Origin of the sequence: Acinetobacter sp. 1000160, assembly GCF_000588715.1 — a bacterium.
GTDB classification, from domain to species: Bacteria; Pseudomonadota; Gammaproteobacteria; order Pseudomonadales; family Moraxellaceae; genus Acinetobacter; species Acinetobacter courvalinii.
In genome coordinates, this window is sequence record NZ_JFWP02000003.1 from 461,372 (window position 1) to 519,042 (window position 57,671).

Below are 57,671 nucleotides of genomic sequence, written 5' to 3' on the forward strand. Positions count from 1 at the left end.
GAACCGGAAACATGGTCAATCGAAAATGAAGCAGGAAAGGTGATTGCCAGTTATCAGCAGATTCCTTTACGTCTGGCTTGGGCCATTACTATTCATAAAAGCCAAGGCATGACGCTGGAGGCGGCAGAAATCAATTTAAGTCATACCTTTGAGAAAGGTCAGGGTTATGTGGCTTTATCCCGCTTAAAGTCACTTACGGGATTGAAATTACTGGGCTTTAATGAGCAGGCGTTAGAACTGGATAGCTTGGCAATAAAAGCAGATCGTCGTTTTCAGGAACTGTCTGCCGAAGCGGAAGCCAACTTTGAAAATATTGATCTCACGACCCAGCATAATGCCTTTATTCGTCATTGTGGCGGTACGCTGAACGCGACTGAAATCGCACGCAATGAGAAAAAAATTGCCAAAGGCGGCAAGCAGAACTACGCTGCAGCGACCTTAGATGAAACCCGTGCTTTATTCGAAGGTGGTTATGAAATTGAAGATATTGCCCATGAGCGTGGTTTAACGCCTGCCACGATTATCAATCATCTGGCGCGACTGCATAAGGAGCAGGGGCTGGATATTTCGGTGGCCAATCCTGGTGATGAAGTGGTTGAAGAAGTGCGCAAGATTTATAAACGCTTGCATAAGCGTAAAAATCCGGAACATTTTACCGACGATGGTGCAATCAAGTTGCGCCCCATTGTGGAAGCCACCAGCCCGCGTATGGCCTATGATCAGGTTCGTCTGGCTTTACTGTTTATTGAATAGGACAAATCAAACATGCCTCATCTCGTTGCCAATTATTCGGCCAATCTGACTGAACTGGATCAGCATACATTACTTAGTAGTGTCAATTCGGCATTGATTGCAACCCATCTGTTTAGCCCGAATGATGTAAAGTCGCGTATTTTTAAAGATGAGGCCTTTTTGATTGGAATGGGTGAAACGCAAGATGCCTATATCCATTTAAAGCTGTATTTGCTCAGCGGTAGAACTGCGGCACAAAAGCAGGATTTAGGCAGTATTTTATTGACGATACTGGAACAAAAAAACTATCTGCCGGTAGAGAATCAATTACCGCTACAGCTATGTGTGGAAGTAATTGATATGCCAAGCGAATATTATTTTAAGGCAAGCATTTAATTTTATCTGAATCAACTGCACTTGAGTGCAGAGGTGAAGTTGATTCGTTTTTGAATAAAAATATTCCTGATTTTTAGACTTATCCGTACAGTGAGCTATGTTTTTATTTTCTCAGATGATTTTGTTCATGGGCAGAAAAGCTGGTAAGGGCGTAACATTAAAAATATAGACAAGTATGTATGCTGTTTATAAAATGCGCGAAATTTTATTAAATAATCTATAAAAAGATGCTGAAAAATATCTTTCAAGCTTTAGAGACTTTAGGGCTGAACGCGCAAAAACGTGCGATCCATGCTCAGTTCTCCAACTCATCTTTAAATGATCAAGTATTCTTACAATATGTAGAAGGCACTCATCAGCTTAATCAGGGTATTGAGCTTCAACTGCTCTGTCTTTCGACCAGTGCCGTCATTCCATTAAAAAGTTTTATTGGCAGTCAGGTTGCCATTGATATTGTGACTGATCGGGCTGAACTGACCCGTATCACCGGTATCGTGACCCAGGCTGATGTTGGTGCGAGCGATGGTTCGCTCACCCTGTATAAACTCGGCGTACAAGACCCGACAGCTTTATGGAAGCATCGACGTAATAGCCGTGTGTTTATGGCCAAATCAGTTCCAGATGTCATCCAGACCATCTTTAAGGAATGGCAGTCTAAAAGTCCGTTATTTGCAGCCAGTTTGACTCTGGATGTCAGCGGACTTAGCAAAGACTATGATGTCCGTCCTTTTATTATGCAGAGTAATGAAAGCGATTATGACTTTCTGACCCGTTTGATGCGGAGTGAAGGGATTAACTGGCTGATTGATGAAGCCCAGTTAAAAGTTGCCAGCTCAAGTGAGCAGATTCAGGCCCAGAAACTCAGACTGATTGATGATAATACTCAATATAACGCTTTGGATCGCCGTCATATCCGTTTTCATCGCACTAGTGCCACGGAAACACAGGACAGTATCACCGCATTCGTCGCCCAGCGTACATTACAACCTGGCGCGGTACATATACAGCGTTGGCAGGCTGACGCTTTGGAGCAGGAAGAAGGTGCGGGTAGTGTTCAGAGTAAGCATCAACATAGTGACCAGCATGATAACCAACAACTGGCGCTGGAACAGGCATGGCATTTTTCACCGGCCTGGATTCAGGACCTGAATGGTGAAGATGGCACCACCAAAGCAGGCAATGCCCAGATCGAAAAACTGAATCAGAATTTAGGACAATACTACGATGCTCAGGCCAAGCAGTTTGTTGCAAATTCGACAGTTCGGGATGCGCAGGTCGGTTACTGGTTTGAATTGAATGAACATCCTGAAATTGATCAGCATCAGGGCGCAGACAAAGAATTTTTAATTACCTCAAAACGCTTTTATAACCAGAATAATTTACCCAAGGACCTGACAGATCAGGTTCATGCCTTACTTCAGCACAGTCATTGGCAGTTAAAAGGCTTGAGTGCAGCACAAGCCGACGAACGCCAGGCGAATCAGCTGACGCTACAACGCCGTAATATGGCATTGGTGCCAGAATACAACCCTTTGCAGCATCGACCAGCAGCCCATCCACAACGCGCTCGCGTGGTGGGACCGAGTGGTGATGAGATCCATGTGGACGAATGGGGACGCATTAAAGTCCGCTTCCTGTTTACACGTACAGAGGACCATAGCCACGATGGTGGTGCAGGTGCCAATGACAACGATACTGATTCTGCCTGGATCGATGTCCTAACACCGTGGGCAGGTGAAGGTTATGGTGCACGTTTCTTGCCACGTATCGGTGAGATTGTGGTGATCAACTTCTTTGACGGCAATATTGATCGTCCCTATGTGGTGGGACGAATTCATGAAGCACAGCGTAGCCCAACCAAGTTTGATAATGCTGGCAAGCTGCCGGATACCAAGAAACTGGCAGGGATCAAGTCTAAAGAATACCAAGGCGAAGGCTTTAACCAACTGCGTTTTGATGACACCACGGGTCAGATCAGTGCACAACTACAAAGCAGTCATGCCGCCAGCCAACTGAATCTCGGTAAACTGAGCCATCCAAAGGACAAGGCTGAAAGTGAAGACCGTGGTGAAGGCTTTGAACTGCGGACCGATCAATGGGGAGCCCTACGTGCAGGTCAAGGTTTATTGCTGAGTACGCAGAAACAGGATCAGGCCCAAGGCGAGCATCTGGATGCAGAGCCAGCCAAACAGCAGCTCGAAAGTAATCAAAGTAATGCCAAAGCCTTAAGCGAAGTTGCCAAGAACCAACAGACTGACGAAATTGAATCGGTTGAGCAATTGAAAGCATTTGCTGAACAGATTGAAGTAAAAATTGCCAGATTTAATAAAGCTTTATTGCTACTGAGTTCACCGGCGGGGATTGGCCTGAGTACCCATGAAGATATTCATGTTTCTGCGGATGGGCAGATTAATCAGATTGCAGGCAATAGCATTAACCTGAGTACGCAAAAGAATCTGATTACGCATGCGCAAAATCGAATCAGTCTGTTTGCGGCACAGAATGGGATCAAGCAGGTCGCTGCCAAAGGTAAATTTGAGGTGCATGCTCAATCCGATGGTATGGATTTACTGGCCAAGCAAGGCATCCAGATTATCTCGACCGAAGATCGTATAGAAATTACCAGTCCAAAAGAAATTGTAATTACAGCGGGTGGTTCTCAAATCAAGCTCAATGGCTCAGGGATATTTCCGACTACAAGTGGCAAGTTTGAGGTGAAGGCGGGGCAGCATTTGTTTATGGGCGGGGCAAATGTTCAGTTAACACCAATAACTTTACCCGGCGCTGATATAAAAAATTGGATTGAATTAGATTATCTTGACCCTGAAACAAGAAAGGGTATCGCAAATAATGGCTATAAAATTTTCTTTAAAAATGGAACAACATTAGCAGGAAAACTAGATGCTAATGGATTTGCTAGGCATGAAAATGTACCACCTGAAACTATAAAAAAAGTAGTATATGAAACTCAAGAAGGTAAAGAAAAAATTGCCAATCCATTAGAAGAGTTATTAGAAATTGAAGACGACTCATCAATCCGTAGTTATGGGGATGTAAATAATGGCGAATAGTATTCCTAATGCTACGCAAGCTAGAGATGCATTGGCTTGGATGACTGGTGAACAAAAAGATATTCAAGAGGAAAAAAGTATATGGGAGTGGATGGTAGAAGCCATTGAAGGAGACTTTAATGATAATCGTAGTACAGGGCAAATTGTATTTGATGCTGCAATTTCCATGATCCCATTTGTGGATCAGATATGTGATGTCCGTGATTTAGTGGCAAATTGTAAAAAGTTAAATGAAGATATTTCAGATCAGTGGGCTTGGGTTGCTTTGGCACTTACTTTAATTGGTTTATTTCCAAGCTTAGGGAGTTTGGTTAAAGGGGTTCTAAAAATCTTCTTCTTGTTTGTAAGACGAAGCGGGGGAAAAGCCGTTGTTAAAGCTGTCGATTCAGCTATGACATGGGTTATTACTTTTTTAAGAAAAAAACAAGTACAAGATTATATTAAAAAATATCTACCGAACGTGGATATTCTTATTTATTTAAAGAATGAAATTATAAAAGTAAAAAATAAGCTTAGTGCAAAGGAGTTGTTGGCTGCTTTTGACCGAGGAATTCAGCTATTGGATAACTTAACAAATAAGGCCAAATATATTCCTGGTCTAAAAGATAAAATTAGAAATACTGTCGCTATTGTGAGAAAAATTCGAAATGCTGCAGATGCCCCATTGGCAAAAGCTTTGGCACCACTTAATGATGCTTTAGCAAGAGTTATTTATAGATTAGATATGGAGTCATATCTACAAAGAACAGCAGTGAGAAATACTACTAATGTTCACTTTAGAGGTACATTGCCGGAAGCACGTGCCATTACTTTAATGCGTACTAAAAAGCCACGGCCGACTTGGTTAAGTAATGGTGATTTAAAACATGCACCATTAGAGCCGGCTAGTAAAAGAAAGATGGTTAATGAAATGGTAAAGGATGGCTATCCTCCTTTGGCTGATTATAATATTGCTTCATTTAGTAGGTTGTCAGCAGATATTATTAATGGACCTGCCAGATTATACCGTGTAACTTCACCTGCAAATGGTGCGTTTGGCGAGTGTTGGGTCACAGAAGAAGTCTTTATTAAAATTAAAAATAGTCCTGATCCGAAAGCGGCTTGGCGTAAATATCTTGCGGTATGGCCAGATTGGAATGCAAATGGTCAGTTTGTAATTTATGATATTCCTGCTGGTCAATCAATTAAGGTGTGGCGTGGCCCTGCCTCAAGCCAAACAAAAGATGCTTTAGGAGATAGTTATCATTTATCAGGTGGTTGGGAACAAGTTATTTTCAAAGAAGGAAAGTTCGACAATACCATTTATTATCCCGTGGATACTTATGGACGTTTATCGCTTAAATCTCCCATAAGACGGGATGCTTATAATAGTCTGTCTCCAGCTGACAAAGCTAAATATCAGGCAGTACGAAGCAAAATTAAAGAACCGAATATTCGTGGTCCTTATGATACAAATTGGGGAATGACTGATTTTGATGAGCAGCTAAAAGATGTCAGAATTGGTCTTCCAAATATACCTGGACAAGTTATTAATAGATAAAACTGAGAGATGCTCATAATGCAGAATATAGAACAGCAATTGACTCGTTTTCAAAAGCAATCAGTTGCTCTCATCTATTATGTTACTTCACGATCTTATTTAGAGATGTTACTAACCAAACTGGATGATTTGATTCAATATACTGGTGGAGTAATTGATCTCGCTGATCAACAATATCGAGATCGTGTCCTATTGCAAGAAGGTTGGGAAATGGGGGATACATCAGCCAATTGGAGCACTTATGCTTACCCGTCTTTACTCGATTTCAGACTAGGTTTGATTCGAATTATAGAACAGACTAAACAGGAAAAATATGGCTGGACACCTGCATATAACACAGCACGTATGTTAGGTGAGTTTCAACCCAACTGGATGTCAGAAGAAGAAGAAACAGATTTTAAAATGCGTTTTGATGAATTATACAGATTATGTAGTTATTACGATTCTTGTGTTAAGCCTCCAAGATCATGGAGTTTATATAGTTTATTTGAAGTGATTAAAGAACTTCAAATTTTTGATCATAAAGTACCTAAATTTACAATTCGTACAGATATACGAGTAAATAGTGGGGAACTTATCTCAAAAACAGGTGTATATATCCCAGTGGGTGATCAATATGGTGTACCACAATTTGCTTGGACTTATCAGGAGTCTGATACATTTGAAAGAGGATGGTTAGAAAAGTGCCGTACAATAAATGCTTTAGGCAAGCAATTGTTTTCTAAGTTTAATGAATATACAGCATGGACTCCATCTGAAGAACTAAGAACATTCGCAATTGAAAATATTAAAAAAAAGAAAATAGATGACGATTTTGGTTATGTAAAATTAAATTATGATAGCCAATTAAGATTGGCCCCAGAGCTGATTGCAAATAATGTTTTTTCTAAGGCTGATTGTAGTTGGTATTTTGTTGAATTAGTAGAAGGTGAGTTTGAGGATATTGGTGGAGAGGAGATAGATGTTTTTGCTACACCTGATTTAAAAGTTATAGGTGGCGAGCTATGCCCAAGAACAGGTTATTGGATTTTATCTAGCCAAAAGGAGAAGCGTTTGTATTTTACTAAGGGAACATTAATTCCGAAATATAATAAAGACTGGGGTGAGGAATATTGGATCTTTGATGGTGAAGAATAACTAATATGCCCTTCGGGGCGTTTAAAATTTTGAGATTTATATAATTAAAATGATTGAATTAAAGGAACTAGAGTTGTTTTAAGAAGGATTTTTTTGTGGAAGCGATTTTTAATTATTTTTGTACTCTTAAAGTTATAGGTTTTTTTAATAAATATATTTTGCAAAGAGTGTCTTTAAGCTTGCTTAACTCATATATTAATTAGACATTATTTTAATGTGAGGTAAAACTATGCGATTTAGTTTTTTTAACCGTAAAAATAAACAAATAGAAAATAAACATTCTAGGCCATATCTGACTAAAGAATTGATATGGGATGATGAAAAAATAATAGCGAATCGTTTCAATGGTACACAAAGAATTATATATTATAAAAACATTATACGAGTTGATATTGTTTTTGATGATTTCTATCTGCCAGTACCTAAGTGGACTCTACAGGATGATAGTTTAGAGGATACAATAGGAATAGATTTTTATAATGATCTACAGCCTAATCTTACTGATCTAGTAGTTGATATGTTCAGTAAAAAGTTAGAAGGTTATGATAATGAGAAGGTACATCATACGATTGTAGAAGCCATGGGCGCTTCTATGGGCCTATTTCATCTCTGGAGTCGAGATGATCTAAATCAAGTGCTAAAACTTATAAGAGCGGCTAATAAACCTAGAATAGATGCAGAAATTGATAGATTTATAGAAGAGAACCAGCAGCGAAAAACTAATAGTTGGTGGAAAAATATTTTTTGAATCTTTTAACCTACGAAGATAAAGGTTATTTAGATGGAACCATTCCAGAAGAAGAGAATACTTATATCTTTGATATTGAAAATATTGGTATCAAAGATACCTAGATCAATGTTGAGTCTATTGAAAATTTGAGTATATGTCCAAGTCAGATTTATCCTAAAAAAGGCTCTTTGTTTATAGTTGCACAAAAGAATCCTCGTCAATATTTTAAGGAAGGTGAAATTCTACCTGAGATCAAATCTGATTGGGGTGAGGAGGCAGTTTGATGGTGTGTAAATTTTGAATAATCAAACTAATTTACCAGTAGAGATACAAGAAGCACGAGCTAGGGCATTTTATTTAATTAAGAAATACACAAGTTATACTTTTTTAGATCAAGCACGTAACTTATATCAGCAATTTTTAGATGCTTTTGAAAGGCAGTTAAGAAATCCACCGAAAGAAGTACTGCAACACCCATATGCTGAGTATTTACAAAAAAGACATGAGAGTGAGTATATTCATTATCTGAATAAAATAGTTGAGTTAGAGAATGGTTTGACACTACTTAGAGCGACTCAACATAAAAGAGAAGCATATAATAGTTTTTGTAATATCGATTTTACTGATTGGTTATTTGATCGATATGCTGATGAAAATATAATATATGAAGATCCATTTTATATCTTATTAGGTCTAGGTATTTCCAGATCAACTGATATTCTTGATCCAGTAAATTATAAGGCTGATCCACTAGGGCGAAAAGTAGAACATACAGGTTCTATACGCTTAATATTAATTGCATTAGCGTATCGTAATATTTGTATGCAGAGTTACTTAGCAGGCAAGGTAAGTGAGCCATTTGCATATATTGATAAAAATACAATACGAAAATCTCAAAAATGGTCCTATGAGACTATTTTTTTCTCTAAAGAATGGCCACCTTTAAGAATTTATCCTGAACCGATTCCAATATGTCCACCTTTTAACCAAAATCCAATTGGGCAAATAACTACAGGTGAAGAAGTAACAGTTACGGGTATTTATGAGCCATGGTTGCCGATTAATGGAAAAGTGGGTTGTCCTAACTATTTCTTAGATGGCTCGAGAGCAACAGATTATCAACTAGAAGGCACTGATGAGTGGGTAGATGTCAAATGGCGTTTAATCTGGGAAGATAAACGTTATTTGGATGGAACAATTCCAGAAGAAGAGAAAACTTATATATTTGATATTGAAAATATTGGTATTAAGGATACTTATTGCTATGCGAGTTCTCCTGAGAAACTGAGTGTACGGGCAGGTCAGATTTGTCCTAAAACAGGCTATTGGTTTACAGTTGCACAAGAGAATTCTCGTCAATACTTTAAAGAAGGTGAAATTTTACCTGAGATCAAATCTGACTGGGGTGAAGTGTATTGGCAGCTTGATGGTGAAGAATAACTAATATGCCCTTCGGGGCATTTAAAATTTTGAGATTTATATAATTTAAATGATTGATTTAAATAAACTAGAGCTATTTCCAAAAGAAATTTATTTATTGGAACAATTTCTTTCGTATGATTATTACTATGAAACGGTAAAGTTATGGGAGGAGCTGATTCAATATGCTGAGGGATTATTAGACAAATATAGTGCTCATTTAGCACCCGATCATCGTGCCCAACATCCATCTCATCAAGCCGACTATGTGTGGGGAACCATCGTACTACCAAATTTTAAAGGCGTCCTCCATCATTTAGTTGATGGCTTGGATGACTTAAAAGAGGGCTTTTTGCCTATATTAAGAAGAATGAGTGGCATTCGTAATGCTCTTATTGCTCAATGGAGAGATTATCCCTATGACTGGATGGATCATGTTGAAAAAGGCTCGGCTGCTATTTATAAAGCTAAACAGGATATTGTATCAATAAGAGCTAATAATACCTTTATTGCAAGTGATTACTATGACTCGCAATGGGACTATAAAGATCTATTAAAAAATGATTTATATAAAAGAGATGTGGGTGTAGAGTATCCTCCAATATTACCTAAATATTATTTAAATCCTAATATAAGTGTAAAAACTGATGAACCAATTATGGTGACAGGTTTTTATCGATCTACTGAACCATATTCAGCATGTAAGTTTCTGATGCATGAAGAAAAAATGTCAGCTAAGCATCCTGAAGACTGGAAATTAGCTCCAGCGGTTCAGTGTTTTAAAACGAATCCTGACCTTTTTACGACACCAGATACAATTGAAAATTCAGAAGAAGTAGAAACGACATGGATACTGGTGGAAAAAGTAGTTGAGGAGGGTGACGGCAGTTTGGTATTTAATGAAGAAAGAATATCTCAAAAAGGTGGAGAAAAAGTAAAGAAAGCTGGTTACTGGTCTACTCCCGCACAACCGGATACAAGGCTCTATTTTACTCAAGGTGCAATATTGCCAGTGCTTCCTGAAGCAGACTGGGGTGAGGTGTATTGGTATTGGGATGGTGACGAATAACTAATATGCCCTTCGGGGCATTTAAAATTTTGAGATTTATATAATTAAAATGATTGATTTAAAGAAGCTAGAGTTATTCCCTCAAGAGATCTATGCAATTGAACAATTTATTTCATATAACTATTACTATGAAACGGTAAAGTTATGGGAGGAGTTGATTCAATATGCTGAAGAACTATTAGATAAATATAGTGCTCATTTAGCACCCGATCATCGTACCCAACATCCATCTCATCAAGCCGACTATGGCTGGGAAACCATCGTACTACCAAATTTTAAAGGAGTGTTACATCATTTAGTTGATGGCTTGGATGACTTAAAAGAGGGCTTTTTGCCTATATTAAGAAGAATGAGCAGCATTAATAATGCTGCAATCGCACAGGGTAGAGATTATCCATATGACTGGATGGAAAAAATAGAAAAAGGAGCTGTCGAAAAATATGAAGCTAAAGAAAAAATTGTTCTAACTCGAGCAACGAATATCTATATTGCTAGTGATTATTATACAGCTCAATGGGATTATAAAGATCTATTAGAAGATGAGTATGTTGTGGGGATAGATTTTCCAGAGTATTTACCTAAATATCAGCTCAATACGAATATTATGGTTAAAACTGGTGAGCCGATCATGGTGACAGGGATTTATCGTTCAATTGAGCCATACTCTGCTTGTAATTTTATGATAAAAGAAGAAAAAATGTCAGCTAAGCATCCTGAAGACTGGAAATTAGCTCCTAAAGTTTTCAGCTTTAAAATGAATCCAGATCTTTTTACAACGCCAGATACAATTGAAAACCCAATAAGGGTTGAAACGACATGGATACTGGTGGAAAAAGTAGTTGGGGATGGTGATAGCAATTTGGCATTTAGTAAAGAGAAACTTTCTCAATAAACTTCATTACTGGTATAAAATGACAGATTACGCTAAAAAGATTCTATTAGGCTTTTTACCTATTATTTTATGTATGAGTTGCAGCAATGGTCAGCCAACTGCCCAGACAGATTCTGATACTGAAGGATTTGTAAAAAAATTAAATCCACAATATCGGTTTAAGGTGCATGGTTGTGCAATTAATTATAATGGTACAGATCTCTATATGAACTCTGATGTTGAGTCTTGGATCAAGGCATTAGGAAAAAATTATAGAAAGGTGGACAGCACGGATGGAGCTAACTTAACCAATTTATATATCTATGATGATATAGGTGTTCGCTTGGTTGAAAGAAAGAATGACAAGCAAATCGATAGTTTGCGTTTCCGTTTAGAACGACCAGAGCACGATATAAAGAAAGAAACAGATACAGAAATAGAAGAAGAGCTAAAGAAACCTGATACGGAGCAAGTGAGAAGTACCTTTAAAGATGCGATTGATGTAGACGGTATACTTGTTGGTGCTTATCCAATGCATGATGAAATTAGAAGTAAATTCCATTCAAAAACACTGGTGAGCTACAATCTTACGGCGGTGTGTAATGAAAATCAAAAAGGTGAAGAATTTGGAATTGAGCTAAGTATCAGCTTTAATGATCCAGAAGTAATTGATCATATGTTTTTTTATAATTACTTAGATTCGATGACTGAGGAACAAAAAAAGGAATTAGGACGTAGAACTGATGAAAATGGCAGGGAAATTTGTGGCGAATATTTTGATGTAAAAACTATGAAAATCGTTCCAAGTTACTGTACGCCAGAAGAATTGGAAGAGGAAAAGAATAAGAAATAGTTTTAAGAAAATGACGTGTTCTTGGCAAAAATTTTTTGTGATTCAAATAGATTGTTTTTTATCTCTGGGTAACCTGATATCTGAACTTATTTCACCCAAAGTGAAATATTGCCAGTGCTTCCTAAAGCAGAATGGGGTGAGGTGTATTGGCAGTTTAATGGAGAAGAATAATCTATCCCATAAAAAAACGCACTATTCAGTGCGTTTTATCCCGTACATATGTTGCCTTAAACAACCTCAATATCAACATACTGCTGAATTAAATTATCATCAAGCATATGCACATAATCCAAAAATGCGATATTAAAACTACCTACAGTCTGCGCATGCTCAAAGGCCAGTTTCCCAGCGATAGCAAAATGAATATGTGCAGCCAGCGCTGCAATCGTAGTAGGAGCAACTGCATGATAGGCCGCGGTTAAAGCACCCAAGGCACAACCAGTGGCGGTAATTTTAGGCTGTAAATGACAACCACCATTGACCTGAATAACTGCATCGAGCTGCTTGGATATGATGAAATCAGACTCGCCAGAGATCGCCACACACTCGGTATGTTGCAATAAGCTTTTTGCCTGTACATATACATCCTGACTGTTTAGGGTACTGTCTACACCTTTAGACTGAATCTGGTTGCCTGCTAATGTACTGATCTCAGAAGCATTACCACGTATAATATTGGGGTGGAATTGCAGAAGCTGATCAACGGTTTCGCTACGCCATTTCAAAACTGCGCCATAACCTACCGGATCAAGTACCCAAGGCACCTGATGCTGCTGTGCCGTTTTCGCCGAAATTAACATGGCTTGGGTTTGCTCAGTGGTTGGGGTACCGATATTTAGACTGAGTGCTGCACTGATTCGGGTGAAATCTTCAGCTTCAAAAGGATTATCAATCATGGCAGGGGAAGCACCTGCAGCCAGCAAAATGTTGGCGACATAATTATTGGCAACGCTGTTGGTCATACATTGCACTAAAGGAGCCTGTTGTTGTAAGGCACGCCAAGCTTCAATGACTTGATCAATCAGTTGTTGTTTTAGTGACATGACATATCCTTTATAGCAGCTTTAAACAGGGCGTTAATGGGTGAAATAGTGATCTTGATGCTTACATTTACGGCAGATCAATGAGACATAATCTTGCGCATCATAATCTACGATCAGATCATTGGAACCACAATACATGCAACGCTTAACCGAATAAAAGTTTAAACGGGGCTCGATTTTTCGCCAAGATTTCCAGACTGGCTGGATAAAAACACTTTCGTCATAACCCAGAAATTTAAACAATAATATTTCACTCATTTTACTGAATGGAATGGTGTAAGGACGTGGCAAGGTGGTGGTTTCCCAACGTTCAGACAAAGCACGTTCACGATATTGTTCCAATGTCTTTTTCAGCAAATTGGTATTGATAAACTTGTCATTTCTCGGCTGTAAGGCTTTCTGTTTGTGCAGATATTCCAGTGCTGTCTGGATCAGATAGAAAATCTGCCCGACCGCAAGACCTTCCATCAAGCGGTAACAGAATGCCTGAAAAGGGTGGTTCCCCGCAATTTGAATACCCCAGGTGCGGCAAGAGAACTGCATGAATTGTACAATCTCTTGGTAGAGCACGAGGTACAGCACATCTTTGACTTCATCTGTACTTTTAAAGGGAATACCCAAGCTCAGGTTTTCATAAAACCATTGCCGTAATTGTTGAGCAATGCTGAACAGGCTTGGGTCCGCGTAGCCATCCAGCCGGATATTCAGATAAAAATGCTCGGTTTCAATATGGCTATCTTGCGATTTCAATATCCCGGATTTCAGTAGTTCCTGAACAAGCTGGTGCTGAAACAGATAATTGGGAGTAAAGTCATGATATTTAATGTTTTGCCAATGAATCAGTTCATCATGCTGTACGTCTTCACGCGCGTAACCATCGAGCACACTCAGCAAAAAAAGTTTATGCAAGAAACTCAGTTGATTAAGACCATAGACCACTTCATCTTTGACTTTATGTTTACGTTGTTCTTGTAAAATGGTTTGTTGGGTCTGTTTCTTACGGCTAGCGGTACATTGGGCACAATGACAATTGAGTTTACTATCGCTTTTAAACACTCGATGCTGGCAATGACTACATTCATGAAACTGAAATTCTTGTGCGTATTGTTCAGCTTCGACCCAGTTCATTGAGGCTTGGCATAGAGGGCAATGGCTACTTTCATCTAACTGTTTTTGTAGAATCTGTAAATCCATTGATGTTAAACCTATGACCATTTAAAAGGGAATTATACATACTCTGTAGGCAGAGTGATGCAAAGTTTATAGACAGTTAAGCTCTGTTATTCATATCAGCATGACGTTGCTGGATAGTGTCGTAATGACTGAATTCAACCAGATATATAAAGCCAAAGTTAAATGCTTTATACCTTTGTGGCGTTCTAAACGATGGGGTGAAATTTTACACGCTGTGCCAATCTGGCATCACTAATTCAAGAATGTGTGAATTGATTAAAATTTTCTTTTATTTTAATGGATTAAATAATCATGCGTTGTGTTGACTGTGTGTAAACGATGGCATAAAAATGAAGTTATAGATGGATCTATTTTGCATTACGGAGATTATTATGCAAAAAAATGCACTCATGAAAGGAATCATGGGGAGTTGCTTGGCAGTATTCGCCAGCATGAGCTTTGCCGCAACACCAGAAGGTTTCTGGAAAAGTATTGATGACCGCACAGGTGAGCAACTTTCAATCGTTGAAATCAAGAAAAAAGCAGATAATACCTATACCGGCACAATCGTATACCGTTATCCGGTGCCTGGCGGTACGGTCTTGACCCATTGTGTAAAATGTCCTGAACCATTCAAAAACAAACCTATTTTAGGGCTGCAAATTGCTTGGGGATTGAAAGAAGATCCGAAAAACCCGAATCAATATATCGATGGACGGGTATTAGAACCGAAAAGCGGCAATGTTTATAAAGGCAAAGCCCAACTCAGTGCTGATGGTAAGCGTTTACGTATGCGTGGGTATATGGGGGTTTCTGCATTGGGACGGACACAAGTCTGGTTGCGTACCGATAGTGCAAATCCATAACCGAGCCTGATTTTTAAGAAAGCCTAAACGACTGCTTTAGGCTTTTTTATTTGCCTAAAGAGTATTCATTCTCTTATGAAGTTAATGCATAAAATCCGTTATTTCTTATACAAATGAACTCTGTCGTACAGTGTAACTTTATGAAAATTGTGATAATTTTCGTGCTTTAAACCCATCTCTTTGGATAGGTTGTTTTTTAGACGGGGTGAATATGCTAAATCGTATGCTCATGAAAGGAATCATGGGACTCACATTTGCTTGCGCGAGCGCAGCATCATTTTCAGCTTCAATTGAAGGTTATTGGAAAAGTATCGAAGAACGAACCGGTGAGCAACTTTCTATTGTCGAAATCCGTAAAGGCAATGACGGTCGTTATCATGGAAAGATTATTTATCGTTATCCAAATTCGCATGGAATTGCATTAACAAACTGTACCAAATGTGCGGCACCGAACACCAATAAACCGATTCTAGGATTGGAAATTTTGTCTGGTTTTAGAGAAGATCCAAATAAACCAGATTCTTATATAGATGGGCGTGTATTAGAGCCAACATCGGGTCGTGTCTATAAAGGTAAAGGTGTGGTCACGGGTGAAGGAAAGCGTCTACGTATGCGGGGTTATATGGGCGTTTCCGCACTGGGACGTACGGTGGTCTGGCTGCGTACTGATAGCGCCACGCCTTAAATGTAATAAAAAAAACCTCGAATCGATTTCGAGGTTTTTTTATGGTTAAAGTGAATGGCTAAACAGGGCATGGTAAGTTTTCGTCCTCCTGTCCAATTTTTTTAGCGGCAATCAATGCCTGTACTTTTTTACTTGGCAGCTTTTCTTTGCCAAGCGCATCATAGGTATTCACAATATTGGTGACTTCTAGTGTACTCAGCTCGATTCCTTCTGCAGTTAAAAAAACGGAAATGACATGATGATCCACACCTGCTTTTGCGAGATCATGGATCGCCTTGATATTTTCTAAACGATAAAGATGTGCTTTTAATTCCATCATCATCACCCTCTGTTATTTTATTGACCTAGATTGGCATAATTGATTAAGCAATAACCATGCACAAAATGTAAAACCCAATCAAAAAATGTAAGTTAGGCGATATAACGCAACCGGTTCTGTAGTTTTTATTTAAGAATGGAAAACTGTGTTGTAATTCTGTCTAAACGTCTAGGTTCTATCCGTATTCAGTTTGAAAAGTGCGAGATCAAGCCCAATAAAACTGTTAAAACCAATGTATGCGTCTAAAGACAGGTTGTTCAAGTTGGCGTATGATCGATTGATCAAGAAGTCTTGCCAACAAGACCATCTAAACGACATGATGAAAGATAAGGAATACTGATGAATATTGCGGCACAGCCTCCTGTACAAGCAGACCAAACCATTTATTTAAAAGATTATCAAAAGCCATCCTTTCTCGTTGAATCGATCAACCTGGATATTCAGGTTTATGATGAGCATACCCTTGTAGACTCGACATTGGTGATGAAGCGCCAGACTGCAGGTGATTTAGTCCTGCTGGGGCGTGATCTGGAATTAAAATCGATCCAGTTAAATGGTCAGGTGCTCAATGCGGATCAGTATCGTCTGGACAGTGAACAATTGGTGATCACCGATGCACCAGATCAGGTCATTATTCAAACTCAGGTAGTGATTCACCCTGAATCAAATACCCAGCTTGAAGGTTTATACAAGGCGGGTGACTTGTTTGTGACCCAGAACGAACCTGAAGGTTTCCGTAAAATTACCTTCTATCCAGATCGTCCAGATGTGCTAGCTGAATTCACTACCCGGGTAGAAGCCGATAAGAAATATCCAGTATTGCTCGCAAACGGGAACTTACTGGAAACAGGTGATGCCGGTAATGGCCGTCACTTTGCCATCTGGCAAGATCCAACCAAAAAGCCCAGCTATTTATTTGCCTGTGTGATTGGTGATCTGGCGGTATTGAAAGATCGTTACACCACGTCTGAAGGCCGTGATGTGGCATTGGAAATCTATGCAATTGAAAAAGATATTCCTAAATGTCACATTGCCATGGAAGCTTTAAAGCATTCAATGCGTTGGGATGAAGAACATTATGGCCGCCCTTACGATCTTGATAACTATATGATTGTTGCGGTGAGTCAGTTCAACATGGGCGCAATGGAAAATAAAGGTTTAAATATCTTTAATACCTCATGCGTGCTAGCCGATGAAGAATACACCACCGATGCTGCGATTATGCGTGTTCAATCGGTGATTGCCCATGAATATTTCCATAACTGGACCGGTAACCGGATTACCTGTCGTGACTGGTTCCAACTGTGCTTAAAAGAAGGCTTAACTGTTTTCCGTGATCAGTCCTTCTCTGAAGATTTACAATCTGCTGCGGTACAACGTATCGATGATGTGGCGGTATTAAAATCGCATCAGTTCCCTGAAGATGCAGGTCCATTGTCACATCCGCCACGTCCGGATCATTTTGTCGAGATTAATAACTTCTATACGGCGACGGTGTATGAGAAAGGTGCGGAAATCAACCGCATGATGGCGACCTTACTGGGTAAAGAAAAATATCGTCAGGGTACCGATGAATACTTCCGCCGTCATGACGGACAAGCGGTTACGGTTGAAGATTGGGTTGCTGCATTGAGCGCAGGTTCAGGTGTTGATCTTTCTAACTTCCTGACCTGGTACAACCAGCCAGGTACACCAAAGCTAGAGGCCAAAGGTGAGTATGATGCAGCTGCACAAACTTATCGCCTCAGCTTGAAACAAAGTCTAAAAGCACATCCTAAATATCCGGACTTGAAGGCAGTGCCAATTCCTGTCGCTTTGGCATTATTCAATGCCCATAGCGGTGAGCAATACATCTTGCACAGTGCTGATCTGTTTGTGAATGATGTCAAAGATGGTGTGTATTTATTTGACCAGAATGAAGCCACGATTGAATTTACAGGCGTGACTGAACAACCTGTTGTATCGTTATTGCGTAATTTCTCTGCACCTGTGAATCTGGTCTTTGATTATTCCGATAATGATCTGGCTTTCCTGATCCAGCATGAAACCAATGGCTTTAACCAGTGGCAAGCCACCCAAACCTTGCTGGAACGGATTTTATTAGACGACCATAAAGCCGATATTTATATTCAGGCGATTCAGAACACCTTGCCTGAGCTGGTCAATAAAGATCCTCTATTGGCATCACGTTTATTTGATGTGCCAAGCGAAAATTATTTAGGTAGCCGTATCGATCAGGACTATGAACCTGAGCTGGTGCTGGAAAAGCGCGAGGCTGTGTTGAACCGTTTAGCACGTGAGTTGGGCTCATTCTGGAAAGACACGTATCTAGCTCTAGATCCTGAATTGCAAAAAGAGTTTTCTCTGGCAATGGGGGTGCGTGCGCTGAAAAATATCATGTTAAATATGCTGGCGCGTCAGGGTGATGATGCGGTATTTGAGCTGGCTTATGCGCAATACCAGAACACGGGCAACATGTCTGAACGTTTAGGCGCATTACGTGTTTTGGTCTGGAATGATGCACCGCAGGCGCAAGCTGCATTAGCGGATTTCTATAACCGTTTTAAAGATGAAGCCTTGTCTCTGGATCAATGGTTTACCATTCAGGCCTCTAATCCAAATGCGACAGCTGAAACCATTGAATATCTCACCAAGCATGTAGATTATGATCTCGGTACACCTAACCGTATCCGTTCGGTCAGCGGCGGTCTGGCAGCCAATCCAGTGAATACCTGGAGCTTTGGTGTTGATCATTTCATCAGCTTGGCAGCTTATCTGGATGAGAAAAATCCAATCTTGGGTTCACGTTTACTACAGGTGCTTTCTCGCTGGTACACCTTGGCCGAACCACAACGCACTCAAGTCCAGCAAGCGCTTCAGGCCTTGCAACCGAAAGTAAAATCTAAAAATGTAGCTGAGACATTAAATAGCTTGTTAAGTATTTAATTCAAGTTTCAATTCCATTGCAAAAAGGATGTCGTCAGGCATCCTTTTTTATTTGACAATGATAATTGTCATAAATAGTATGGAATCTATTCGCATGCGATGGATGACTGCAATGGAAATAAAAACAATCACATTACCGACACGTCAAATTGAAGTAGAAGTGTATGCACCTGCACAGACTGCTGAAAAAGCACCTGCAATTTTATTGCTACACGAGTTATTTGGCATACTTGATGTCTATCGGGAAGATGCCCAAGACTTAGCCGATCGCGGTTATCTGGTCTATGTGCCAAATCTGTTTAGTGGCGGCGCAGTGAAATACTGTATTCGTGCCATGGTAAGCAAAGCAGGTCGCAGTAACGCAACTGATAGCGAGGTCAATCAGGAAATCCATGTTTTGCTGGATGCGCTTAAAGCAGACCCAAGATCTAATGGTCGTTTAGGAATGTTGGGACAGTGCCTGACCGGGGGATACGTGATTCAGATGGCAAAACGTGACGATATGCTGGCGCCTGTGGTTTATCACCATTCTTTAGGGATTGAAGGGGCTGGCATTCCGAAAAAAGAATCTCTGGATGAGGTGCGTATTTTACAGGGACATTGGTCAAGCATCGATCCATTTTGTCCGGCAAGCAAACGCAATAAACTGATCCAGCAACTGGGAGATCGGGTAGAAGCCTATACTTATAACATGCCACATGGTTTCCGGAGTGTCAGTCGTGGTCTACCTGAAGCCAAACTGGTATGGCAGCGAACCGTTGACTTTTTTGATCGGGAATTAAAACAAAACATAATATAAATCATTGGAACAACAGGTTATTATTGCTAAATATTAACTTTTACAAATAAAAAGTGAGGGGAAAATGTCTGAGAAATACGAGTATGCCGGCTTCTGGATTCGTGTTGGTGCAGCAATTATTGATTCAATTATCGTACTGGTGGCCTTGATTCCATTAACCATGATTTTTGGTGGTGGTGAAACCACGGTCGCTTCTGATGGATTTTCATCGTTCCAGTTTATGTCTACTTCAGACTGGATCTGGCAAATCATTAGCGCCATATTTTATATTTTCTGCTGGATCAAGTTTGCTGGTACACCGGGTAAGCGTTTACTGCGTTTGAAAGTGCTGGATGAAAAAACTGGAGAAAATATTAGCGTTGGGCAAGGGGTAATTCGTTATATCGGTTATATTCCTGCAACGCTGGTGTTTTTTATTGGCTTGATCTGGGTGGCTTTCGATGCCAAGAAACAAGGCTGGCATGACAAAATGGCAAAAACTGTAGTGGTAAGAGAGCTTTAATTTAGCCTGAAATTTTATCATGTAATAAAAAATTCATGGGATAGGGCTTGTGAATCAGTTCGCATGTCCTATAATGCCTTTGAATTTATTCACGGAGATCCTAAATGGGTAGTTGTTCGAGGTTCGGGTTGATCAAACGATTAAACCAAAGCGAATACTGAGCAAGAGCGCCTGTTAGGTCGGCTGTCTTGCAATGAGATAGCTTTGAAATAAATTTTTTAACCCTTCTGTATAATTTTGCTGTATTCACAAAATTTATTCTATTGACTGCAACCTGTTTAGTTTCTCACCTAAAATGGGGAGAAGCCTATGTTCTTTCATGCGTCCATTCAATGGCTTGCTGTTATTCATGTATTTGTTTTTTCTGGTTTAGTGCTGACACAAAAAACGAAGGCGGGTCCGCTGATCAATACCGATGATGTCTCGATTACAACGGCACAGCATTGCCAGCTGGAAAGTACCTATACGCGTAATAAAGATGGCAGTTGGGGTTATCAAGTTGTGCCTGCCTGTAATCTTAATGAAAATTTAGAAATATCCTTAGGTTATCATTCCAGCAAGGATATTGATCAGATTCATGGTTTTTCAGCTCAGGCCAAAACCATATTAAAACCGATGGAAAATGATTGGGCTGTTGGCTCTAGTTTGTTGCTCTCACGTGATGATGTTTCACATCATAGTGGCCAGCTGGACTGGTTTTTCAATGTACCTGTAAGTTTTGAATTTTTAGATCAACGTTTAGCTTTAGATACCAATCTTGGTTATCAACATGCCGATGAGCATCTGGTTCGTTGGGGCGTGGCTTCAACCTATAACATAACGGATCGGCTGGGGTTAATTCTTGAAACCTACAATCAGGACCGTCAGGCACCATTCTTCCAGACCGCAGTGCAGTACAGTATTATCCCCAATGTGTTAAGCCTGGAAGCATCCTTTGGTGATCGCTTGCGTGCAGAGAAACAGCACTGGTTCGGCTTGGGGCTGAGTTTTACGCCGTCATCATAATTGCAGCTTTTTATAATATCCTTCATTCAAAATCATGAATAATAAAGAGGTGGAATATGCAATTAAAATTTCTGCAACATACCGATTTTTCTAATATTTTGGATACTTTAATCAGTCTTTCTGTCGCATTTATTTTAGGTGCGCTGATTGGATTTGAACGTCAATACCGGCAGCGTACTGCAGGTTTACGGACCAATGTACTGGTAGCAGTCGGTGCTGCCATTTTTGTGGATATTGCGATTAATCTGACGGGCGCCGATGGGGCGGTTCGGGTGATTGCCTATGTGGTTTCAGGGATTGGCTTCTTGGGTGCAGGTGTGATTATGCGTCAGGAAGGCAATATTCATGGACTCAATACTGCGGCAACATTATGGTGTTCAGCAGCAGTCGGGGCGTCTGCGGGTGCAGATCTGGTGATTGAAGCGATATTGGCGACCTTATTTATTCTAGCGGCAAATACCTTGCTAAGACCGATTGTGCATGCGATTGACCGCCGTCCGCTGGATGATGATACTGAGGTCATGCATGTGATATATATTATTTGTGATCGTAGTCACAGCAAAGCGGTCATGGATGAGCTGAATCTGACCTTGATGCATCATCATTATCCTGCCAAAGATATTGAGGTCACACCTTTTGGTGAAAAAGAGGTCGAGATTGAAGTGACATTGATTGCCACCTCGATTGAAGCAGAAGAAGCGCAACATATCATTAACCACCTGAATGCCATGCCGCAGGTTCGTCAGGCCTTTTGGGACAAAAATACCATTAATTAAGTTCAGGAAAATCTTCCCCTAAAGCATTGAATTGGGATGCATTGTCCTATAAATGATATATATGGCCTGTATTGTTTCATTTAAAATGAAACACACATGATAACAATGAGAACAGTATGAGTTCAGAAGCACATTCTATCAGTTTAATTGCACCAGTAGTTTTGCTGGCTGCCGCTGTCGTTGCCGTCCCGATATTTAAGCGGATCGGGTTAGGTTCGGTTCTGGGATATTTGATTGCCGGATTAATTATTGGGCCATTCGGGTTCGCATTTTTCCATGATTCCGCCTCGATTCTGCATATTGCGGAACTGGGGATCGTGATGTACCTATTTGTGATCGGGCTGGAAATGCAGCCTTCCCATCTGTGGAGTTTAAGGCGGGAAATTTTTGGTCTGGGCACTTTACAGATCGTGGCATGCGGCCTGGCTTTAACCGGGGTTGGACTGCTGTTTGGCTTTAGCTGGCAGGTGGCTTTCATCGGTGCTGCTGGATTTGTACTGACTTCAACTGCCATTGTGATGCAACTGTTGGGAGATCGGGGTGATATTACCCAGCCTCATGGGCAAAAGATTGTCGCTATTTTATTATTTGAAGACTTGCTGATTGTTCCTTTACTGGCCATTGTCGCCTTTATGGCACCAAATCATGTTGTGGAAAGTACCTCTACACGTCTTGAAAGTATCGGTATCGGTTTAATTGCCATTGCCGGGCTGATAGCTGCAGGTTACTGGCTATTAAATCCTTTATTCAGGTTGCTTGCTGCTGCAAAAGCACGTGAAGTCATGACAGCCGCTGCGCTTCTGGTGGTTTTAGGCGCTGCTTTGTTGATGCAGGTCAGCGGACTGTCTATGGCGATGGGGGCTTTCCTTGCAGGGGTATTATTATCGGAATCTACTTTTAGACATCAGATTGAAGCCGATATTGAGCCTTTCCGTGGATTATTGCTGGGCCTGTTTTTCCTGGGCGTTGGCATGTCGCTTGATTTATCTGTGGTTGCACAAAACTGGCAACTGATCATCAGTGGTGTTCTCGCCATGATGTTTGCCAAGGCGCTGATGATTTATATCGTGGCGCGTGTAAGCAAAAGCCCGCATACCGAAGCTTTAGACCGCGCGTTGCTGATGGCCCAAGGCGGTGAGTTTGCTTTTGTGCTGTTTGCAGCTGCAGTCAGTGCCCAGGTGATTGATAATACCATCAAGTCCAATCTGACTGCGATTGTCGTGCTTTCTATGGTGCTGACCCCGATTGTGGGGATTCTGTTTAAACGTTTCACTGAAAGCAAAGACCAGATTAATCTGGATAATGTCACGGTTGCCGAAGGCTTGAGTGGTAGTATTTTAATGATTGGTTTTGGTCGTTTTGGTCAGGTTACCAGTCAGCTGTTACTGGCACGTGGTGTTGATGTCACTATTATTGATAATGATATCGACATGATACAAAACGCAGAGAAATTCGGTTTTAAGATTTATTATGGTGATGGCTGCCGTTTGGATATTCTGCATGCATCTGGTGCTGCGACAGCACAAGCCATTGTTGTCTGTGTGGATAGTAAAGAAACCACCAACCGAATTGTGGAACTGGTCACACATGAATTTCCATTGGCAAAGTTACTGGTTCGCTCTTATGACCGTGAACATTCACTTTATCTCGTGAAACAGAAAGTGGATTATATGATTCGTGAAACCTTCGAGTCTGCAATCAAGTTTGGTGGCGTGATCTTGCAAGAGTTAGGGGTAGAGCAAGATGAAGTACAACGGATTACCGATGAAATTCGTGACCGTGACGAAGAGCGTTTTGAAACAGAAATTGCGGCTGATGATGTGTATGCAGGCGTGGGTTTACAATATACCCATGCACATCCACGTCCGACTGCTCCATTGATTCGTCCTAAGCAGGCGGCCCGAATTTTAAATGATCAAGAGGCACAAAAGGATTTAGACGAAAAGTAGTCATCAAGACAATCTTGGTTGAGCCCTCATCCTGATGAGGGCTTTTTATTTTTAGAGACAAATTAAATGAAATATCTCGAATAATGACCAGCGCTATGGGACTTGGATTTGAATATGTTTTGTCTTGGAAGCCGAATAGAGATCAGACTAAATCGATTAAGACAGGGTTGAGGTTGCCAGTCTTAAACCAAAACCAAAGAACAGAATACCGACCAGAAAAATACCTGCGGCTGCAATTTTATAATTATGTTTAAAGAAATTTGCCAGTTTAATACCTGAAAAAATTAATGCCGTCAGATAACTGAAACTGACAAGTTGCAGAATGATCGCCAGAATTAAAAAGCTTAAAGCCGGATAGGCATAACTTGGCTCAACAAATTGAACAAAGAAGGACAGGAAAAACAAGATTGCTTTCGGGTTAAGCAGGCTAATGCTTAACGCGGTACGGTAGGGATGAACCTGGTCTAAATTGGGCAAAGCGGCCAGTTCAGCATGATGCGGCGGCTTGTTCCATGTCTGGTAAGCGCCTTGTAGCAATTTGAAACCCAAATAGGCCAGATAAGCGGCTCCAGTGATTTTTAAAATCACAAACAGGATCGGGAAGGCTTTTAATAAAGAGGCTGCGCCCAGAACGGTACAGAGAATTAAAATAAAATCGCCTGTAAATACACCACAGGCTGCCGCATAGCCAGTACGGATGCCATAACGCGAGGCGACCGACATCACATATAATGAGTTGGGACCCGGTAATAACACAATTAAGATTGTCCCAATTATATAAGTGGTTAAATCTGTTATACCGAACACGATGAAAACTCATTAAAAAACCGATTTTCGCTAATATAGCAAAAATCGGTTTTTATGGGGGAAAATTCGACTAATTATGGCTTGATTTCAGCATCAATTCCAAAAGATTGACGCAGCAATAAACTCAGTTGATCTCGGGCCTTGATAAAGCCGTCGATACCGCCTTGCAGTAACTGGAATGCCATCAAATCCTGCTCAAGTTCAGCCTTAAAGCTTTCTTTGGTTTGCGCTGGACGCTCAATTTTTTCAGCTTGCTGGGCTGACTCAAGGCTTAATTGGGCTTCAACCTTTTGCTGATCCTGTTCAAGTTGAGCCAACAGGTTTGGTGCAATCGTCAGTAAATCGCAACCTGCCAGACCCAATACCTGAGCGGTACTGCGGAAGCTTGCACCCATGACTTGAGTCTGAATACCTTGCTGTTTGTAATAATTGTAGATTTTCTTGACTGAAAGTACGCCAGGATCTTTGGCAATTGGATATTGCTCAACACCTTCCGCTTTTTTATACCAGTCAAGAATACGGCCCACGAAAGGTGAGATCAGGGTAACTTTTGCATCTGCACAGGCTTGTGCCTGATGTAAACCAAACAGCAGGGTGAGGTTACACGGGATACCTTCTGCTTCGAGTACTTTAGCCGCCTGAATACCTTCCCAGGTTGAGGCAATCTTGATCAGGATACGCGATTGCTCGATACCATAACCTTGATACAGCTTAGACAGTTCGCGTGCTTTGGCAATGGTGGCGTCAGTATCATAAGACAAAGAAGCATCCACTTCGGTTGAAACTCGGCCTGCAATCAGTTTTAAAATTTCCACACCGAATTTTACGGTCAAGATATCAATGGTACGTTCGATTAACTCGTCGCTTTGATAACCTTCCTGTTTTGCTTGGGTATAGGCATCTTCAATCAGTGTACGGCTTTCCGGCAATTCCGCAGCAGCCGTGATCAGTGAAGGGTTGGTTGTTGCGTCGAGTGGACGAAATTTCTCAATTGCTTCCAAGTCACTACTATCGGCAACAACAGTGGTTAAATCTTTTAATTGGTATAAGGCATTCTGAGTCATTGATATAGCGTTCTTACTTAAACATATTATTGGTAATTTCTTTTATAACATAATCCAGAGCAAAGCAAAGCATTGCTTTTGTTGGCAGAGTTATTCCTTAAGGTTATCTTTTATTACTGGTGTGTTGACGTTGTTTCCGGATATGATCAATCAGGAATCTTGCTGCTGCACCGAGTTCACTTTCCCGGCTCCAGACCAGATCGACATAGTATTCAAATTTAGGCGTGAAATCATACAGATCCAGAATTTTTAATTTTTTACGCAATTCAGGATTTTCATTAAACATCTCTAAAGGCAAAACCCCCCAACCCAGATTACGCACAATCATCATACACGCCGAATGATGATTGTCGGTACGCCAATAATCTTTGGAATAAAGTAATTCAGGTCGAATGGTATTATCACGACTTGCGACGACAATTTGCCGGGTCTGCACCATTTGCTCAAAGGAAACCTTGTCCAGTTCTGCCAAGGGATTAATTTTTGCAATGACCGGAACAAGCGCTTCTCTTTTTAGCTCAACAAACTGTTCGCGACTGTCCAATTGCTCCCGTTCAAACATTAGGGCGAGCTGAGCGCTTTGATCAAGCAACATTTGCAGAGCATCCTCTTGCGGCGCTGAAACTACATTCAATGACAGGCTCGGAAAGTGTTGATCGAGCAGGGTAATGTAGTCTGTCCAGTTGGTATGTAGCAGCTCCGACACCACCACTATATTTAAGGTCGATTCCAGTCCCGTACTTAGTGCATGGGCATGCTGTTTCCATTGATTCATTTCGATCAGCAATTGCTGGGTTTTTTCATATAAAACCCATGCTTCTGCGGTTGGCGTTGGTTCGCGGCCGATCCGTTCAAATAGTTTCAGATCGAGATCGATTTCCAGATTGGCAATCGACATACTGACCGCTGAAGGCACTTTGCCTAATTTACGGGCAGCAGCAGAAAAGGAACCTGTCTCGATGACGGTTTGAAACATGAGAAGTTGTTCTTGATTAATATTCATTTGTCAAAAAAACTGAAAGAATCTGATTGGATTAATCAATATTATAAAAATAAAATGGCTACTATCCAAACAAGAGAGTGTTACAAAAATGTTGATTTCCAAAAGAAGACTCGTTCATGCGATCAGCTATGAAGTGATTTTATTGGTCATCATCGCGATTGCGTTAAGTTTTATTTTCAGTATGCCACTCGAAGTAACGGGTATCCTAGGTACGATCATGGCGGTAATTTCAGTATTCTGGAATATGATTTTTAACCATTACTTCGAAAAAGTAGAGCAGAAGTATCAATGGGAAAGAACAATCCCTGTCCGTATTCTGCATGCGATCGGATTTGAAGGCGGGCTGATGCTTGCAACCATTCCAATCATTGCCTATTTGATGAAAATGACCATCATTGAAGCCATCATTCTGGACTTTGGTTTAACCATGTGTATTCTGGTATATACCTTCATCTTCCAGTGGTGCTATGACATGATTGAAGGACGTTTCTTTCCAAATGCCAAACTGGCATCATAATTTATAATAAAGATTAAAAATAAAGCACTTTTCATCATTTGATGAAAGGTGCTTTTTTACATGTTGGCAATTGACTTGATTTGCTTACAGTATCGATAAGGACAGACCATTCAAGACAGGTCAACCCAGAGTTCATATGAAAATTATTTTTCGTGATTGGCCTGTAGATAATTTGGATATCCCTATTGATCGAATGGTTGTTCGGGAATCCCATTAAAAAATACATTTATAAGGTTCTAAGAACTCAGTAATGAGAGAGTACTTAAAAATATACTAGGGCTTATCTATGCAAGATAAATTGTCTCCTGAGGTAATAATCGGGTGGCTTCATCCAATTTATTGTCTTCTATTAATGCATGAATTTGATGAGCTAGTGGAGTCACATCTGTAATCGATTTAATCCATTCATTAACATATAATTGAACAGCCTCGTGACCGAGCCCTATTTGTATTGCTCTATGATCAAGAGGATTTAATTTCAAATCTCGTTCAGGATCCCACTGGATACGAACAGGAGAACTTGATTTGAGTCGTTGCCACTGTTCCTGACTCATTGATGGATCTGGATGGCTTAAGCAGCTATGTGCCAACGCCCATTCAAAACCTTCACGCGTTATATCGATAGCCAATATTCGGCTTTGTTCCTTATCTTTGAATCCCCAACCAGACCGATACATCATCCAAAGAAATGAGGGTTTAATCCATGTCATTCTTTCCATCTTGAAGGGAGGGGAAACAAAAGTCTGATTTTCTAGTGCGGTGTTGGCAATAACATCAGAATAAGCCTGGTATACACGTATGGTTTTATCGTTATAGACGGCACGAATTTGATGAGTAGGAATATTAGTTAACATAAGCTTGTTCAATTATCTCACTTTTATTTATTTAAATATTTGTTTTTTATAATTAAATTAAGTTTATCTTTTTAAAGGTTCAGATTTATTAAACTTAAATTATTGGGTTAAAATAACAAATAAAATAGCCTAAGTAAATTAAAATGCTTTTAATCGAACCGCGAATTTCTTCTTTAACTAAAAAACATCATGCTAAAATAGGGAACTTATCTTTTTAGATTGCATGATTTTCTCTATGTTCCAACAAGAAATCTCTCAATTAAACCTACAACAATTTAAAGCGGGCGAGAAACGCTGGATCGGTTCCTTACTGGGATCATCGGCTGCATTATTATTCAAAGAAATCGCAACCCAAAGCTCTAATCTCTACATGATTGTGGCTCGAAATAACCAACATCTTGCCCAGCTGGAAAGTGAACTCGAGTTTTATGGGATCAAGCCGACGATATTTCCGGATTGGGAAATTTTGCCGTATGACCGTCTATCTCCGCATCAGGATATTGTGTCTGAGCGTTTGGCGATTTTGTCGCATATGCCGCAAAAGGGCATTTTACTGATTTCGGCCAGTACCTTGGCCCAGCGTGTTGCACCTTATTCATGGGTAGTAGGGGAACACTTTGATATTAAGGTTGGGCAAAAGCTCGATTTAGAAGTACAAAAAAAGCAGTTGGTACAAGCGGGTTATCGTCTGGTGGACACGGTATATGATCACGGCGAGTTTGCTGTTCGCGGTAGTATCATGGATATTTTTGCTTCTGGACAAGATCAGCCGATTCGGATTGACTTGTTTGATGATGAAATTGAAAGCTTAAAATTCTTTGATCCAGAAACACAACGTACTACAGAATCATTAAAAAACTTCACGGTGTTACCTGCGAAAGAATTTCCTTTAAAAGAAGGGCGTTCTATTTTCAGAGACCGTTATGCGGAAAGTTTCCCAACTGCCAATCCAAAGAAAAATCCAATTTATCAGGATGTACTTGAAGGTATATCGACACCTGGATTAGAGTTTTCCCTGCCATTATTCTTTGATAAAAAGGTGATGGAAGCGCAAAGTATGTTCATGATATACTTACCAAAGCATTGCGTTGTCATTACAAATAATGAAATTGAAGATGAATTAATCAATTTCTGGAAAGAAGTGATGCGTCGCTATGAAGACCGTCGCCATAACATTGACCAACCGATTTTGCCGCCTGAAGAACTGTTCTTGATGCCGAATCATGTATTGCAGGCACTCAATCAGTTCCCAAGAATTATAGCCTCAACAGATGCATTTGAAGCAAAAGCAGGTGTATTAAATCTGGCTGCTGAGCAACCGCCAAAATTGCCGGTTGATCCGAAAAAGCCACAACCTTTCGACGCAGTTAAACAGTATATCGATCAGGCTAAACATCCTGTGCTATTGGTGGCAGAAAGTGCGGGTCGGCGTGAAACCTTAAAAGATGCGCTACGTTTTGTGTTGGGCGAAATTCAGAATGTAGAGAGTTTTGCCCAGTTTCAGAAAGATAAATTATCGGTTGCTATTACCAGTGCCCCTTTAGATCGTGGTTTGTTGCTTACAGATCAGTTATCGGTGATTTCTGAAAATCAACTGTATGAACATCGGGTGGTGCAACGCCGTCGTAAGCGACAGCAGGAAGTTTCAGAAGAATTTTTAATTCGTAGTTTAACCGAGCTAAGCATTGGTGCGCCTGTGGTGCATATCGATCATGGGGTCGGACGTTATGCGGGCTTGGTGACGCTGGAAATTGATGAGCAGGATCATGAATTTTTACAGCTAGATTATGCTGATGGTGCAAAAGTTTACGTTCCTGTCACCAATTTACATCTGATCAGCCGTTATAGTGGCGGGGACCCGGATCTGGCCCCGTTGCATAAGCTGGGTACAGATACCTGGAGCAAAGCGAAACGTAAGGCTTTGGAACAGATTCATGATGTGGCGGCTGAACTACTGCACATTCAGGCGCGTCGCCAGTCTAAACCCGGTTTTGCTTTTGAGCTGGACCATACCGGCTATATGCAATTTGCCAGCGGCTTTGCTTATGAGGAAACGCTCGATCAGGCCAATGCCATTGAAGCGACTATTCATGATATGCAACTGGCCAAACCGATGGATCGTCTGGTCTGTGGTGATGTTGGTTTTGGTAAGACCGAAGTGGCGATGCGTGCAGCATTTGTAGCGGTACAGAACAATAAACAGGTGGCGGTACTGGTTCCAACCACCTTGTTGGCACAACAGCATTATGAATCCTTTAAAGACCGTTTTGCCGATACGGCCGTGCGTATTGAAGTGCTTTCTCGATTCGGCAGTAACAAAGCCCATTTAAAAATTATTGAAGATTTGGCCGACGGTAAGGTCGATATCGTGGTCGGCACACATAAAATCCTGCAAGAAAATGTGCAATTTAAGAATCTTGGCCTGATGATTGTGGACGAAGAGCATCGTTTTGGTGTGCGTGACAAAGAACGGATCAAGGCGCTACGTGCCGATGTGGATATGCTGACACTCACAGCGACACCGATCCCGCGTACCTTGAATATGGCTTTCTCTGGCATGCGTGATCTCTCGATTATTGCTACGCCGCCCGCACGTCGTTTAGCGGTGAAAACCTTTGTTCAGGAACATACCGATGATTCGGTGAAAGAGGCAATTCTGCGTGAATTGTTACGTGGTGGGCAGGTGTACTTCCTGCACAATGAAGTGGATACCATCGAACGGACAGCCGAAAATATCCGTCATCTGGTGCCTGAAGCACGTGTTGCAGTGGCGCATGGACAAATGCGTGAACGTGAACTTGAGCAGGTAATGCAGCAGTTCTACCACAAGGAATATAACGTACTGGTATGCTCGACCATTATCGAGACCGGTATTGATGTGCCGAATGCCAATACTATTATTATCGAACGTGCAGATAAGCTCGGCCTCGCACAATTACACCAGTTACGTGGTCGTGTTGGTCGTTCACATCATCAAGCTTATGCCTATTTGTTGGTGCCTTCTATCAAGCATCTGAAAGGGGATGCAGAGAAACGTCTGGATGCCATTCAGCGTGCTTCAACGCTGGGTGCGGGCTTTATGCTGGCAACCGAAGATCTGGAAATTCGAGGCGCGGGTGAGTTGCTCGGTGAGCAGCAAAGCGGTTCGATGCAAGCTATCGGGTATAGCCTGTATATGGAAATGCTGGAAAAAGCGACCAAAGCCATTCAAAAAGGCAAAACACCGAATTTTGATGCGCCGTTGTCATTAACCGCTGAAATTAATTTACATATGCCGGCGTTGATTCCTGATGATTATTTGGGTGATGTACATCAACGCCTGTTGTTCTATAAGCGCATTAGTAATACCGATAGTCAGGAGAAGCTTGATAACATTCGTATGGAGCTGATTGATCGTTTTGGGATTCCGCCACAACCGGTAAAACAGTTATTTAGCGTTCATCAGTTGCGTTTAAAGGCAGAGCAACTGGGCATTACCAAAATTGATATCAACAGCAATGGCGGTTATATCGAGTTTTCTCCAGATACACCTGTACAGGCGATCAGTATCATTCAACTGATGCAGAAGCAGCCGACGTATTACCGGATGGAAGGCGGGCAACGCTTGAAAGTCATGGTGCAACTAGCGGAATATGACAAGCGAATCCAGTTCATTATTGACCTGCTCAACAAGCTGGTGAGCGAGTTGAATTAGTATCTTGAAAAATGATCGTTGAGTGTTAAATGAGCAAGTTTGGTTGTTTGCAAGATCGTGACATGTTTTTGGTCAGATGTTGCTGCAATAAATGAGGAAAATCATTGTTATTTGTAATCAAACGGGTGACTAAGAATATTCACATCAAAACTGATGTGATAGTATTGATCATCATTATTCTGCATCATTTATAAAGATATGTTTAGTTTGCATCCACAACTTGCTCAAGATACATTTTTTGTAGGCGACTTTCCGCTTTCAACATGTCGTTTAATGAATGATATGCAATTTCCTTGGCTGATCCTTGTACCGCGTGTACCAGGTGTTACAGAATTATATGAACTCAGCCAGGCAGACCAGGAACAATTTCTACGAGAATCAAGTTGGTTATCAAGCCAGCTTTCACGTGTGTTCCGTGCAGACAAGATGAATGTTGCGGCATTAGGGAACGTTGTTCCTCAGCTTCATTTTCATCATGTGGTGCGTTATCAAAACGATGTGGCATGGCCGAAACCTGTCTGGGGCACACCAGCAGTACCTTATAGTAACGATGTACTCGCGCACATGCGTCAAACACTGATGCTTGCGTTACGTGGTCAGGGTGATATGCCATTTGACTGGCGTATGGACTGATCCAGAAAATAGAATAAAAACAGTATTCTATAATAAGAAAGGAGGACAGAGTGCCACTAGATAGGTTAATTGATAAAGAACCTAGACAGTTCGCTTATTTCCATCGTTTGATGGGATACTCGATTCTGTCACTGATTCTGGTAATTTATACATTTACCTCTACCAGTGCTAGCTACCAACTCTATCTCCTTCCATTATTATTGGCCTATTTTCTGTTTTGCCCGCGTTTGGAAAAATGGCTGCAATATAAATTTGATAAAAAAATAGAAAAAAATGTTCTATTTGCCAATGAAGCCATCCTTATTGCGCTGGTTCTTGCTGCATTACATCTAAGTCTGGTTCCTACATTTACCATTTTGTTTGCATTGCTCTATGTAGGGCTGAACAATAAGATTTCCTTGCCCGTCTCATGTCTGATCGGTTTGATTGGGGTAATGACTTTTTATTTTAGTACCTATGTCATTTTTGGGACTGAAGAGTATTTTGAACCAACCAATCCTGAATTGACCGTTGTGAGCCTGCTCGGCTTGATGATGTTTATCGTGATCGGTAACTATTATCAGCACCGCCGCCTGAATATTCTGGGGCAGCAACGCCAGCATTACCATAATCAGATGACTCGTTATATTGCTTTTGCCAATCAGCTCAGTCGCTATGCACCCTTGCAATTGTGGCAGTCGATCATGCGTGGCGAGGCGGAAGCAAAAATTGAGTATAAGCGTAAAAAACTCACGATCTTTTTCTCAGATATTCAAGGTTTTACTGAACTTTCAGAAACCCTGATCCCGGACGATTTAGCCTTCTTGCTGAACGACTATCTGAGTCATATGACCGAGATTGCCAAGCAATATGAAGCAACCGTCGATAAGTTTATGGGCGATGCGATTCTTATTTTCTTTGGTGATCCCAACTCGCAAGGTGTTGAGCAAGATGCAAAATCTTGTGTGGAAATGGCAATTGCGATGCGTCAACAAATGAAATTGTTGCGCGAGCGCTGGAAGAAAATGGGCTATCCAGCCTTGCACATCCGCATGGGGATCAGTACCGGTTATTGCCACGTTGGTAACTATGGCGCTTCACATCGCATGGCATATACCATTGTCGGACGTGATGTGAATTTGGCTGCACGTTTGCAGTCTGCTGCCGAGGTGGATGAAATCCTCATTGCCGATGACACCCATCAACTGATTAAAAACGAGTTTTTATGTGTGCCAAAAGTGCCGATCTATTTAAAAGGCATTCAAGGTCCAGTGAAAACCTGGCAGGTGATGGAAAAATTCACTGGCAAAAAATCTGATACGCAACAATGGTTTGATTTCGATTATAAAGGCTTCCATTTGGTACTCAATTTGGAAGAAGTGCAAAACTATGAATATCCGGAACTGGTCGAGATTCTGGAAAACATGGTGCAACGTATCAAAACCCAGCAAAAAATTACCAATGCGCAGGGTATTCCTAAACTCACTTTAGATGATGAAGTGAGATAGACAATTCAATACTCAATGTTGAGTATAACTATTCTGATATTCATGCATCGCATATAAATGATCAAATTCTAAAGCCAGCGCTGCCAGCGTCGTGGATTTTAGCTGTCGGGTTAAAATATGCTGTGCATCCTGAATGGCCTGATCTAAAGCGGCATTTACCACACGCTCAACCAAGCACTCCGGATGTTCTCTTTCATTACCGATTGCAAAAATAGTGGGTTCACCCACAGCCTGATAAATATCCCACAAGGTAATTTTTTCTAAATCTCCGGTTAGCTGCCAACCACCTCCAGCGCCTTTTTCTGAGTGAACAAATCCTGCTTTTTTTAAACCTGACATCGTCCTTCTGACCACCACAGGGTTGGTTGATAGCATTTGCGCAATTTCATCAGAGGTAAAAGTCTTCTGTTGTCTGGCCATATGTAAAAGCACATGTAGCATTCGGGAGAGTTTACTGTCAGTACGCATCTAATCAATCCAAACAAAATAAGCGAATGATTTAAATGTAACATTAAAAGTTGCAAATTAAAATAAAAAGTATTAATGTAACTTTAAAAGTTACATATAAGTGGTGAATCCTATGAAATATGATGTTGCGATTATTGGTGGAAGTTATGCAGGCTTGGCTGCGGCAATGCCATTGGCGAGAGCACGCAAAAAAGTGGTTATTATTGATGCTGGACAACGTAGAAATCGATTTGCCGAGTATTCCCATGGTTTTCTGACTCAGGATGGAACGCGGGCAAGTGAAATTGCGCAAATCGCAAAGCAGCAAGTTTTGGCTTATGAAACTGTGGATTGGCAGAATGGCAGTGTAGAGCGCGTAGAAAAAATTGAAGAGGGTTTTGCGGTATGTGTTGATGCAACACATTCAATTACGGCTAAGCGTCTAATCATTGCTGCTGGTATTACAGATCAATTGCCTGATATTGCAGGTTTGGCGGAACGCTGGGGCAAGTCAGTCTTCCATTGTCCTTATTGTCATGGTTATGAGTTGAATCAAGGTAAAATTGGCATCATTGCCAGCTCAGAACATGCTGCTCATTTGGCAATGATGCTCCCAGACTGGGGCGAAACCACTCTGTTTATAAACGACTATCCGTTGGCTGATGAATTGCTTGAGCAATTAAAGGCTCGTGGCGTTGTCATCGAGCAGCGACTGATTCAGAAAATTATAGGGCAGAGCGAAATCTTGCTTGCAGATGGCACTGTTATTCAGCTAGAGGGTATTTTTGCAACGACCAAGTGTAGCATTGCTCAGGACTGGATTTTTAAGCTGGGCTGTGAAATTGAACAGAATACCATGGGAGAAACGATTAAAACCAATGCCATGAAGGAAACTTCGGTTGCAGGAATTTTTGCCTGTGGTGATGTGGCGCGCTTGGGTGGTTCGGTATCACTTGCTGTTGGTGATGGTACTCTGGCAGGCGTCGCTGCGCATCGTTCTTTAATTTTTGTTTAATCATAAAAAAAGCTAGAGATTTACTCTAGCTTTTCTATTGCTTGAATCATGACTTGATCTTAATGATTTTCTGAAGCATGGTTGATGGTGTATTTAGGAATCTCGATTTCTAAATCTTCATCCACAATTTCAACCTGGCACGACAGACGTGAGTCAGGCTCTAAGCCCCAGGCACGATCCAGCAAGTCTGCTTCAACATCATTCATTTCTTCAAGGCTGTCAAAGCCTTTACGCACCACTACATGGCAAGTGGTGCATGCTGCAGACATATCACAAGCATGTTCAATTTTAATGCCATTTTTTAATAAACTCTGGCATAAATTGGCGTTTTGTTCGACTTCAAATTCTGCACCTTCAGGGCAAATTTGTGCATGAGGAAGAACTTTAATACGTGGCATATTGATCACCTATACCTTTAGTTTGAGTTTGACCAATCTTCAAGTTTCGTACCTTTTAAGGCATGGTCAATATGTCGGTTCATGCGAAGCGCAGCAAAGGCATCGCTGTGAATTTTAAGTTGCTGGACAGCATGTTCAATCGCTGCAAGCTCATCGGTTTTAAGACGGGCTTTTAACGCTTCAGCGGCAAGAATCAAGTCGCGCGCCTGTTGTTGGGAAAGTAGATCTGTATCTGCTTTCAGGGCTTGCTCTAAGGCTTCTAGCTCACGTTGTGCTTCAACTTTGGTTTCTTGCAAGTGGCGAAGCTGTTTATCTTCCTCCGCATGCTGGAAACCTTCTACCAGTAAACGTTCGGTATCTGAAGCAGATAAGCCATACGACGGTTTGATATCGATTTTGGCTTGAACGCCAGATGTAGTTTCTTTCGCAGAGACAGTGAGTAAGCCATCGGCATCGACCTGGAATGTCACTTCAATACGTGCTTGACCCGCAGTCATTTGTGGAATGCCATGTAAGACAAAACGACCTAAGGAACGGCAATGCTCAACCAGATCACGTTCACCTTGAACCACATGGATCAACATGGCAGTTTGGCCATCTTGATAAGTGGTAAATTCTTGACGGCGTGCAACCGGAATAGCGGTATTACGTGAAACCAAGCGTTCAACCAAGCCACCCATGGTCTCTAAACCAAGAGAGAGTGGCGTCACATCAAGCAATAATGAACCATCTTGGCTATTGCCGATGAGCTGGTTGGCGGTAATTGATGCGCCAATTGCAACCACTTCATCCGGGTTAATGGTACATAGCGGTTCACGTTCAAACAGCTCACGTACCGCTTTTTGTACGGCATAAGAACGTGTTGAACCGCCCACAAGAACCACATGTTCAATGTCATCGAGTTCAAGTTTGGCATCACGTAATACGCGTTTGCAGACACTCATGGTTTTGTCGAGTGCAACTTGAATAATCGATTCAAAATTAGGGCGGTCGAGTGTTAAGCGATCATCCAGTAATTTTAATTCGGCAGATTCATGATCGGTTAAATGTTCTTTGGCTTGACGTGCTGCAATAACGAATACCGCATATTCTTCATCGCTTAATGTTTCGATATTTAGCTGCTTTTTAGCCCATTTTACGATTAAACGATCAAGGTCATCTCCACCCAGTGCAGTATGTCCACCTGTAGCAAGGACTTCAAATACACCTTGGGAGAAACGCAGGATTGAAACGTCAAACGTACCGCCGCCAAGGTCGTAAATCACATAGTTGCGGTCTGTACTGAGATTGGTCTCTTGATCCAGACCATATGCCACCGCAGCAGCAGTGGGTTCATTCAACAAGCGTAAAACATTGAGTCCGGCAAGCTGGGCTGCATCACGTGTTGCCTGACGCTGTGCTTCATCGAAATAAGCAGGAACGGTAATCACTGCACCATTGACAGGATTATTCAGGCTGGCTTCAGCGCGATCTTTTAATTGTTTTAAGATCTCGGCAGAAATTTCGACCGGGGTTTTACGTCCAGCAGCCGTTTCAAATGCTGGCATTTCATTTTCTGCGCCAACAAGGGTATAGGGATGCTGGAATTTAATATCAGCTTGTGAACGACCCATAAAGCGTTTCACTGAAACAACCGTATTTTTGGGGTCGGTCATCATAAACGGTTTGGCTTCATAACCAAACGTTGTCAAATCTTTCGCGTAATGAACAATAGAGGGAAGTAGAACCCGATCTTTGTCATCATGTAGAACTTTCGGTTTTCCCGATAGCACTGTCGCCACTAAAGAGTGGGTTGTCCCTAAGTCGATCCCGATCGCAATACGATGTTCGTGTGGTGCGGTAGATTGACCTGGTTCAGCAATTTGCAAAAGCGCCATGCGTACGGTATCCCTTGAAAATAATCGGTAACAGCGGATTAAAAATCATCGTCTAGATCGAAGCTATCTTCTTCGTCCAGCATACGATCTTCAGCTTTATCAATATCATTCATGACACGTTGGAAAAAGCGTAGCTTACGAACAGTATCACGTGCCTCAGCCCAGTCTTCATCCGCATAATCGATTTTGAATTCGCGGACTAAACTATCAATCCATTGCTGAATTTCAACTTTTAAAGTACGGAGCTGCTCGGTTGAGGTCGCTTCATCCAGTTGCTCGCGCATTTCGAGTGCAGATTGCAAAAACTCAAAATCGTTGATGGATTGATCAAGATGATGATCTTGTTTTTTCAGGGCGAGCAGATAGGCAGCACGACTATCAACCAGTGACAATACTTTATAAGCCTGATTGATTTCGCTTGACTTGATCAGCGCCTGATCTTTGTCGCTGGCTTTATCCGGGTGATATTGCTGTTGCAAACTTAAAAACTGTTTTTTTAAAGCTGCTAAATCTATATCGAGTGCTTCTGGTAATTGGAACAACTCAAAATGATTCATGGGAGATGAATTCCGCTATTGATAAATACGTTAAAACAGTGCGGAACACACTGTTTTGACGAAAAGAAAGAGAGTAGTGGTTGGGGTTAAACAGTGAATGATTCACCGCAACCACATTCACCTTTTTGGTTTGGGTTGTTAAACTCAAAGCCTTCATTAAGACCATTTTTAACATAGTCCATCTCTAAACCATTGAGATAAACCAAGCTTTTCGGGTCTACAAAGACTTTAACGCCGAGTTGTTCAAATACTTGGTCGTGTGTGTCGATATCATCGACAAACTCAAGTACATAAGCCAATCCAGAACAACCCGAAGTTTTCACACCAATACGAATGCCTTCACCCTTACCTCGGTTTTGCAGGTAATTGCTGATGTGAGTCGCAGCATTTTCAGTTAAATGGATCATGAAAACTCCAATGTTATTTCGGTCATCAATTAAGCTTTCGCTTTCTTACCGCGATAGTCTTCAATCGCAGCTTTGATTGCATCTTCAGCCAAGACAGAGCAGTGTACTTTTACTGGTGGAAGTGCAAGCTCAGTTGCGATATCAATGTTTTTGATCGCTTGAGCTTCATCAAGGGTTTTACCTTTTAACCATTCGGTTACCAGTGAACTTGATGCGATTGCAGAACCACAGCCATAAGTCTTGAAGCGAGCTTCTTCAATTACGCCATTGTCATCGACTTGAATTTGTAAACGCATTACGTCGCCACACGCAGGTGCACCGACCATACCTGTACCTACATTTTCAGCATTCTTGTCTAAAACACCAACATTACGAGGGTTTTCGTAATGATCAATTACCTTTTCGCTATAAGCCATGTCGCTTCTCCAAACCTCGGGGTCAGCCTAATATTAATATGAGGGTTAAAACATACTTTTCAATGAGATGCTCTATTGAGCACCTGATGAATTAGTGTTCAGCCCATTCAACTGTTGAAAGGTCGATACCTTCTTTGTACATATCCCAAAGCGGAGAAAGTTCACGTAATTTCTCAACAGCAGCTTTGGTAATGGTTAACACGTAGTCAATATCTGCTTCAGTGGTGTATTTACCGAAACTGAAACGGATTGAGCTATGTGCCAACTCGTCAGATAAACCTAAAGCACGTAATACATATGACGGCTCTAAAGTTGCAGAGGTACATGCAGAACCACTTGAAACAGCTGCATCTTTCAATGCCATCATCAGTGACTCACCTTCAACGAAGTTGAAGCTGACATTTAGATAGTTAGCAACATTTTGTGTTGGGTGACCATTCAAGAATACTTGTTCAAGGTCTTGTAAGCCATTCCAAAGCTTGTCGCGTAACTTGCGAATACGCTCTTGTTCTGCTTGCATGGTTTTGCCAGCAATTTCAAAAGCTTCGCCCATACCAACAATCTGATGCGTCGCTAAGGTACCAGAACGCATACCACGTTCATGGCCACCACCGTGCATTTGCGCTTTTAAGCGAACACGTGGGCTACGGCGAACGTAAAGGGCACCGATACCTTTCGGGCCATAGACTTTATGACCAGAGAAGCTCATCAAATCAATTTTCATGGTTGAAAGATCAATTTCAACTTTACCAGCGGCTTGAGCTGCATCAACGTGGAAGAATGTTTTGTTCGCACGTGTTAATTCACCAATTGCAGCTACATCGGTCACAGTACCGATTTCGTTGTTCACCATCATCAGTGAAACAAGAATCGTATCTGGACGTAAAGCCGCCTGAACCATTTCTGGGGTAATTAACCCTGTACGCGGTTCTGGTTCTAAATAAGTAATTTCGAAACCTTGTTCTTCAAGCTCACGGCAAGGATCCAACACTGCTTTATGTTCGATTTTACTGGTAATGATGTGTTTGCCTTTTGAACCGTAGAACTGAGCAATCCCTTTTAATGCCAGGTTGTCAGATTCGGTTGCGCCAGAAGTCCAAACGATTTCGCGTGGATCTGCTTTAATGAGATTGGCAACTTGCTCACGCGCATATTCAGCTTTTTCTTCGGCTTGCCAACCATAGGCATGTGAACGTGACGCAGGGTTACCAAAAGTACCCTCGAACGTTAAACATTCCATCATGCGTTCTGCAACTTCTGGCAGTACGGGCGTGGTTGCTGCGTAATCAAGATAAATTGGACGTTTCATGTCAAATACCTGTAACCGATAGAAGGGCTGAATCTAAACTTGGTGAATTCTGGCGTAATGCAACGGTTTGAACGTTGTCACGCGCAATCAAATCAGCAAGGGTGATTTTTGCAAGATAATCGGCAATATGGTGGGAGAGTTCTTGCCATAAGTCATGAGTCAAACACATTGCACCATTCTGGCAATTACCCTTATGGTCACAACGCGTTGCATCAACAGTTTCATTTACAGCTTCGATGATTTCTAGCACAGTAATTTCACTTGCATTGCGCGCCAGGTGATAACCACCATTTGCACCGCGTACACTTGAAACTAACCCATGACGTTTGAGTTTCGCGAATAACTGTTCTAAATAAGCGACTGAGATGGATTGGCGTGCTGCTATTTCCGCAAGCGTGATCGTTTGTTCAGTTGGCTGCAAAGCTAAATCAAGTAGAGCAGTCACTGCGTAACGACCGCGAGTTGTAAGACGCATGATTCGGTACACATGGTTAGACTAGATGTTTAAATTTTATGAATTCCGACTAAAATAGTCAAGTTTTAAATTGCCATTCTGAGCGTGAAAAGTGAAATATATTGGAATTATTGTATCCACGTATTATAAACAAAAAAGGCGATGAAAATAAAGCTTAAAACAGCAAAGCTAATATTGATCAGGCGTTGACGTTTTTGCAGACGTTGAATGCGGTTTTGGTACTGCTTGACTTCAACCAGCAAGGTATTGATTTCCGAACGCTGCTGATCGATTTTATCCAGTAGTGGAGCGATGCGTTGTTGTGAAACAACGGCTTCAGCTTCATCACTAAACCATTGTTTCCAGTTTGCCAGAATATTGGACAGGGTAAGATGCGGGAGAACATCCAGAAATTCTTCAGCATGCGTGGCATCACCGAGAATACGCATATTGGCAATGCTACGCTGATTGTTAAACACAAAAATCTTGATCAGGTCGATCAATGTGCTATTAATCTCCAGATCAATATTGCGATCTAGTGCCTTCATATCAAACAACAGACCTTTTTCGGTAAACTGGATATAAAAGTCGAAGAACGGAATGTAGCTATTAATCCGGATTGTGATTTTTTGATCGATTAACTTTTTGGCGTGCAGACGCAATCCTGCATCATGAGTCAGGATAAAAGAGAAAAAAGTCTCTAAAACAATGATGACAATATTGAGCAACAAATGCGGATGTTTATGTCTTTGTTGCGTATCATTCATAGGTCTGGTTTTCCTGGTTAATCAATCAATAAAAACAGAATGTCCGTAAACCTGAGTATCCTTACTCAATTGTTAAAAATAATTTACAGGACTTTCTTGCTTTGTAGAACAGTTTTTTAAAACGATCAAGTCCTAACTTTGATATTATAAAAACATTTTTATGGTTAAATACGACATACTGTTTGTAAAGTGCTTAGGAGTAAGGGTCAATGGATAACTCAAATATAGAAAATCCTAATGAAGAAGCTGAGGTAAAAACTAAGCCAAAATCAAAGAGTTCTAAAAAATCTGCGTTAGATTTCAAAAAATATACACAACAGATTTGGCTTGCTGGTCTCGGTGCTTTTTCGCGTGCAGAAGAAGAAGGCAACAAGTTGTTTGACTCGCTGGTCAAGGTGGGGGAAGAATTAGAATCAAAAACCGTCGATTTCGCCGATAACACGGTTGGCAAAGTCACCGAAAAGGCCAAAGAATCGGTAACGGATACCAAAGACAAGGTTGAAAAGATTTTAGATACCAGTGTGAATCATTCGCTTAACCGGATTGGACTGGTGACACCCAAGGATTTGCAGCATATCGAACAGTTGCTTGTACAGCTGCATATCAAGGTCGATGCCTTAATCGAAGAAAATAATCAATTGAAGGCCAAATTGAATAAAAAGTAAAAAAAATGCAGGTAACTCGTCTGTTTATGTCGTATTTCAGTATTTATTTTAATTAAAAGGCCTTTCTAGTATTGCGTTATCCCCCAAAGCATTGCTATAAAGGCGTCATGGCCTTTTAAACTATAGCCTTGGATCTTAACAAACGATATTAAGAGGATATTTTTTATCATGAATAAATCAGAATTAATTGATGCGATTGCTGAAAAAGGGGGCGTGTCAAAATCGGATGCTGGTAAGGCACTCGATGCGACAATTGCATCAATCACTGAAGCACTTAAAAAGGGTGATACGGTTACTTTAGTTGGGTTCGGTACTTTCAGCGTTAAAGAACGTGCTGCTCGTACTGGTCGTAATCCTAAAACGGGTGAAGAGTTACAAATCAAAGCAAGTAAAGTACCTAGCTTCAAAGCTGGTAAGGGTTTAAAAGATTCAGTTGCGTAATCTTTTTAAATCAATAAACGCACCATTTTGGGTGCGTTTTTTATTTATTGAATGAAAAAGTTAATTTGATCCTTATTCTGCATTCATTCACTTTTGTTTTTCAGTTAAAATTGCCCCGAAATAAAATATTGGAATTCTTATGGAATCGTTTCGTACTCTCATTAAGGGTTGGCTTGGCAAAGTCCTGTTAGTTTTGTTTTTGACTCCTTTAGCACTTGTCGGTATAGAAGGGTATTTTAGTGGTAGCAATAAAGCAGACGTTGCAAAATCAGTAAACGGTCAAGATATTTCTAATAAAGAATTAGAAAGTGCAACCAAAAACTATAAAGACCAGTATTTGTCACTGGTGAAAGGTGATGAATCACTTTTGAACTTGCCTGTGATTCAAGAGAAAGCACTCGACGCCTTGGTGGCCCGTTCATTGTTACAACAGCAAGCTGAAAAGCTGGGAATGACACTCAGTGATGTGCAACTTGAGCAAATGTTGGCACAACAACCGAGTTTTCAGGAAAATGGCAAATTTTCTCAAACTTTATATGAAAACTACTTACGTTCTGTAGGGATGACCAATCAGGCCTTGATCAGCAGCTTACGCCAGGATCATGCGCTAAAAATGATTTCAACCTCGTTGATGGATTATGCTTTGGTCAGTAAATCCGATGTACAGCAATTAGCGAATTTACAGACTGAACAGCGTACTTTGCATTTGGCGAGTATTAAGCTGGATGACTATAAAAAAGGCGTAACGGCTTCAAATCAGGAGATCGCTGATTACTACAACAAGCATAAGAATGAATTTAAGCAAGTGGCCAGTGTTGATGTCGATTATGTGGTATTAACCCCGGCATTGTTGCCTAAGGCAAATCTTGCGGTGACTGAAGCTGATTTACAACAAGCCTATAACGCTTTTGTCGATGAGAAGAAAAAAGCGGTTAAACCTCAGGTTAAACATATTCTGATTACCACGGATGCGCGTGACGATGCGGCAGCGCAGAAGCTTGCCAATGACGTTTATGCAAAAATTCAGTCGGATATGAGCTTTGCCGATGCTGCTGCACAGTTCTCGGATGATCCAACGTCCAAGACGCAGGGTGGTTTGGTTGAGGCTTATGCACCAGGGGCATTCTCGGCTGATTTTGATAATGCAGTGAATGCATTAAAAAGCGGTGAAATTTCAAAACCTGTTAAAACTCAATATGGTTATCACATCATTCAAGCTGAAACGCCAATGCTGAAATTGCCATCATTTGAAGCTGAAAAAGCACGTTTAACGGCTGAAGTCGAGAAAACTAAACTGGCGAATCAGTTCAGTGATAGCGTGAACAGTTTGAATGAAATGGTGGTCGGTAATGATTCTCTAGAGGCTGTGGCTGAGGAAGTGAAGGGTGCGCGTATTGAATCTGCAAATGGCGTGACTTTAGCCACTCAGAATCCTTATTTGAGTGATCTAGGTGTTAAAGCAAAATTATTCAATGATGATGTGAAGAATGGTGACCGTAACGCGTCTTCAAATATTCAACTGGCCAATGGCGATACCATCTGGATCAAAGTCCGTAACTATCATGCTGCCGGTGTTAAACCTTTAGAGCAGGCGACTGCTGAAGTCAAAGCAAAAGTGATCGAAGCGAAAGCCTATAAAGCAGCTCAAGCAAAAATTGCCAGCATCCTGAATGATTTTAAAACCCAGCCAGCGGCACAAGTGGTTGCCAAGTCTCAGGTGAACTTTGAAAATGCGGGTACTTTTGCGCGTTCTCAAGGTTTAAAACGTCCGATTGAGCGTGCTGCCTTCAGTATTCCGGCGCCAGCAAAAGAAGGTTTATGGTCTGCTACGACTGCGAAATTACCAAATGAATTGGTGATCGTGGCAGTTTCAAATGTCAACAGTAGTGTTGCCAGTACTTTGCCAGCAGAACAGGTACAAGAGTTGAATAAACTGTACCAGCAGTTCCGTGGACAACAAATCCTGGAAGATTACACTGAATATTTAAAATCAAAAGCCAAGATCAAATAATGATTTGATCTAGGTCATAAAAAAGCCAGTGAATATCCACTGGCTTTTTTGTTAAAGCAAAAAGCTTATTTTTTCTGGATAAATTTTGCTTCCTCTGATTGAGGGTATTGGCTGAGCAGCTTGCTTTTATATTGATTGGCTAAAGCCGTGTTTTTATCAACTTCTTTGGCGATACTATAGAGTTGATACACTGCACGAGATGCTTTGGCTGAGTTTGGATAGCGTGTCGCAACAATATTATAGTTTTGTTTTGCCGCTTTATAATCCACAGGCTCAACAGCCAGATAAAATTCAGCTAGCCAAAAATAGGCATTCCCCACATAGATCCCGTTGGGATGGTTTTTAATAAAGTTTTGCATCGGCTGAATCGCCTTTTTTGCGCCACCTTGTTTATAGGCATCCAGGGCTACGGTATACGCCGCTTTTTCTAATTCAATCTGGCTGCTGGCACTCTCTGTTGTTGCTGTATTGGTCTGCGGTTGTGCAGCCGGAGCTTGCGTGGTGGCTGGTGTCGTCTGTTGCGGTACCGGTGCTGCAGGTACGATCGCAGGAGCACTGGTGTCTGCATTGGTTGAGGCAGTTGCAGCCGATGGATCTTGTGCCTCAGGATTGTCCTCAGGCGGATCAATTTTTTGTGACAGCAGTTCCAGGCGCTGATCCAGATCGGTATAACGGTTGGTTAACTCTTTTTTTAATTGCTCGATGGCATTGTCATGTTCTTCAAGCTGACCACGTAACTTGCGGATCTCTTCTTCAAGCTTTTGGTTCTTCTGCATGATTTCCCAGTTCAGGCTCGGCGTACCGGCAACCACATTACTGGCTTGTTGCTGGCTTAAAGCACGCGATTCAATAGGGACGTTGGCATATAAATGTGCACTACTGAGCAGGGCAATAAAAAGTACGGAATGCTTTTTTAGCATAAAAATTCATCCATAAGTTGAAATATAAAGCTGTGGCCGAACAAGTCTTCACTGTTTACTTGCAACACACCAGATATAGATTTTTGATTTAGCCATTAAAACAGCAACTCATTTAAATGCAATAAGCATTTACAATCTTCAAGCACTTTTGAAGAAAATTAATCGGTTGTTGTTGAATGTTTGCACATCTTCAGAGTAAATCGATCAAAAATACAGAGGGTTTGATGATGAATTAGGCAGTTGAGCTAAAAACTCACTGAAAAACAGAGACAAGTCTTGCAACTCAGGCAAAAATCTCTATACTTTGTCAGGCAATGGTAGCCCTGCTGGTAGCTTCGCAATTGTACTCTACGAACCCCGCCAGGACCGGAAGGTAGCAACGGTAGTAGAACTATGATGTGCCGAAGTCATGCTGGTAGGGCTGCCACCAGTTATTCTTCTTCGCTCGTTCGAGCAATCGCTTTCATAATCACATTCATATCAAAGCCACGGTATTGTAAAAACCGGATTTGTCTTGCCTTGATTTTCGGATCAGTTGCGACTTCTTCGCCAAATTTCTTTAGTTTCAGTTGATAGGCCTGATCAAGCCAGTCCACTTCTTGCAATTCCTCTGTAATTAGTTCTGCATCCAGCTGTTTGGCTTTCAGTGCCTGCTTGATGCGTTGTAGGCCTTTCCCTTTTCTTAATTGGCTTACCAAAGTCAGCTCGGCCACACGCTGGTCACTTTGATAATTATTCTGCGCGAGTTCCTCTACCAGTTTCTCGACTTCTTCGGGATTGATCGCATATTGATTGAGCTTGGCAATCAGTTCTGCCTGTGAATAGTCGCGACGTGTGAGCAGGGCAAAGGCATACGAGCGTAGTCGCGTTCCGGTCAGGGTTTTAGGTTTTTCTGTTTTTTCACTATTAAACAAAATCGATTTCCTCATGAAACAAAAACGCCCCGAAGGGCGTTTTAGCTTAACTTTCTAAAAAGTCTGGTTCTTCTTCATCTTCAGTTTGTGCAGCTTCAGCATTGGTTTTAGTCAGAAGTTGCTCACGAATCTGTTTTTCAATCTCTTGGGCCATGGCTGGATTCTCTTCAAAATGACGAATCACATTGTTTTTACCTTGGCCAATTTTGTTGCCTTGATATGAATACCATGCACCCGCTTTTTGTACGATATCTTGCTGAACTGCAAGATCAACCACCTCACCTAGCTGATTGGTACCTTTGCCGTACATAATCTGGAACACTGCTTCTTTAAAAGGAGGTGCCATTTTATTTTTGACAACTTTAACGCGAGTTTCGTTACCAGTAATCTCATCGCCTTCTTTCACTGCACCAATACGACGGATATCTAAACGTACAGACGCATAGAATTTAAGTGCGTTACCACCAGTGGTGGTTTCCGGGCTACCAAACATTACACCAATCTTCATACGGATCTGGTTAATGAAGATCACCATACAGTTAGAACGCTTTGCATTACCTGTGATTTTACGTAATGCCTGACTCATCAAGCGTGCTTGTAGACCCATGTGTGAATCACCCATTTCACCTTCAATTTCGGCTTTAGGGGTTAACGCAGCGACAGAGTCGACAACGATCAAGTCAATAGCCCCTGAACGTACCAGCATATCTGCGATTTCAAGCGCTTGTTCACCGTGATCGGGTTGTGATACCAACAGGTTATCAATATCCACACCCAGCTTACGTGCGTATTCTGGATCTAATGCATGTTCCGCATCGATAAATGCACATGTACCGCCATTTTTCTGACATTGCGCAATGGCTTGCAACGTCATGGTCGTTTTACCTGATGATTCAGGACCGTAAATCTCGATGATACGGCCTTTAGGTAATCCGCCAATCCCTAATGCGATATCCAGTGTTAAAGAACCTGTAGAAACAGCTTCAACTGCCTGTACAGTGTTATCACCTAGGCGCATGACTGTATTTTTACCAAATTGTTTTTCAATCTGGCTTAACGCAGCTTGTAACGCCTTGCTTTTATTATCATCCATCTCAAAACCTCAAAACTTTATTTCTTAACGACTAACCCAAGTGGATGTATTGAATCTCAACTTGTTGGGACTTGAGTATAGTGGCAGATTCTCGTTGTTTATTCTACATCTGATCTCTGTCTATGCGACACAAGATGACGCACCCAAAATTAGAAAATTTTATTCATCATGATAAGACCATGACTGTACATTTTCCTGCTTAAAACGATTGATATCACGACGATCTTTTTTGCTTGGTCGATGATCTGGTCGGGCTAGATTATGCATTTTTCGTTGTGATGCATGCAACTCCCGACGGGCAATACTTTCCGCTGTTTCTTCATAAAGCAGTTGTGCAGCTGGCGCACCACCACGGACCGCTGAAAGGGCTTTCACCACTACGGTCTTTTTCTCGAAACCTTGCTGGATGGTCAGTTCCATACCAATACGCACGTCTCTAGAGACTTTGACACGATCATTATTATGGTGGACTTTACCGCCCTCTATCGCAGCTTTGGCAATTGAACGTGTTTTAAAAAAACGTGCAGCCCATAGCCATTTATCAATACGCATGGCATCCATGCTTTCTGGTTCATGCTGTCTTGGCATCTGTTACCTGTAGGTTGGGTTCAAGATAATCAAAAAGTTCAGTTAAGTGATCAAGTGCAGGATACGGTAATTCGGTTACAGATCTGGCAGCTTTGCTGCTTGAGGGCTGTAAAATACTAAACAGCTGGCGAATACCGAAATCTTCTGCACTTTTGAGCACGGCAACGGTATCGTCAATAAAGACAGCCTGAGCCGGATCAAATGGATGCAATTGCTGTAGTTTTTGCCAAAAAGCGGTTTCTTCTTTGGCGTGCCCAAGTTCTTCACTACTGATCATTACTTCAAAATAGGGGCGAAGTTCGACATTTTCAAGCTTCAATTGCAGGCCTGCACGATCGGCATTGGTCAGTAACCAGCAACGATAACCTTCGGCTTTGAGTTGTTGTAACAATTGATGGCAGCCTGCACGCGGGCCAATTTTCTGGCGATGCTGGTATTGAAGTTGCAGGACATCGACTCCGACTTTAGCCGTCCAGAACGACGAAGAGTACCAAGATAGTGTATGCTTATGTTGTTGGTAAAACTGAAATAGGGTTTGCTGACTTTGTTCCAAGCTGCATTGATGCACTTGAGCATGTCGCTCGGGCAAACAGTGATTCCAAATAAAGTCGTCAAATGCTAAATCGAGTAAAGTGCCATCCATGTCGAACATGGCAATCGGCTGCTGCTGTAAATCTGAATATGACATAAGGTTGGTCTATGTTTATTAAAACGCTTGCCCCACAAGATCAGTTAATTTCACAACTTGTTCCGATCATGGCGCAGGCTAGTCAACTATTGCTGGAAGAATACCAAAGTTATTGTGCCGGGTGCGAGTTTAATATTCAGGAAAAGAGTGATGATTCTCCGGTAACGCAGGCGGATCTGAAAGTGAATCATTTTTTAATGAAGCATTTAGCGACCATCACCCCGCAACTGCCGGTATTGTCGGAAGAGAGTGATTATTCGGCGCGGTCTGCTTGGCAACGCTGCTGGATGCTGGACCCTTTAGATGGCACCAAGGAATTTATCCATGAGCGTGATGAATTCACCATTAATCTGAGTCTGATTGAGGATGACCGGACTACATTTGCGATCATTGCCGTGCCATGTGAGCAGGTGATGTATATCGGCTATACCTCACAATTGCCTTATAAATATAGTTTTAGTCGACAAGAATGGTTTCAGTACCAGATTGAAGAACATGATTCTTCCGCACCCCTGCAAATTGGTCTGAGCCATAACAGCAAAAATCCGAAGTATAAAAACTTTATGCAACCGATCTTGCAACATCGTGCCATTGAGCGACGCGAAGCGGGCAGCGCCTATAAATTTTGTATGATGCTGGAAGGTGAAATTGATATTTATCCTCGCTTTCATCCCACCTCGGAATGGGATACTAGTTCAGGACAGGCTTTATTGGAAAGCATCGGGGGTGGCCTGATGACGCTGGATCAAAAGCCCTTTTTATATAATCAGCGTGAAACGGTTTTAAATGGCGGTTTTATCGCATTTCGAGATCAGCATTGCAAAAAAATTGCTTATGAGGCTCTGGCACTTTCTGGCATTTTGGATTGAGAGTCATTCCACTCATGCTATAGTGGGTTAAATCCGAATTTGTGTATGAATATGGCCCTGCATTTATTGCCGAAAAGTATGTTCGAAGCAATTGATTTATTACCTGATGCTTCAACTCCTGTCACCTTGTTTACCCGACACTCCTTGCGTGAGTTGGTGGATGGGCAGGGCTTGGCGGGTTATGATCTGCAATTGACAGAACCCGGGCGTGATCTGGCTTATGCTTGGGGAGAGTATTTAAGTCAACATAGCGATCGGGCCATTCAGCATTGTATTTCAAGTCCGATTCAACGTTGTGTCGATACTGCAGCTTTAATGATCGAAGGTGCGGACCAGACTCGTAAAGCAGTGAATACTCATCGTATTGAAATTGTGGAACAGCGTTTATTGGTTGAGCCAGGAAGCTTCGTACTAGACATTAAGCAGGCTGCGCCCTATTTCCGTAAGCAGGGCGCTTTGGGCTTTATTAACAGTTTTGTGAATAATGCACTGCCTGGGATGAAACATCCGATCACTGGCGTATTTGATGTCTTGGAACTGCTGTACCATACTCATCCCACCCAGCAAAATAGCCTAAGTCTAGCAGTAAGTCATGACACGATTCTTGCGGCTATTATTGCTGTCATTTCCGGCAAAAACCAGATTGCGCAAACAGATTGGCCAGCGATGATGGAAGGTTTGTTTGTATGGTTTGAAGGTGATGATTTTGCCGAAAGCCAGTTAAAATGGATTTGGCGCGGCGAGAAAAATGTTTTGAATATAAAGCAGTTTTTAAATAGATAGAGGTACAGAAAATTTGGAACTGTAATGTATAAAATGAGGCAGGCGGGATTGCTCTAAATATGCCAACAATATCAGTGTTTACTAAAGCCCAAATATTTTTATTTGGGCTTTGTTTTGAAGGCGATTGAAGAAAGGAAATTAGCGGCATTTACCGGTTTTTTGTCCTTCAATACTGCTTAAATTGGTTTGTAGTTTAGTGGATGCAGAGCACTGCAGATCCCCAGAAATAACCGATTTTTCCAACTGAATCATGGTTGCGGCCTGCGCTGCCCGTACATCACCACTCACGCTTGAATTGATTAAGTGAATGGCTTTGGCTTGATGGGCTTGTATGCTGCCCTGAACGGATGAGCTGTTTAGAATCAGACTGGCATCTTTCTGAATATTTACATCGCCTTCAATGGAGACATTATTTACCGTACAGGTGGCGCCAGCTGGAATAGTAAGATCACTGAGTGTATTGTTATCGATGATGCTATTACATGTTGCTGCAAAGGAAAAGCTGCTGCATAAAGCAAAGGCAGTAGGAATAATAACTTTCCAGATTTTATTCATGATGCTCTCCAGCATGTGTTATTTAATTATTTATATACACTTCAATTTAAATTAATTTTATTTTCATAAAGTAGAGCCTTTAAGTTGTAGAAATGTAGTTGGGCATTGGTCTGATCGTGATGCTATACCCGCGTTTATTATTTTAAAATTACAATAAATCAAGCATGCTATTTCAATATTAAAAATTAACTTCACATTCGATCATTTAAATTGTTACTATGATAAATACATGATTTATATTAATTTTAATTAATTAACAGAATTTATCATTAACGATAATCTGACAAGTTTTTCTTGGGAATGTGATGCAATTACAACTTAAACATTTAACGGCCTGTTTGCTGTCCGTTATGCTGGTGGCTTGCGTGGGTGGTTCAGATGACAGCAGTACAACACATCATACTGAGCCGCCGAAGAATGATCATACCACGGCGGGAAGTGGCAGCCAGGTGCCAGACGATGGAAGCAGTGAGTTGCCAGGCGATGGAACACCTGAGACACCGAATCAAGGTGGCGCTACGACAACAGAAACACCATCGATGCCTCCAGTTATAGAAAAGTATCCTGAACCTAACAAGGATGTGATCGATGCAGCGGTATTGGGCTTTTATGATTACGATAAACTCGGACTGCCAAGAATATTACGCAATGATTTAAATGGCGGATTTGCGGCAATGTTGCAATTTGCACAAAGCCATGTGGTCAATCCTAACCAGAATGAAAAAGATTCGATGCCACGCTTAACCGCGGAAAAAGATGCGTTGTTACTGGTGACGCCATTGGTAGAAATGGGTGATCTGCAGGCATTAAATGTCGAAATTTATCGGGATAATCAACTGCTACGAACGGTTAAATTGAAAGAACCCTCAAGAATTGCAGCTTCGGATCAATCCAATACCGATGGGCGTCTGCCTGTCAGTTATTCGACGCGGGCATGGACAGTCGCGTTGAAGTGGCATGAAATCCGAGCGGGTCTGCATCTTCGGGTAATTGATCCACTGAATAATCGTGGTGGTGATTTAACGGCAGACAAGATTGATCTGGCCGCGCCAGGCGAGTTAGTACTACAGAATATCCGTTTAGGCTTATTAACCGATCCGCCGAAATCAACAGGACATTATATGTTGCTTGAGCCTGCTAAAGCGGGCACTGATTACTTCCAGACCATTCCGGCGGCGCGTATGATCGTTGCAAAATATGATGATTTAAAACTCGATAGGGTCATGGTTGCAAGCGGTGTTATTTATGACACAGTCAGTGCCACAACAGGGGATGTATATAGCGGTGATATGCGTGAAAATACCGCCAAGTCGACTTTCGGTGTCGGCATTAATCTCGCCAACTGGGGTATCACCAGTGCTTCAATGGCGAGTCAGGAACAACCTCAGTTGACTCAAAGTGTGGTAGCGCATTATGCACGCGGGAAGTATAGCAATGGTGAGGCAACGCATGGCTTAAGTGGTGGTAATGGTATGTTGACCTTGATCGACTCTGTGGGGAATGAGTTTAGTCATGAAATCGGCCATCATTATGGGCTTGGGCATTATCCTGGCGCAGTGGGTGAGAATATGTTCTGGGCTGCGCATCATGCGGACAGTGGCTGGGGTTATATCGCCTTTAGAAACAAAATGCGTGGCAATCTTAACTGGACCAATACCAGTCTAGGTGATGGTACCAATGGCGTACCGAATTTCCTGAATAAATATGCTTATGGTTGGGATGCAATGTCGGGCGGTGCAACGGCCAGTAGTATTTCCAGATATACCCATTACACCGGTTATAGCACCTACCTAAAAATTCAGCCGGCTTTTGATCGTTATGTCTGGGATGCGAGTTCGCCGACCGGTTATAAAAAATGGAATGCCAGCACCCGTATGATGGAGATTGCGCAACCTAAAACGCCAAATTCAAGTAATGTCTGGTATAACCGTGCCGATGGTAACTATCTAAAACCAAGAATGTTTGGTGTGCCTGTGTATACGATTTTAGGGGGTTACGATCCAGAGGTACAAGTTGGTTTGATTTATCCGGCAGCAAAAGGGAAGTGGGGGAATGTATTTGATCTACCGCAAGTAAATCCAGCTGCTGTAACCGCAAATTGCTGGCTCAATGTACAGTTTGCAAGTGCAACACAAAATATAGCTTTGGCGCCGCAACGCATGAATGGTAATGCCAATAAGTTTCATATTAATCTGGCGCAAAGTGAGGCACCGCAGCAGGTCAAGCTTTATTGTAAAAAGGCCAATCAGGCAGCAGTTTTATTGTCGAGTATGTCGATTCCTGCCAATACGCCTGCTTCAACACCAGCAGTTGATATTGGTAAGGAGGCAGAATATTCAGCTCTAAGAACAATTGAGTTGCCGCAGCTGGAACAGGCTTTGCTTGAAAATAAGAATAAGCGGGTTATGAATCTCTCACCTGAAGCTAGATTGTTGTTTGATTCATATCGAAGCTTTAAGGATCAGTTATCCGCAGATGCACAAACCGAAATGATGCGTTATACCCAGCAGCAGATTAAGCTTTATCGTTTAAATCGCTGGATCAATGTCTATCGCTCGGATTTAAGCAATTTGAATCCTGATGCGGTAAATGCCTTTCAGGCCTTTATTGAAAAACTGGAACTGCAAGATGATCTGAGTTTTGCATCAGGGAGTAGCTTGTTAAACAGAAGCAACTGTTTAAAAGCCGAGAAGCTGGCAAATGGACAGCTCAATGCCTTTATTAGTGGAGCGACGGGTTGTGTTGGGGTTGATTCGGAAAAATGGGTTTATGATGCCTTGGGCAAAATCCATAACAAGCAATATATCGATCAATGCCTAACCACTACGGCTGGAAATGTGATTAATCTGATGCCATGTGGTACTGCAAATAGTCAGGTGTGGGAAGTAGATGCTGTTGCGCAGGCAATTAAGCAGTCAAATCAGTGTTTTGATCTGGAAGGTGGGTATCTAAGCAATAATCGTGCGCGCTTAATCCGTTATCGCTGTACCAATGGGGCTAATCAGAAATGGAGTATTCCGGTAATGAATGATAGTTTGCTTCTTGCAGGACTATCTGCCAGGAATTTACCAATCGCCGCTAAGGCTTTATCGGTAATACCTTAATTACTATAGTATCTAAGTTGATTTTATAAATAAAAAATATGAAGCTCTTTGGGGCTTCATTTTTTTAATCAATAAAATGTCCCAAAAAGTTAAAAATAATAAAAACGGTACTTTTAAAATCAGTCTTTTTTCGTCATGATAGGAAAATAAAAAGAGAAAACCGACACATAATTGGATAAAAAGATGTTATCAAACACAATTTATTTATGGGAGCCTGAGATTTTTACAGGCAAAGTGCCCGCAGAAGATGATTCTCAACAGGTTGCTTTTGAGCTGCATCAGCAATATTGCAACACTTCCAGCCAGGGTAAAAAATTACAGGCCTGGTTGGAGTTATTTTCAGATAAAATTTGCGATCCTCAATATCAAGCCTATTTTTCCGAGCCTACTCAACAATGGGTGCAAGGGCTCAAGAGCAAGTTTGCTCAAGGATTATATGCCAGTGTGCAAGTTGAAGTACTGGCCAATGAGGCTCAAAATGATGCGGTGTATCGGGTTTTTTATGAAACGGTTCAAGAGACCGGAGTCGGGTTTTATGAGCCGAATTATAATGTGTGGGCGATTGGTGAATTGCAGTCTCCTGAAAATGCCGTCTCAAATATGCTGCAACCGTATTTATTGGAACCATTAGAGTTAAAACAAATTCAGCCTGTACAAGATGCGAAATCGCTGTTGCAAACAGGTGATTTTGAGATGCCACATAATATGGCCGCCGCAGAGCAACTGATTGGTCAATGGTTTGAACAGCAGGACGATACCCGGCATCTCAAGCTTGATGTGTTTAATGTAGCGCATGATTTTATTTCAAACTGGGGGAATATTGGTCGACCAGACTTGGCGCTGGATACGGGTTACCGGTGTTTTTTATTGACCCAGAAACAGCTGGGTGTGTTTTATCAATTGAAGATGGTGCTGAGAAAACTGACCATCAGCCCCATGCTGTCTTTTGCAATGGATTTTACCGATCGTTTTATTCCTCAGCACTTGCAGGAGCAGTTATCTGAACGGTTGATTTTTAGGCTGCGTTCGATGGATGTGCATCGGCGTGCTAATGGGGAATATAATCCAGAACCTTGTTTTGCACTAACGGGACGTTGGGAAAGCAAGGCCAATATTCAGGATTTCTTTAAACAGCTGGATGCTTATATTGCTTTTATCTTTACACATCTGGGGCACGGCAAACTGGAGATACTGCAAGCGTGGGTCTATGGCGATATGCCGACAGACTTTATGGTGGATCTGGATTTTCGATTTGAGTTAATGATGATTGCACTGAGTCAGGATCATGATTATCTAAATGAGCGCTATCAGTTTTATAAACGGTCTTTTACTCAGCACAATGCGCGTGCGCGTGATCTGGGATTGCTCGAGGAAAGTTATAAGTTCTGTCAGAAACTGATGCTGCTTGTGAATGAGGCGGGAACAGGTTTACAGCCATATTTGAAAAACTGAAGACAATAAAAAAGCCCGAAAATTCGGGCTCTTTTATATGCATCAAATTAGTTAGCTAATGCTTTAACTTGAGCGTTCAAGCGGCTCTTATGACGAGCAGCTTTGTTTTTGTGGATGATGCCTTTATCAGCCATACGGTCGATTACAGGAACAGCTTTTTTGTAAGCTTCTGTAGCAACAGTATAATCACCAGCAGCGATCGCATTTACAGTACGTTTGATGTAAGTACGAACCATAGAACGCAAGCTTGCGTTGTGTTTACGTGCTTTAACGTTTTGACGAGCACGTTTTTTAGCTTGAGCAGAGTTTGCCACTCGTGCACTCCTTGAAAATAAGTTGGTCTGGGCGGGCTGAAGTTAAAACCAAAATAACATTGGCAACATTCACCAGCCCGTAAACAAGTGCCATATTTTGAGGAAACTAAGCCCCGAAGTCAAGTCTTGTGATACTTTTAAGTACATTTAACAGGTGATAATCGTCCAATAAAACGTTACATTAAGCCTAGTCATGGCTTGGAAGAATTAAAAATGAGAACAGGTGATAAAAAAGCAATTGTAATTGGTGCGACAGGACTGGTCGGTCAGGCACTGGTGGATGAACTGCAGCAAGCAGAAGATTTTGACACGATTACCGTAGTTGTTAGAAAAAGTTCAGAAACATTAAAAGCTTATAGCAAGGTCACTCAGCTGATTCTGGACGACTTCCTGTTATTGAATGATGAAGATGTCAGTGCCTATACCCATGCCTTTAGTTGCTTGGGAAGCACCATTAAACAGGCAGGTTCCAAGGAGGCTTTCTATGCAATTGATTATGAAATCAATGCGCATTTTGCTGATTTGATTCAGGATAAAAATATTCATTTATTGCTGGTAAGTGCATTGGGAGCGAACGCAAATTCGCCAATTTTCTATAATAAAGTCAAAGGTGAACTGGAAAATTACCTGAAGAGCCTGTCAATTTATAAGCTATCAATTTTCCAGCCCTCACTTTTAATCGGCAAACGTAGTGAGGTTCGTCTGCTTGAAGATCTGGCACAGACAGCATTTAAACTGGTCGAAAAAACCTGGACTCGGCCGTTTAAACTTAAACCTGTTACCGCAGAACAATTGGCGCATACTATGCTGGTTGCAGCACAAACACAGACTGCCGCATTCAAACTCTACGATAACCTGAGTATACAACAAAGCAAATAATGGAGAATTTCAGTGACGACAATTCCTTTTGTAACCTGTGATTTGTTAGATGATAACCCGGAAAAAGAGCTACAAGTGGTCATCCCGTCTTTAGATGGTAAATTCTTTAAAAGCTATGGCGCGCGTAAAACCTTTGGCGGTCAAGTGGTGACTGTAAAGTGTTTTGAAGATAACTCACGTGTGAAAGAGCTGTTGGCAACCGATGGTACAGGGAAAGTATTGGTAGTCGATGGTGGTGCATCAATGCGTTGTGCCTTGATGGGAGACATGATTGCCGAGTCAGCAGTGAAACATCACTGGAACGGGGTGATGATCTATGGCTGTGTGCGTGATGTGGATGCACTGGCAGAACTGGATTTGGGCGTACATGCGTTGGCTGCAATCCCGCAAAAAAGTAATCGTAAAGGCATAGGCGAAGTCGATGTCAGCTTGTATTTTGGTGGTGTGACAATCAACTCGGGCGATTATATCTACGCAGATAATAATGGCATTGTGATTGCAAAAGAAAAATTAGTCGATTGCTAAAAGGAGAGTGCGATGATGAATAGGGTGAATCACCAGCTCAAGGTTTTACAATCGGTTATTGCCAGTGTAATCGAAGGCGGACGAGGGGCAATGGGAACACCATTTCCTAATCAGCCGGCAAAGGCAATAAAACTGTATGAGTTTGAAGGTTCACCATTTTGCCGCCGTGTCCGTGAAGTGATCACCTTACTGAATCTGGATGTGGAAATTTATCCATGTCCTAAAGGTGGGCAAAAATATCGACAGATCGTCAAAGCCAAAGGTGGGAAAAAACAGTTTCCCT

56 protein-coding genes and 1 other RNA gene (2 of these 57 running past the window's edge) are annotated in these 57,671 nt (G+C 41.5%); 34 read left to right on the top strand and 23 right to left on the bottom strand.

The window, feature by feature from the left end:
• From J699_RS10190 to J699_RS10150, 10 genes are all read left to right on the top strand, one after another.
• On the top strand, positions 1 to 753 hold the 3' end of the coding sequence (locus J699_RS10190; protein WP_032867312.1) for an AAA family ATPase. 960 nt of this gene lie to the left of the window's left edge; the window shows 753 of its 1,713 coding nt (coding positions 961-1,713); the start codon falls outside the window, past its left edge; its stop codon occupies positions 751 to 753.
• 12 nt (positions 754 to 765) lie between these two features.
• Positions 766 to 1,128, top strand: coding sequence for a 5-carboxymethyl-2-hydroxymuconate Delta-isomerase (locus tag J699_RS10185; RefSeq protein ID WP_032867311.1), 363 nt, complete (start codon positions 766 to 768; stop codon positions 1,126 to 1,128).
• Between the two features lie 227 nt (positions 1,129 to 1,355).
• Positions 1,356 to 4,199 (top strand): type VI secretion system Vgr family protein, encoded by a 2,844-nt coding sequence (locus J699_RS10180; protein ID WP_032867310.1) that lies wholly within the window; start codon positions 1,356 to 1,358, stop codon positions 4,197 to 4,199.
• The gene (locus J699_RS10175) at positions 4,189 to 5,739 is read left to right on the top strand and encodes a hypothetical protein (protein ID WP_032867308.1); all 1,551 of its coding nucleotides are present in this window, start codon (positions 4,189 to 4,191) and stop codon (positions 5,737 to 5,739) included. The genes J699_RS10180 and J699_RS10175 overlap by 11 nt, the downstream gene beginning before the upstream one ends.
• 18 nt (positions 5,740 to 5,757) lie before the next feature.
• Positions 5,758 to 6,876 (top strand): hypothetical protein, encoded by a 1,119-nt coding sequence (locus J699_RS10170; protein WP_032868247.1) that lies wholly within the window; start codon positions 5,758 to 5,760, stop codon positions 6,874 to 6,876.
• Positions 6,877 to 7,105: 229 nt separating this feature from the next.
• Positions 7,106 to 7,624 (top strand): hypothetical protein, encoded by a 519-nt coding sequence (locus J699_RS0218650; RefSeq protein ID WP_032867306.1) that lies wholly within the window; start codon positions 7,106 to 7,108, stop codon positions 7,622 to 7,624.
• A gap of 276 nt (positions 7,625 to 7,900) precedes the next feature.
• Positions 7,901 to 9,046 carry an Imm72 family immunity protein gene (locus tag J699_RS10165; RefSeq protein ID WP_032867303.1) on the top strand — a complete coding sequence of 382 codons (1,146 nt, stop codon included), beginning with the start codon at positions 7,901 to 7,903 and terminating at the stop codon, positions 9,044 to 9,046.
• 49 nt (positions 9,047 to 9,095) lie between these two features.
• Entirely contained in the window at positions 9,096 to 10,094 is a 999-nt protein-coding gene (locus J699_RS10160) for a hypothetical protein (protein ID WP_032867301.1), read from the top strand.
• A gap of 49 nt (positions 10,095 to 10,143) precedes the next feature.
• The gene (locus J699_RS10155) at positions 10,144 to 10,986 is read left to right on the top strand and encodes a hypothetical protein (RefSeq protein ID WP_032867299.1); all 843 of its coding nucleotides are present in this window, start codon (positions 10,144 to 10,146) and stop codon (positions 10,984 to 10,986) included.
• A 19-nt stretch (positions 10,987 to 11,005) separates the two neighbouring features.
• Positions 11,006 to 11,818: a hypothetical protein gene (locus J699_RS10150; protein ID WP_032868245.1), complete on the top strand. Its 813-nt coding sequence runs from the start codon at positions 11,006 to 11,008 to the stop codon at positions 11,816 to 11,818.
• 227 nt (positions 11,819 to 12,045) lie between these two features.
• On the opposite strand, the gene thiM is transcribed toward J699_RS10150, so the two are convergent.
• Together thiM and J699_RS10140 are read right to left on the bottom strand one after the other, a co-directional pair.
• Entirely contained in the window at positions 12,046 to 12,861 is an 816-nt protein-coding gene (gene thiM, locus J699_RS10145) for a hydroxyethylthiazole kinase (protein WP_032867297.1), read from the bottom strand.
• A gap of 33 nt (positions 12,862 to 12,894) precedes the next feature.
• Positions 12,895 to 14,055, bottom strand: a complete 1,161-nt coding sequence (locus J699_RS10140) for a hypothetical protein (RefSeq protein ID WP_032867295.1) — start codon at positions 14,053 to 14,055, stop codon at positions 12,895 to 12,897.
• Positions 14,056 to 14,426: 371 nt separating this feature from the next.
• On the opposite strand from J699_RS10140, the gene J699_RS10135 reads away from it, so the two are divergent.
• A complete protein-coding gene (locus J699_RS10135) occupies positions 14,427 to 14,900 on the top strand; it encodes a DUF2147 domain-containing protein (protein WP_005229723.1) in 474 nt (157 codons plus the stop codon).
• Positions 14,901 to 15,111: 211 nt separating this feature from the next.
• Complete coding sequence (locus J699_RS10130; protein ID WP_005284914.1) at positions 15,112 to 15,585, top strand: DUF2147 domain-containing protein; 474 nt, start codon at positions 15,112 to 15,114, stop codon at positions 15,583 to 15,585.
• A 58-nt stretch (positions 15,586 to 15,643) separates the two neighbouring features.
• Here J699_RS10130 and J699_RS10125 read toward each other — a convergent pair whose 3' ends face one another.
• On the bottom strand, positions 15,644 to 15,901 hold the full coding sequence (locus J699_RS10125) for a hypothetical protein (protein WP_005229728.1): 258 nt from the start codon (positions 15,899 to 15,901) through the stop codon (positions 15,644 to 15,646).
• A gap of 342 nt (positions 15,902 to 16,243) precedes the next feature.
• Here J699_RS10125 and pepN point away from each other — a divergent pair, with 342 nt between their 5' ends.
• From pepN to J699_RS10095, 6 genes are all read left to right on the top strand, one after another.
• The gene (pepN, locus tag J699_RS10120; RefSeq protein WP_032867293.1) at positions 16,244 to 18,850 is read left to right on the top strand and encodes an aminopeptidase N; all 2,607 of its coding nucleotides are present in this window, start codon (positions 16,244 to 16,246) and stop codon (positions 18,848 to 18,850) included.
• Positions 18,851 to 18,962: 112 nt separating this feature from the next.
• A complete protein-coding gene (locus J699_RS10115) occupies positions 18,963 to 19,649 on the top strand; it encodes a dienelactone hydrolase family protein (protein WP_032867291.1) in 687 nt (228 codons plus the stop codon).
• A gap of 64 nt (positions 19,650 to 19,713) precedes the next feature.
• The gene (locus J699_RS10110) at positions 19,714 to 20,151 is read left to right on the top strand and encodes an RDD family protein (RefSeq protein ID WP_005284927.1); all 438 of its coding nucleotides are present in this window, start codon (positions 19,714 to 19,716) and stop codon (positions 20,149 to 20,151) included.
• A 309-nt stretch (positions 20,152 to 20,460) separates the two neighbouring features.
• Positions 20,461 to 21,156, top strand: coding sequence for a hypothetical protein (locus J699_RS10105; protein WP_032867288.1), 696 nt, complete (start codon positions 20,461 to 20,463; stop codon positions 21,154 to 21,156).
• A gap of 56 nt (positions 21,157 to 21,212) precedes the next feature.
• Positions 21,213 to 21,932, top strand: coding sequence for an MgtC/SapB family protein (locus tag J699_RS10100; protein ID WP_005229734.1), 720 nt, complete (start codon positions 21,213 to 21,215; stop codon positions 21,930 to 21,932).
• 116 nt (positions 21,933 to 22,048) lie between these two features.
• The gene (locus J699_RS10095; RefSeq protein ID WP_032867285.1) at positions 22,049 to 23,881 is read left to right on the top strand and encodes a monovalent cation:proton antiporter-2 (CPA2) family protein; all 1,833 of its coding nucleotides are present in this window, start codon (positions 22,049 to 22,051) and stop codon (positions 23,879 to 23,881) included.
• A gap of 156 nt (positions 23,882 to 24,037) precedes the next feature.
• Here J699_RS10095 and leuE read toward each other — a convergent pair whose 3' ends face one another.
• The 3 genes from leuE to J699_RS10080 all read right to left on the bottom strand — a co-directional run bounded on the left by leuE (position 24,038) and on the right by J699_RS10080 (position 26,755).
• On the bottom strand, positions 24,038 to 24,688 hold the full coding sequence (leuE, locus tag J699_RS10090; protein WP_032867283.1) for a leucine efflux protein LeuE: 651 nt from the start codon (positions 24,686 to 24,688) through the stop codon (positions 24,038 to 24,040).
• Positions 24,689 to 24,762: 74 nt separating this feature from the next.
• Entirely contained in the window at positions 24,763 to 25,752 is a 990-nt protein-coding gene (gene tal / locus J699_RS10085) for a transaldolase (RefSeq protein ID WP_032867281.1), read from the bottom strand.
• Between the two features lie 103 nt (positions 25,753 to 25,855).
• Positions 25,856 to 26,755 (bottom strand): LysR family transcriptional regulator, encoded by a 900-nt coding sequence (locus J699_RS10080; protein ID WP_005284941.1) that lies wholly within the window; start codon positions 26,753 to 26,755, stop codon positions 25,856 to 25,858.
• A gap of 88 nt (positions 26,756 to 26,843) precedes the next feature.
• Here J699_RS10080 and aceI point away from each other — a divergent pair, with 88 nt between their 5' ends.
• Positions 26,844 to 27,272, top strand: a complete 429-nt coding sequence (gene aceI / locus J699_RS10075) for a chlorhexidine efflux PACE transporter AceI (protein WP_005229744.1) — start codon at positions 26,844 to 26,846, stop codon at positions 27,270 to 27,272.
• Between the two features lie 284 nt (positions 27,273 to 27,556).
• Here the strand turns inward: aceI and J699_RS0218655 are convergent, their stop codons facing one another.
• Positions 27,557 to 28,126 carry a DUF4291 domain-containing protein gene (locus J699_RS0218655; RefSeq protein WP_032867279.1) on the bottom strand — a complete coding sequence of 190 codons (570 nt, stop codon included), beginning with the start codon at positions 28,124 to 28,126 and terminating at the stop codon, positions 27,557 to 27,559.
• Between the two features lie 235 nt (positions 28,127 to 28,361).
• Here J699_RS0218655 and mfd point away from each other — a divergent pair, with 235 nt between their 5' ends.
• From mfd to J699_RS10060, 3 genes are all read left to right on the top strand, one after another.
• A complete protein-coding gene (gene mfd / locus J699_RS10070; RefSeq protein WP_032882807.1) occupies positions 28,362 to 31,820 on the top strand; it encodes a transcription-repair coupling factor in 3,459 nt (1,152 codons plus the stop codon).
• 198 nt (positions 31,821 to 32,018) lie between these two features.
• Complete coding sequence (locus J699_RS10065) at positions 32,019 to 32,453, top strand: HIT domain-containing protein (protein WP_004771663.1); 435 nt, start codon at positions 32,019 to 32,021, stop codon at positions 32,451 to 32,453.
• Between the two features lie 50 nt (positions 32,454 to 32,503).
• The gene (locus tag J699_RS10060; RefSeq protein ID WP_005229749.1) at positions 32,504 to 33,940 is read left to right on the top strand and encodes an adenylate/guanylate cyclase domain-containing protein; all 1,437 of its coding nucleotides are present in this window, start codon (positions 32,504 to 32,506) and stop codon (positions 33,938 to 33,940) included.
• Positions 33,941 to 33,952: 12 nt separating this feature from the next.
• Here the strand turns inward: J699_RS10060 and J699_RS10055 are convergent, their stop codons facing one another.
• Entirely contained in the window at positions 33,953 to 34,408 is a 456-nt protein-coding gene (locus J699_RS10055) for an Rrf2 family transcriptional regulator (protein WP_032867274.1), read from the bottom strand.
• Positions 34,409 to 34,520: 112 nt separating this feature from the next.
• Here J699_RS10055 and J699_RS10050 point away from each other — a divergent pair, with 112 nt between their 5' ends.
• The gene (locus J699_RS10050) at positions 34,521 to 35,402 is read left to right on the top strand and encodes an NAD(P)/FAD-dependent oxidoreductase (RefSeq protein WP_032867272.1); all 882 of its coding nucleotides are present in this window, start codon (positions 34,521 to 34,523) and stop codon (positions 35,400 to 35,402) included.
• A gap of 59 nt (positions 35,403 to 35,461) precedes the next feature.
• On the opposite strand, the gene fdx is transcribed toward J699_RS10050, so the two are convergent.
• The 8 genes from fdx to J699_RS10010 all read right to left on the bottom strand — a co-directional run bounded on the left by fdx (position 35,462) and on the right by J699_RS10010 (position 41,587).
• Positions 35,462 to 35,800, bottom strand: coding sequence for an ISC system 2Fe-2S type ferredoxin (gene fdx, locus J699_RS10045; RefSeq protein WP_005229757.1), 339 nt, complete (start codon positions 35,798 to 35,800; stop codon positions 35,462 to 35,464).
• A gap of 17 nt (positions 35,801 to 35,817) precedes the next feature.
• Positions 35,818 to 37,677, bottom strand: a complete 1,860-nt coding sequence (gene hscA, locus J699_RS10040) for a Fe-S protein assembly chaperone HscA (RefSeq protein ID WP_032867270.1) — start codon at positions 37,675 to 37,677, stop codon at positions 35,818 to 35,820.
• A 38-nt stretch (positions 37,678 to 37,715) separates the two neighbouring features.
• Complete coding sequence (hscB, locus tag J699_RS10035) at positions 37,716 to 38,234, bottom strand: Fe-S protein assembly co-chaperone HscB (protein ID WP_005284962.1); 519 nt, start codon at positions 38,232 to 38,234, stop codon at positions 37,716 to 37,718.
• 86 nt (positions 38,235 to 38,320) lie between these two features.
• Positions 38,321 to 38,641: an iron-sulfur cluster assembly protein IscA gene (gene iscA / locus J699_RS10030; protein WP_004661460.1), complete on the bottom strand. Its 321-nt coding sequence runs from the start codon at positions 38,639 to 38,641 to the stop codon at positions 38,321 to 38,323.
• 29 nt (positions 38,642 to 38,670) lie between these two features.
• Positions 38,671 to 39,057: a Fe-S cluster assembly scaffold IscU gene (iscU, locus tag J699_RS10025; RefSeq protein WP_004639432.1), complete on the bottom strand. Its 387-nt coding sequence runs from the start codon at positions 39,055 to 39,057 to the stop codon at positions 38,671 to 38,673.
• 91 nt (positions 39,058 to 39,148) lie between these two features.
• A complete protein-coding gene (locus J699_RS10020; RefSeq protein ID WP_004771672.1) occupies positions 39,149 to 40,366 on the bottom strand; it encodes an IscS subfamily cysteine desulfurase in 1,218 nt (405 codons plus the stop codon).
• Position 40,367: 1 nt separating this feature from the next.
• Positions 40,368 to 40,841: an Rrf2 family transcriptional regulator gene (locus J699_RS10015; RefSeq protein WP_004771673.1), complete on the bottom strand. Its 474-nt coding sequence runs from the start codon at positions 40,839 to 40,841 to the stop codon at positions 40,368 to 40,370.
• 107 nt (positions 40,842 to 40,948) lie between these two features.
• Positions 40,949 to 41,587 carry a hypothetical protein gene (locus J699_RS10010; RefSeq protein ID WP_032867268.1) on the bottom strand — a complete coding sequence of 213 codons (639 nt, stop codon included), beginning with the start codon at positions 41,585 to 41,587 and terminating at the stop codon, positions 40,949 to 40,951.
• A gap of 209 nt (positions 41,588 to 41,796) precedes the next feature.
• On the opposite strand from J699_RS10010, the gene J699_RS10005 reads away from it, so the two are divergent.
• The 3 genes from J699_RS10005 (at position 41,797) to J699_RS09995 (ending at position 44,704) form a co-directional block, all read left to right on the top strand.
• Positions 41,797 to 42,252: a phasin family protein gene (locus tag J699_RS10005; protein WP_004771675.1), complete on the top strand. Its 456-nt coding sequence runs from the start codon at positions 41,797 to 41,799 to the stop codon at positions 42,250 to 42,252.
• Positions 42,253 to 42,420: 168 nt separating this feature from the next.
• Entirely contained in the window at positions 42,421 to 42,693 is a 273-nt protein-coding gene (locus J699_RS10000; protein ID WP_004639426.1) for an HU family DNA-binding protein, read from the top strand.
• Between the two features lie 139 nt (positions 42,694 to 42,832).
• Positions 42,833 to 44,704: a SurA N-terminal domain-containing protein gene (locus J699_RS09995; RefSeq protein WP_032867265.1), complete on the top strand. Its 1,872-nt coding sequence runs from the start codon at positions 42,833 to 42,835 to the stop codon at positions 44,702 to 44,704.
• A 65-nt stretch (positions 44,705 to 44,769) separates the two neighbouring features.
• Here the strand turns inward: J699_RS09995 and J699_RS09990 are convergent, their stop codons facing one another.
• Positions 44,770 to 45,624: a YbgF trimerization domain-containing protein gene (locus tag J699_RS09990; RefSeq protein WP_005229767.1), complete on the bottom strand. Its 855-nt coding sequence runs from the start codon at positions 45,622 to 45,624 to the stop codon at positions 44,770 to 44,772.
• A 324-nt stretch (positions 45,625 to 45,948) separates the two neighbouring features.
• On the opposite strand from J699_RS09990, the gene ffs reads away from it, so the two are divergent.
• Positions 45,949 to 46,045: signal recognition particle sRNA small type (gene ffs, locus J699_RS19135), an RNA gene on the top strand.
• Between the two features lie 10 nt (positions 46,046 to 46,055).
• On the opposite strand, the gene J699_RS09985 is transcribed toward ffs, so the two are convergent.
• The 4 genes from J699_RS09985 to J699_RS09970 form a co-directional block, all read right to left on the bottom strand.
• Positions 46,056 to 46,538, bottom strand: coding sequence for a regulatory protein RecX (locus J699_RS09985; RefSeq protein ID WP_032867263.1), 483 nt, complete (start codon positions 46,536 to 46,538; stop codon positions 46,056 to 46,058).
• Between the two features lie 46 nt (positions 46,539 to 46,584).
• Positions 46,585 to 47,631, bottom strand: a complete 1,047-nt coding sequence (gene recA / locus J699_RS09980; protein ID WP_032867260.1) for a recombinase RecA — start codon at positions 47,629 to 47,631, stop codon at positions 46,585 to 46,587.
• A 159-nt stretch (positions 47,632 to 47,790) separates the two neighbouring features.
• Positions 47,791 to 48,219, bottom strand: a complete 429-nt coding sequence (locus tag J699_RS09975) for an RNA-binding S4 domain-containing protein (protein WP_005229771.1) — start codon at positions 48,217 to 48,219, stop codon at positions 47,791 to 47,793.
• Positions 48,203 to 48,907, bottom strand: coding sequence for an HAD-IA family hydrolase (locus J699_RS09970; protein ID WP_032867257.1), 705 nt, complete (start codon positions 48,905 to 48,907; stop codon positions 48,203 to 48,205). Before J699_RS09970 ends, J699_RS09975 begins: the two co-directional genes overlap by 17 nt.
• A gap of 11 nt (positions 48,908 to 48,918) precedes the next feature.
• On the opposite strand from J699_RS09970, the gene J699_RS09965 reads away from it, so the two are divergent.
• Positions 48,919 to 49,776, top strand: coding sequence for a 3'(2'),5'-bisphosphate nucleotidase CysQ family protein (locus J699_RS09965; protein WP_032867254.1), 858 nt, complete (start codon positions 48,919 to 48,921; stop codon positions 49,774 to 49,776).
• A gap of 51 nt (positions 49,777 to 49,827) precedes the next feature.
• On the top strand, positions 49,828 to 50,559 hold the full coding sequence (locus J699_RS09960) for a histidine phosphatase family protein (protein WP_005284993.1): 732 nt from the start codon (positions 49,828 to 49,830) through the stop codon (positions 50,557 to 50,559).
• 138 nt (positions 50,560 to 50,697) lie between these two features.
• Here J699_RS09960 and J699_RS09955 read toward each other — a convergent pair whose 3' ends face one another.
• A complete protein-coding gene (locus J699_RS09955) occupies positions 50,698 to 51,114 on the bottom strand; it encodes a hypothetical protein (RefSeq protein ID WP_032867251.1) in 417 nt (138 codons plus the stop codon).
• Between the two features lie 305 nt (positions 51,115 to 51,419).
• On the opposite strand from J699_RS09955, the gene J699_RS09950 reads away from it, so the two are divergent.
• On the top strand, positions 51,420 to 54,218 hold the full coding sequence (locus tag J699_RS09950; protein ID WP_032867249.1) for a M66 family metalloprotease: 2,799 nt from the start codon (positions 51,420 to 51,422) through the stop codon (positions 54,216 to 54,218).
• Positions 54,219 to 54,401: 183 nt separating this feature from the next.
• Positions 54,402 to 55,670, top strand: coding sequence for a hypothetical protein (locus J699_RS09945; RefSeq protein ID WP_032867247.1), 1,269 nt, complete (start codon positions 54,402 to 54,404; stop codon positions 55,668 to 55,670).
• A 47-nt stretch (positions 55,671 to 55,717) separates the two neighbouring features.
• Here J699_RS09945 and rpsT read toward each other — a convergent pair whose 3' ends face one another.
• Positions 55,718 to 55,984, bottom strand: coding sequence for a 30S ribosomal protein S20 (rpsT, locus tag J699_RS09940; RefSeq protein WP_004771687.1), 267 nt, complete (start codon positions 55,982 to 55,984; stop codon positions 55,718 to 55,720).
• A gap of 213 nt (positions 55,985 to 56,197) precedes the next feature.
• Between rpsT and J699_RS09935 the strand changes: the two genes are divergently transcribed.
• The 3 genes in view from J699_RS09935 to J699_RS09925 are tightly spaced (at most 12 nt apart) and all read left to right on the top strand, a layout consistent with a single transcriptional unit that may run on beyond the window.
• Positions 56,198 to 56,863: an NAD(P)H-binding protein gene (locus J699_RS09935; RefSeq protein WP_032867244.1), complete on the top strand. Its 666-nt coding sequence runs from the start codon at positions 56,198 to 56,200 to the stop codon at positions 56,861 to 56,863.
• 12 nt (positions 56,864 to 56,875) lie between these two features.
• Positions 56,876 to 57,388 carry a ribonuclease E activity regulator RraA gene (rraA, locus tag J699_RS09930; RefSeq protein WP_032867242.1) on the top strand — a complete coding sequence of 171 codons (513 nt, stop codon included), beginning with the start codon at positions 56,876 to 56,878 and terminating at the stop codon, positions 57,386 to 57,388.
• A 12-nt stretch (positions 57,389 to 57,400) separates the two neighbouring features.
• On the top strand, positions 57,401 to 57,671 hold the beginning of the coding sequence (locus J699_RS09925) for a glutathione S-transferase N-terminal domain-containing protein (protein ID WP_032882808.1). 518 nt of this gene lie beyond the right edge of the window; only the first 271 of its 789 coding nucleotides appear in the window; its start codon is at positions 57,401 to 57,403; its stop codon lies off the right edge, out of view.

What these genes read in the sequence shown, in the direction of transcription:
- J699_RS09950 (WP_032867249.1), top strand. Translation starts at nt 51,420, where the DNA reads ATGCAATTACAACTTAAACATTTAACGGCCTGTTTGCTGTCCGTTATG.
- J699_RS09975 (WP_005229771.1), bottom strand. Translation starts at nt 48,219, where the DNA reads ATGCCAAGACAGCATGAACCAGAAAGCATGGATGCCATGCGTATTGAT.
- J699_RS09935 (WP_032867244.1), top strand. Translation starts at nt 56,198, where the DNA reads ATGAGAACAGGTGATAAAAAAGCAATTGTAATTGGTGCGACAGGACTG.
- J699_RS10155 (WP_032867299.1), top strand. Translation starts at nt 10,144, where the DNA reads ATGATTGATTTAAAGAAGCTAGAGTTATTCCCTCAAGAGATCTATGCA.
- J699_RS10065 (WP_004771663.1), top strand. Translation starts at nt 32,019, where the DNA reads ATGTTTAGTTTGCATCCACAACTTGCTCAAGATACATTTTTTGTAGGC.
- J699_RS10115 (WP_032867291.1), top strand. Translation starts at nt 18,963, where the DNA reads ATGGAAATAAAAACAATCACATTACCGACACGTCAAATTGAAGTAGAA.
- J699_RS10180 (WP_032867310.1), top strand. Translation starts at nt 1,356, where the DNA reads ATGCTGAAAAATATCTTTCAAGCTTTAGAGACTTTAGGGCTGAACGCG.
- iscA (WP_004661460.1), bottom strand. Translation starts at nt 38,641, where the DNA reads ATGATCCATTTAACTGAAAATGCTGCGACTCACATCAGCAATTACCTG.
- J699_RS10080 (WP_005284941.1), bottom strand. Translation starts at nt 26,755, where the DNA reads ATGAATATTAATCAAGAACAACTTCTCATGTTTCAAACCGTCATCGAG.
- mfd (WP_032882807.1), top strand. Translation starts at nt 28,362, where the DNA reads ATGTTCCAACAAGAAATCTCTCAATTAAACCTACAACAATTTAAAGCG.
- J699_RS10055 (WP_032867274.1), bottom strand. Translation starts at nt 34,408, where the DNA reads ATGCGTACTGACAGTAAACTCTCCCGAATGCTACATGTGCTTTTACAT.
- pepN (WP_032867293.1), top strand. Translation starts at nt 16,244, where the DNA reads ATGAATATTGCGGCACAGCCTCCTGTACAAGCAGACCAAACCATTTAT.
- iscU (WP_004639432.1), bottom strand. Translation starts at nt 39,057, where the DNA reads ATGGCTTATAGCGAAAAGGTAATTGATCATTACGAAAACCCTCGTAAT.
- J699_RS10135 (WP_005229723.1), top strand. Translation starts at nt 14,427, where the DNA reads ATGCAAAAAAATGCACTCATGAAAGGAATCATGGGGAGTTGCTTGGCA.
- J699_RS10125 (WP_005229728.1), bottom strand. Translation starts at nt 15,901, where the DNA reads ATGGAATTAAAAGCACATCTTTATCGTTTAGAAAATATCAAGGCGATC.
- J699_RS10110 (WP_005284927.1), top strand. Translation starts at nt 19,714, where the DNA reads ATGTCTGAGAAATACGAGTATGCCGGCTTCTGGATTCGTGTTGGTGCA.
- J699_RS0218655 (WP_032867279.1), bottom strand. Translation starts at nt 28,126, where the DNA reads ATGTTAACTAATATTCCTACTCATCAAATTCGTGCCGTCTATAACGAT.
- J699_RS10160 (WP_032867301.1), top strand. Translation starts at nt 9,096, where the DNA reads ATGATTGATTTAAATAAACTAGAGCTATTTCCAAAAGAAATTTATTTA.
- J699_RS10105 (WP_032867288.1), top strand. Translation starts at nt 20,461, where the DNA reads ATGTTCTTTCATGCGTCCATTCAATGGCTTGCTGTTATTCATGTATTT.
- J699_RS09965 (WP_032867254.1), top strand. Translation starts at nt 48,919, where the DNA reads ATGTTTATTAAAACGCTTGCCCCACAAGATCAGTTAATTTCACAACTT.
- aceI (WP_005229744.1), top strand. Translation starts at nt 26,844, where the DNA reads ATGTTGATTTCCAAAAGAAGACTCGTTCATGCGATCAGCTATGAAGTG.
- J699_RS10175 (WP_032867308.1), top strand. Translation starts at nt 4,189, where the DNA reads ATGGCGAATAGTATTCCTAATGCTACGCAAGCTAGAGATGCATTGGCT.
- J699_RS10185 (WP_032867311.1), top strand. Translation starts at nt 766, where the DNA reads ATGCCTCATCTCGTTGCCAATTATTCGGCCAATCTGACTGAACTGGAT.
- J699_RS10015 (WP_004771673.1), bottom strand. Translation starts at nt 40,841, where the DNA reads ATGCGTCTTACAACTCGCGGTCGTTACGCAGTGACTGCTCTACTTGAT.
- J699_RS09960 (WP_005284993.1), top strand. Translation starts at nt 49,828, where the DNA reads ATGGCCCTGCATTTATTGCCGAAAAGTATGTTCGAAGCAATTGATTTA.
- J699_RS10005 (WP_004771675.1), top strand. Translation starts at nt 41,797, where the DNA reads ATGGATAACTCAAATATAGAAAATCCTAATGAAGAAGCTGAGGTAAAA.
- J699_RS09990 (WP_005229767.1), bottom strand. Translation starts at nt 45,624, where the DNA reads ATGCTAAAAAAGCATTCCGTACTTTTTATTGCCCTGCTCAGTAGTGCA.
- J699_RS10010 (WP_032867268.1), bottom strand. Translation starts at nt 41,587, where the DNA reads ATGAATGATACGCAACAAAGACATAAACATCCGCATTTGTTGCTCAAT.
- J699_RS09970 (WP_032867257.1), bottom strand. Translation starts at nt 48,907, where the DNA reads ATGTCATATTCAGATTTACAGCAGCAGCCGATTGCCATGTTCGACATG.
- J699_RS09955 (WP_032867251.1), bottom strand. Translation starts at nt 51,114, where the DNA reads ATGAATAAAATCTGGAAAGTTATTATTCCTACTGCCTTTGCTTTATGC.
- J699_RS10020 (WP_004771672.1), bottom strand. Translation starts at nt 40,366, where the DNA reads ATGAAACGTCCAATTTATCTTGATTACGCAGCAACCACGCCCGTACTG.
- thiM (WP_032867297.1), bottom strand. Translation starts at nt 12,861, where the DNA reads ATGTCACTAAAACAACAACTGATTGATCAAGTCATTGAAGCTTGGCGT.
- J699_RS10130 (WP_005284914.1), top strand. Translation starts at nt 15,112, where the DNA reads ATGCTAAATCGTATGCTCATGAAAGGAATCATGGGACTCACATTTGCT.
- J699_RS10095 (WP_032867285.1), top strand. Translation starts at nt 22,049, where the DNA reads ATGAGTTCAGAAGCACATTCTATCAGTTTAATTGCACCAGTAGTTTTG.
- hscA (WP_032867270.1), bottom strand. Translation starts at nt 37,677, where the DNA reads ATGGCGCTTTTGCAAATTGCTGAACCAGGTCAATCTACCGCACCACAC.
- J699_RS10000 (WP_004639426.1), top strand. Translation starts at nt 42,421, where the DNA reads ATGAATAAATCAGAATTAATTGATGCGATTGCTGAAAAAGGGGGCGTG.
- tal (WP_032867281.1), bottom strand. Translation starts at nt 25,752, where the DNA reads ATGACTCAGAATGCCTTATACCAATTAAAAGATTTAACCACTGTTGTT.
- hscB (WP_005284962.1), bottom strand. Translation starts at nt 38,234, where the DNA reads ATGAATCATTTTGAGTTGTTCCAATTACCAGAAGCACTCGATATAGAT.
- J699_RS10100 (WP_005229734.1), top strand. Translation starts at nt 21,213, where the DNA reads ATGCAATTAAAATTTCTGCAACATACCGATTTTTCTAATATTTTGGAT.
- recA (WP_032867260.1), bottom strand. Translation starts at nt 47,631, where the DNA reads ATGGATGATAATAAAAGCAAGGCGTTACAAGCTGCGTTAAGCCAGATT.
- J699_RS10140 (WP_032867295.1), bottom strand. Translation starts at nt 14,055, where the DNA reads ATGGATTTACAGATTCTACAAAAACAGTTAGATGAAAGTAGCCATTGC.
- J699_RS0218650 (WP_032867306.1), top strand. Translation starts at nt 7,106, where the DNA reads ATGCGATTTAGTTTTTTTAACCGTAAAAATAAACAAATAGAAAATAAA.
- J699_RS10050 (WP_032867272.1), top strand. Translation starts at nt 34,521, where the DNA reads ATGAAATATGATGTTGCGATTATTGGTGGAAGTTATGCAGGCTTGGCT.
- J699_RS10150 (WP_032868245.1), top strand. Translation starts at nt 11,006, where the DNA reads ATGACAGATTACGCTAAAAAGATTCTATTAGGCTTTTTACCTATTATT.
- J699_RS09945 (WP_032867247.1), top strand. Translation starts at nt 54,402, where the DNA reads ATGTTATCAAACACAATTTATTTATGGGAGCCTGAGATTTTTACAGGC.
- J699_RS10170 (WP_032868247.1), top strand. Translation starts at nt 5,758, where the DNA reads ATGCAGAATATAGAACAGCAATTGACTCGTTTTCAAAAGCAATCAGTT.
- J699_RS09995 (WP_032867265.1), top strand. Translation starts at nt 42,833, where the DNA reads ATGGAATCGTTTCGTACTCTCATTAAGGGTTGGCTTGGCAAAGTCCTG.
- fdx (WP_005229757.1), bottom strand. Translation starts at nt 35,800, where the DNA reads ATGCCACGTATTAAAGTTCTTCCTCATGCACAAATTTGCCCTGAAGGT.